We start from the raw sequence: 57,671 nt of genomic DNA, 5'->3' as shown, positions 1-57,671 counted from the left end.
GTGCCCGCACAGGCCGGCGTCGCGGAATTTCTCGAATCGTTCAAGACCTATCCGCCACGCCAGAAAGCCGCGAGCTTCGGGGTCGACCAAGTCATCGAGAAGATGATGGATGCCGCGGGAGGCGGGCATCGCTAAGTGCGCTTCGGACGGCTGTGAAAGCAGCCACGAGCGGGCATCGCGACGCCGATGTTCGCGCGTGGCTGCCGATGCGAGGACCCTTGATGGACGCCAAGACGCTGATTCTCGCCGCGCTGCAGATCGCCATTTTCGGAACGGTGTTTACGTATGGTTTGCGGACCACGCGCAACGATCTCGCGTATGTCTTTGCGCGGCCTGGGTTGTTGTTGCGGTCGTTCCTTGCGATGTTCGTGCTCGTGCCGCTTGCCGTGGGGGCGTGCGTTTATCTGCTTGACTTGCCGCAGCCCACGGCGGTCGTGCTGGCCGCGCTGTCGATTTCCCCGATTCCGCCGCTGCTCCCCAAAAAGCAGTCGCGAGGCGATGCCCCCGAGCCGTATGGACTCGGTTTGCTCGTCGTTCTCGCACTGAGTTCGATCTTGACGGTGCCGTTGTCGATGACGGCGTTCACGGCGGTCTTTGCTCAATCGTTCACCATGAGCCCGATTGCGATCGTCAAGGTTGTGCTCAAGATGATCATCGTGCCGCTGGCGGCGGGCCTGCTTGTCTCGAAGGTTTTGCCGGACCTCGGCCGCCGTCTGCATGCGCCCTTGCGTCTAGTCGCGGCCGTCCTGCTGTTAGCGGGGATCGCGATCCTGCTGGCGGGCACATGGCGCGCCGTATGGGCGGCCGTCGGTCAATGGACCGTGCTTGCGATTGCGGTGTTCGTGCTCTTCGGCCTGGTCGTCGGTCATGTGCTCGGCGGGCCGGACCCGCGCCACGCGTCGGTGCTCGCGCTCGCGACGGCGTCGCGGCATCCCGCGATCGCGTTGGCGATCGCTTCGGATAACTATCCGGGCGAGCAGTTCGCGCCGACGCTGATCCTGTATCTGATTCTATGCACGGTGCTTGTGATGCCTTACGTCAAATGGCAACAGCGCCGCGTGCCGTTGCCTGAGACACCCTCCCGAGGGAGCGCGCGATGACGATGCATCGAGATGAAGACTCGGCGCTCTTGCGCGGTCTGGATGCCGATAGCCCGGTCAAACCCGACGAAGGCACGCTGCAGACCCGGATGCGCACGGCGCTCGCCGTCGAGCGTACCTTTTTCGCGGCCGAGCGTACGTTGATGGCGTGGTTGCGCACGTCGCTCTCGATGATCAGCTTCGGCTTCACGCTCGCGAAGTTTTTCGAATATGTCGCGAGTCAACGCGGCGCACCGATCACGGGCCGATTCGGCGGGACCTGGTCGCCGAAAATGGTCGGCTCGGCGATGGTCGTGATCGGAACGATCGCGATGGTCGCCGCCGTCGTTCAACACGCGCGCCGCATCAAGGCATTGCGCCGTGAAGGCCTCGCGCCGCAGTGGAATCTTGCCTACTGGATTGCGATCGCCGTCGCGGCGCTTGGCGTGTTCGCGCTCGGCTCGCTCGTGCTCGATTGAAGCGGGCCGTCGTTCGCGATGCCGGCGGTGCGATTCGTACGCATTTTATTTATTCGTTGAAAACCACTTGCCGTAAATATGATCGTAGGTGCCGTCGTCGTACATCGTGATCAGCGCCTCGTTGATGGTCTTGCGCAAGCGACTGCCGTTCGCCACGGCGATGCCGTATTTCGAGGGACGAAAGACCGGCCCGACGACGGCGAGGACGCCGTTCCCGCGTTTCGCCGCCCAATACCGGAGCGTGGGCGCGTCGTAGACGATGGCCTGCAAGTCGCCGTTCGTGAGCATGCGCAGCCCGTCCGCGGCGGTGGACACCTTGAAGAACGGCAAGCCGCGTTCGGTCAGATAGTCGGCCGCGACGGTGCCGGGTACCGTGCCGATCTTTTTTCCCGGAAGATCGTCGGGCCCGCCGATATCGGATCGCAGGCGCGCGACCGTCTGCGACGACGTGACGGTCGCCGTCAACTGCGCGATCAGCACGACGCCGATGATCCACATCGTGGGGACGAGCACGCGCTTCCATACCCCCGGCGCGTCGCGTTCGCCGTGCTCGCCCGTCGCGATGATCAGCATCGTGATCCAGAGGCCTTCGCCGAGCGCACGCACGTAAGGTTTCGGAAAATGCGGATCGCGCTTGCGCTCGGTCAGCCAGACCACGTGAGCGAGGATCAGCACCACGATCACTGCGCCGATCAAGAGCTCAACGACGGGCAACCACGGGACGGACAGCAGCGAAGCCACGAGCGAATTCTCGCTGTGCGCGCGGGCCATGATTTGCAGACCGGAATCGAAATACGGCATGGAAAAGTCGACCGTGTGTTCACGCTCGGGGGTGATCGTGATGGCCGAGATCGCGATATCCGCGTCGCCGTGTTGGACCGCGGTGAGCAACGCGGCGTCCGTCGGCACGCGTATCCATGTGAACTGCACGCCCATGCGACGCGCGACCTCGTTCCAGAGATCGATGCTGAAGCCTTGCGGAGCGGCCGTGCCCGGCAGCACGAAGGGGGCGTCCGCCGCGATCGCCACGCGCAGGGGGGCGTTGCCGGGCTGAGCGGCCGAGGGCGAGGCCGTGTCGGCGGCGGCGAGGGCCATCGTGAATGACGCCATGAACGCGCAACACAATGCCGTAAGGTACCGCGCCGTTTGCCGCATCGCAGGCCTCCGCTCGAACGCGATAATCCACCGCGCCGCCCTCATCGTCTTGCGCTTGCCGGTTCGGCATGCATGCGCGTGTCGTCGCCCTTCGAAGGCACCGGACGCCGCTGAGCGTCGCGTCAACGTGCGTCACCCATGCGCATTCGACCGGGCGCGACGCGTGTGCGGCACCTTGGAGACTAGGCGGCGAAGCCGCACACGCGCAAAGGGATTCACGGATGATTTGCTCACGCACGAATGCTTTGCGCGGTAGCGGCGTGCCATGCGGTTCTCGACGAAGGGCCGCTTCGATCCTGCGCATCGGCTCGTGCAGATTGCCGGGCCGCGCATGTTGCTTAGCGTCGTCATCAGACACGCAAGAATCGCTGGCGATTCGCGTCCCGATCGGCCAATACTCGAAGTGGCTCGGACAACGGGCTGATGACCTAGCCAGGGGGCGACGATGAAGCGCGAACTGATAGCCATTGCACTCGTCGTGGGGGCCACGGTGGCGTCCGGCGCATGGGCGCAAGCGACGGCCGCGAGCTCGACCGCCGCGAGCGAGCCGGCGGTGAGCCCCGATGCGATTCAGGCATTGAAAAAAATGGGTGCGCAGCTTCAGGCGCTCAGGCAATTCCACGTTTCCACCGAAATCACGGGCGAGCGCGTGCTTGTCGACGGACAAAAACTGCAGCACACGGCGAGCGCCGAACTCGACGTCGAACGACCCGACAAGATCAAGGCCGTCATGCGCAGCGCGCGCAGTACTCGCGAGATCGTCTACGACGGCAAGCAGGTCACGCTGATGCAGCTCGGCCAGAACTACTATTCGACCGTGCCGTTCGACGGCACGCTTGCCGCTTTGATCGACGCATTCCATACGCGCTATGGCGTCGAGTTTCCGTTGTCGGATCTATTTATCTGGGGGACGCCGAACGCGCCCGTCGATCAGTTCGAGTCCGCCATGTATGCGGGGCAGGACTACGTAGGTTCGGATATCTGCGATCACTATGCGTTTCGCCAGAAGGAGGCCGATTGGCAAATCTGGATCACGACGGGGGCGAAGGCGTTGCCGCGCAAGATCGTGATCACGCGTCGCGACGACGATGCGAGGCCGCAGTCCGTATCGATCGTCGAGTGGAAGACGAACGTCACGTTCAGCGATGCGTTCTTCACGTTTCATCCTCCCGCAGGCGCGAAAAAAATCGAACTCGTTCCGGTCGCTGCGAAAAAGGAGTAGGCCATGAACTTCGAACGCACACTCGAACGCAGACGCATGCGCGCCGCGATGGTCCTGTTCATCATCGGCGCGAGCGTGGTCTGTGCGCCGCTCGAATCGAATGCCGCGGGCCGCGTCGGCGGAGGCGGCGGAGCACGCATGGGCGGCGCCCCTCATCCGGGTGGTCCGGGACGCGGCGGCGCGCAGCTCGACAATTCGCGCGCCGATGTGCGTTCCCAGAACGTACGCAGCACGAGCGTGAACAACGTCAATGTGAATCGCAACGTCAATGTCAACGTCAGCGGAAACGACTACCACCATGGCGGCTGGGACGACGACTATCATCCGGTTGCCACGGCGGCCGCGGTCACCGCGACGGTCGCCGTGACCACCGCCGTCGTCGGGTCGATCGTTCACTCGATTCCGCCGAACTGCATGCCCGTGAACTATGGCGGCATGGTCTATCAGCAATGCGGCAGCGCGTGGTACCAACCTCAGGGTGGGCAATATGTCGTCGTGAATCGGCCCTATTGAGCCGCGTGAGTCGATCGCGGGTGGGGGCGCAAGACGATGAGGCGCATCGGCGTTCTTGCGTTGGCCACCTGCTGTCTGCAATGCGTGTCGCCGCATTTCGCTCGTGCGCAAGCGGCGCCCTCGGGACCCGTGTTCAAGGGGCCTGACGTTCAGAAGCAGGCGAATGCGGTGCTGGCGTTGCTCTCGTTCAGCGTCACGCCGGATTTGTCGGCCAGCACGCTCGGTATACGGAATGCCGCTTCGGGCGATCCGTCGTTGAACATGACGCAGTTCGGCGGCGGCTTTACGTTGAGTCCGAACTTCCCCTTGTATCTCGAAGGTGCGCTTGGCGCGTCGCGTTACGACCCGACCTTTATCGCGTCCGACGGTCAGGAGCAGCGCGCTTTGCCGACGCGATGGACGAACGTCGCGGCGACCGGCGGGATCGGCTGGGATTTTCCGCTCAACGAGAGCGGCAACCTCGTGATCCGTCCGATTTTTAATTTTTCCTTGGGCGAGGTCTTCAGCGACGCGTCGGCCGCGCAATTTCTCGTCAATCACCGTGTGGACTCGAATATCGATTTCATTCGCGACGGCTCATTGAGCGCCTACGGACTCGGCGGATCGTTGATGATCGGCTGGTATCCCCGCAAGGAGCCCTATGAATTCGATCTGGAGTTGCGCTTTACGGATATTTATCTGCAAAGCTTCGGATCGTCGAGCGCGGTACGCGGCGAGGCCAATGCGGAATCGACGAACCTCTATGCGCGATGGCGCGCGCCGACCGGCTTGACGCTCATGAATCGGCCGCTGCGCTATGTGCTTGAGCTGTCGCATTCGACCTATCTGGGCAGCCAGGCGAACATCCTCGGATTCAATCAATTGACGTCGCTGGGCGCAGGGATCGAGTTCGATACGAGCGACGAGACCAAGCTCTTTTCGCGCCTGCGCATTGTCGCCCGGTATGCCTTCGGCAAGGACGTCACGGGCGCATCGGTGGGCATCGCGTTGAGCTTTTAGTGCGCGTGTCGTGCGATCGATTAGCGCGTGATCGGAACGGCCGGTTTGCGCGCATTCTCGATTTCGACAAGACGATCGGGCGACCTACACTGTCGCGCATGTCGTGACGCTCGGTTCGCCGTCATCATGCAGATCGAATCGTCGAGGAGGTCGTGTGGCAGTCTTCGTGGACCATCCCCTTGCAGTATTGATCGTCATGTTCGTGGTGCTCGTGGCCGCGGTGTCGTTCGGCGCGTACGTGCTCCGGCGTCGCATCGCCGTGACGGACGACGTGCGCGAAGACTATAAGGTGGTTCAAGCGGCAACGCTCACGCTGCTCGCGCTCTTGATCGGGTTCACGCTATCGATGGCGGTCGGCCGTTACGACCAGCGGAAAAACCTCGAGGAAAACGAGGCCAACGCCATCGGGACGGAATTCGTTCGCGCCGATCTTGCCGATCCGGCCATGGGTTATGCCATCAAGGGCGCCTTGATCCGCTACACGCGTCTGCGGGTCGCGGACTTCTTGACCCGCGATCCGCAGCAGCTCGAACTCATCGGCCGGCAGACCTCGGACACGCAAGCCGAACTGTGGCGGCTCGCGACGGAGGTCGCCAAGGACAAGGCCAATCCGATCGGCGCGCTCGTCGTCAGCGGGATGAACGACACACTGAATTCGCAAGATTATTCGGAGGCCGCGCGGATCAATCGCGTTCCGATCGGCGCCTGGGCGCTGTTGTTTTTGATTGCGATCGCGGGTTGCATCGTCCAGGGATACGGCGCGCAAGGGCGGCTAAGCGCGGGTCTTTACGTCACGCTGCTGCCTTTTACGGTGTCGCTGTCGCTTGCGCTGATCGCGGACATCGATAGCCCGCGCGGCGGGATCATCCATGTCCAGCCGCAGAATCTGATGCGGCTCGAACAAGCGATTCATTAAATTTTCACGGCGCGAGACAGCCGATATGCGGCACCTCGTAAGTCGTTCCAATAAGTGCGCGGGCACGCGTGGCGCGCTGAACAATCGCGCATCAATGAATCGACGAAGATCAGGTCGCTTTCGACCTTGCGACGCGAGAACTGGGGTCTAGACTCCAATGGTGGTGGGTATAACGAACAAATCTTTTCATTCGCCTCGCGCACATGCGTACATATTGCGCCCACGACGCTCTGGCCGTGTCCAAGTATGCGCGCGCGATAGCCGAGCATTCCATTCACTGAACGGAGGCCAAGCATGTCCGACGATCGCACTCATACAGATCCCGAGGGACGTCGTACATTCCTCAAGAACGTGGCCGTGGTCGGTGTCGCGACCGGTATCGGTTCGGTGGTCGGCGAGAGCTTTGCCCAATCATCCGGGGGGGCGGCGCCTTCGGGCGTCGCACCGAAGCCGGCGACGCAGGCCACGCTCGATATCAATGCCGCGTATGCAAAGTTTCTGGCGTTCTCCGACACGCAGGACTTCGAGGACGCTCAGCGCGGTCTGGTCGCGAAACTCCCGGACCCGGTCGTCATACCGGGACAAGGCGACTATCCCGCATGGGACTTCAAACAGTTTGCGTTCTTGACGGGCGGCCCCGAAAACAACGCCCCGCCGACGGTCAATCCGAGTCTTTGGCGTAACGCGAAGCTCAATATGAACCACGGACTGTTCAAGGTCACGGACGGCGTATGGCAAATTCGCGGATACGATCTCTCGGTCATGAGCATCATCGCGGGCGACAAGGGCTATATCGTCGTCGATCCGTTCGTGACGACGGATATATCGAGCTATGTATGGAAGCATCTCGTGGTGCCCAATCTCGGCGATAAGCCGATCACGACCGTGATCTATACACATAGTCACGTCGATCACTACGGCGGCGTGCGCGGGCTGGTATCAGAAGACGACGTGAAGGCCGGCAAGGTCACGATCGTCGCGCCGACCGATTTCACGGATGCGGCCGTCAGCGAAAACATCATCGCGGGCAACGCGATGGGACGTCGCGCGAGCTATATGTATGGTTCTTTGCTGCCGCGCGGCCCGGTGGGGAGCGTGGACGGCGGACTCGGAAAAGGGACCTCGGTCGGCACGATCACGATGATCGTACCGACGATGTTCGCGGAGAAGACCGGGCAGAAGCTGACGCTCGACGGCGTGGAGATCGTCGTGCTGATGGCGCCGCAATCCGAGGCGCCGGCGGAGTTCATGTTTTACGTGCCGAAGTACAAGGCATTCTGCGCGGCCGAAGACGCGACGCATACGCTGCACAATCTCTATACGCTGCGCGGCGCGAAGGTTCGCGACGCCTTGCTGTGGTCGAAATATCTTCAGACCGCGATCGATATGTTCGGTGGCGACGTCCAGGTGCTGTTCGCCTCGCACTTTTGGCCGACATGGGACAACGCGCGCATCGTCGCATTCCTGGGCGCGCAACGTGACATGTATCGCTATCTGCATGATCAGACGATGCGACTCGCGAACACGGGTTACACGCCGCTTGAAATCGCGGAGCAGCTCAAGCTGCCCGATAGTCTGGCCAAGCACTGGTATTGCCGCAGCTATTACGGCACGGTATTCCACGATCTCGAAGCGCAATACAATTTGCGTCTCGGCTTCTTTGACGGCGTGCCGGCGAATTTGCATCGCTTGCCGCCTGTCGACGCGGGCAAACGCTATGTCGAGTATATGGGCGGCGCGGCGGCAGTGCTGCACAAGGCAAAGGCCACATACGACAAAGGCGATTACCGCTTCGTCGCGGAGGTCGTCAATCACGTCGTGTTCGCGGATCCGTCGAACGAGGCGGCCAAGCATCTGCTTGCCGACGCCTACGAACAGCTTGGTTATCAAGCCGAATCCGCGCCGTGGCGAAACTTCTATTTGACCGGCGCCATGGAATTGCGCAACGGCATCAAGAAAGTCCCGTCGCCGGAGCCGCAAAGCCCCGATACGATTCAGGCGATGCCCCTCGATATGTTCCTTGATTATCTGGGCGTGCGCCTGAACGGCGATCGCGCCGCGGGCAAGAAGGTCACGCTGAATCTTGTGCTCACCGATACGAAGGAAAACTATATCGTCGGCGTCGAGAATAGCGCGCTGCACTATTCGAAGGTCAAGTCATCGAGTCCGGTCGACGCGACGCTGACGATGACGCGCGCGGACCTCAACAGCACGATGATGGGCAAGACGAACGTGCAACAGCTCGTCATGGCGGGTAATGCCAAGATCGACGGCGATAGTACGAAGCTCGGGGATTTTATTTCGTGGCTCGATAACTTCGAGTTCTATTTCAACATCGTGACGCCGTGAGGGCCGCATGTGCGCGATCTGCAACTTCAAGATCGATTTCGGCGTCGGGCATCCTGCGTCGCTGAGCGTGGCGGTCGCCACGCGCGGCGCGATGGAGCGCGGCGAACTCGCCCCGCAGGACATGACCGGGCCGCTCGCCACGGCTCGACTCAAGCTTGCATCGATCGACACGCTGGCGGCGTTTCAAGCGATCGTCGAGGCATCGCTTCCGGTGGACGCGTGGATGACGATGCCCGATTTCTACATTTTGCTGATCGAAGCGGACACATGGGGGTTCTTTCATCCGACGGCAAACGGATTCGACCCTGATGTCGTGCCCGATCCGCCGGTGTTGACCGCGACCGACCCTCAAGCGCGCAGTGTCGTGGTCGTGACGTCCGAGGTGACGTTGCGCGCGATGGTCGAAAGCGCGATCGATGCAGATGCGGCGTTCGAGAAGGGCCTCGTGGCCTATGATGGTCCCGAGGCGCACAGGGGGACCGTGCGTTCGTTGATGAATGGCGTGTCGGTTCACGTGTCCGCGCACGTTTCGACGTGAGCGACGAAGCAGACTCGCGCGTCGCGCCGGTGCGCGGGCCTATGCTGCGTCAAACGTCAAACGTCAAACGTCAAACGTCAAACGTTAGGCGTTAGCGTTAGACCTTGAGCGCAATTCGCTAAGCGGAAGATGACGTATCCGACGCGTCGACGGCGGCCACGGTCACGCGGTTTCGACCGGCCTGCTTCGCCGCGTAGAGCGCCGCATCCGCGCGTTCCTGCGCGCCCGTCAGATCCGCTTCTGTTTCGAGAAACAGGGCGATGCCGATACTGACCGTCTGCGAAAGCGTTTTTCCCGAGTCGAGCATGATCGGCGTGTCTTGAATCGCAAGCCGGACGCGTTCGGCGATGGTCTGCGCCTGCGCGAGATCGGTGTCGAGCAGCAAGGCGAGAAATTCCTCGCCGCCGACGCGCGCGGCCAAATCATCGTCTCGCAGCGATGCCTCGAAGAGCCGAGCGGCGATCTGGAGCACACGATCGCCGACGGCGTGTCCCCACGTATCGTTGACGCGTTTGAAGAAGTCCAGATCGAGCGCCAGCACCGATAAGGGGCGATGGAGCCGACGTGCTTGATCGACCGCGTGCTCTGCCGCGGAGGCGAAATAGCGACGGTTCGCCAAACCCGTCAACGGATCGAAATCGGCCGCCGTACGCAGTTGTTTGAGCAACTGATGATGGCGGCTCACATCCGCGAGCGTCACGAGAATCGAATCCGTGTCGAACGCTTGATTCGGCGGAAGCCGCGTGCACCGAACGAGCATATGACGTGTCCCGCCGCGCGCGAGCATCGGGACGGGTTCATCGGTCGGATTTTCGCGCAGGCTCGACCAATCGTCGGCGTGGCCGAACAAGCGGCTGAAAGGTTGCCCATCGGCCGCGAGCGCACCGAACGTATCGAGCAGCGCGGCATTGGCCAGGAGAATGTCGTTCGCTGTCGCATCGATCATCGCAACCGGGGTCGGCATGTTTTCGACGATCGTCGAGATCATCTGCGTATATCGCGCGACGTGTTCGCGGAGTGCCTTTTCGCGTCGAACCAGCAGCGTTCCGCCGATCAGCATGATCAGCACGCACGCCGCGCCGGCCGCGTTGAGATAGACGCTGAACCGCAGGTCGCGGCGATAGGTGCGGACGGCGTAACCGACTTCGAGCGTCCAATACGCCAAAGGCTGACCAACGCCGATGCGGCGCGACGCGACAAGGCGTTCGATGCCGTCCGTGCGCGAGGAGACGAACGCGGTTCCCTCGACGGGCCCCGGGCGTCGCGTCGCGGTGTCGGGCGCGCGCTCCCCGAGCGTGACCGATGCGGCGAGCGGATACCGTGCGATCAAGCGCTGCGCACTGTCGAGCAGGCGTATCGCGGTGCCCGGCGCAAGCGTCACGCCGTCGAGCAAGTGCTGTTCGAGCGGGACGAACACGACGATCACCGCGTTGAGCGCGCCCGTGCGATCTCGATTGTCGGCCGAGATCAGCACCGCACCGTTTTGCCGCCATTGAACGGGCGTCCAGCGCTCGGTCGGCGCGCGGGTGTCCATGCGCGTCAACGCGGCGGCGAGCTCAGGAAGCGCGTTGCTGACGCCCGCGCGCGATTCGGCCCGCACGTGCCGGTCGGCGTCGAAGACGGCAATGTCGATATTGCCCATCGAGTCGCGTAGCGTCGCGGCCAGCGTGCGGAGAGACGCATCGGTAAGACCGCCTGCATCGATCAATGTGCGTGCGACGCCGATCGTGCCGTTCAGTGCGTCGATGCGATCGCGGATATTTTTCTCGATCAACGACGTCTGCACGTCGAGACGCTGCGCCGCGAGTGCATCCGCGGCCGTCAGATCGCGCCATGATTGCCAGACGTTGATCAGGATGTTGGCCGCGACAAGCGTCGCAAGTGCAGGCAGCGCAATGCCGAGCCAGGTCTGACGAGACTTCGCGAGGCGTACGCGCATGTCGCGCGGCGGGTGTTGGGGCATGGTTCGGCGCGAGCCTGTGATACGGAGCATGCGGCGTTCCGCGAGCCGGCGCGGCCGGCAACGGAGCGGCGGCGCCGATGACGCGAACGGCGTATTCACAGACTAGCGACGAGACGGTCCCGAGGACAAAGGGTGCGGCGGGGGAATGGATATCGCGTGCGTCATTCGCGCGCGAAACACGCGTAGCGGATCATCACGACAATCGGCGTCGCGAGGCATGCCCACGCATACCCGCGCCATCCCAGGCCATTGCCGAGCAGGGCCGCGAGCAATCCGGTGCATGTCAGGAAAGCGAGGACCAGCGGGATGCGCCAGATCGGACGCGCGGGCTTGGATTCATGCGATGCATTCATGACTGCGCCTCGGTCGAAGGGTGTGCGGCCGCGGCGCGAGCGCGTGGGGCTTCATGCTGTTCGAGCGCGTCGATACGCGCGGCCATCGCCTTGCGTCGCGCGAACCACAGATACAAGCCGCTGCCCAGCACGACGAGCGTCACCGCGTCGAAGCATGCCCAGAGGATCTTGAGCGGCACTCCGCCGTAATCGCCGAAATGCAGCGGACGCGAGACTTCGAGCGCGCGCAGATACCACGGCATCTCGACGACTTGAGTCAGTTGCCCGGTGCGCGCGTCGACGAGGATCGGACTGAACAGCCGCGACGTGATCGTCGAACTGCCCTTTGCCCAGAGCAGGTAATGCCAGGGGCTGCCGTTTTTCTGCGTCGGGTAGCCGATGCCGGTAATCGTCATATTCGGCACCGCGCGTTGTGCGACCTCGTATGCGTGCTGGACCGATACGAGTTCGTCCGCACGCGGCGGCGAGGCGCCCTGGTAGCGCGACAGCATGGCCTTGACGTCCGTTTGCTGCCAGATCGCGAACAGCGGCGTCGATAGCTCGTTCATGACGCCCGTCGCGCCGACGACGAATACCCAGGCCGCCGTCGCGATGCCGAGCAGATTATGCAGATCGAGCCATTTGATGCGCGTCGAGCGGTCTGCGCGCACCGTGCCGAAATCGAGTTTCTTCATGAAGGGCGCATACAGCACGACGCCCGAGACGATTGCCGCGACGAACAGCAAACCCATGAGTCCGAGAAACAGTTCGCCCGGCAAACCGGCGAACAGATCGCGGTGCAGTCGAAGCATGAGGCTCAGGAAATCGAGGCGTTTTGCACCGAGCGGCGGCGACTGTTCGAGCATTTGACCGGTGCGGGCGTCGAAGCGGATGTAATGCCGCGCCGTCGGGACGGCATCCCAATCGTTCCAGGTCGGCGCCATCCAGACATAGACCTGCGGCTCGTCGTCGTCGACGAAAAGCGTGGCGACGATGTCGTGCGGGTACATCGCGCGCGATGTCGCCACGAGGCGGTCGAGACTCGCGGGCGGCGTGCCGGCCGGCACCGTCGCATAGGTATGCGGCGTGAGCCAATCGGAGATCTCGTCGGAAAACAGCAAGGGCAGTCCTGTCAGGCAAATGATGAACAGGAACAGCGTGCAGATCAGACTCGTCCACCGATGCACGAACGCCCAACTTCGAATCGACATAGTCGCTACCCGATGATTTTTTCTTCAAAACGGCCGCGCCGAGCCACGGACCGCGCGATCTGAAGCGGTCATGTTTTCGCTCTCGCGAATCGGCGCCAGCCGGATTGTAATGGAGCCAAGCGTCCGCGATGTGTAAAAGGCCACGGTAAAAACGTGGCCATCGCGTGCCCGTCGATCGGTTCGACAATGACGCAAAAGCAGACGCGATCCTTTACATCGTCGCGCGCAGCGTAAAGAGCACCTTGACGGGATCGCCGTAGTAGGTGCCGATGCCGCCCGTCGTCAGCGATGAAATGTACTTGCGATCGAACACATTCGTCACGAGCAGCGACGCATTCAGATGTTTGTTGATCTGATACCCGACCGACAGATCGAGCGTCGCATAGCCGCCGGCCACGAGTGTGCCGCTGGGCAGCGTGTTGTTCGACAGAAACCCGCTCGAGTCCTTGTAGAACGTCCTGCTCTGAACGTAGGTCGCGCCGCCGACCGTCCAGCGACGCAGCTCGCCCGGCAACGTATAGCTCGTCCAAAGCTTGAACACATGCTTGGGCGCGACGACCGAAAACGATTGGTGCGCGGTAAAGCTGTCGTCGTAGTTGCGCCAGTCCGTATACGTGTAGCCCGCGCCGATTTTCCAATCGTCGGTCAGCTTGCCCGTCGCGCGCAGATCGACGCCTTGCGATTGGGCTTCGCCGGCGGCGATGTAATAGCCCGTGTTGATCGGATCGCTCTCGGCGCGATTCTTTTCCCGGATATGGAAGAGCGCGATGTTCGTGGTCAGCAGGCCGTCGAGAAATTCCGCCTTTTCGCCGACCTCGAACTGGTTGCCTTCGAGCGGCTTGATGACCTGCCCGGAGACGGTCTCGTCGCCCGCTTGCGGCTGGAAAATCGAGGCGTAGCTCGCGTAAAGCGTGTGCTGATCGTTGATGTCGTAGATCAGGCCGACCATCGGACTGAACTTGGCCGTCACATGATCGCGCGTCGCGACGTTGCCGAAGTAGTTGTCGTTCGGATCCGCGCTCGGTGTCGAGTCGCTGCTCCACCAGGTCACCCGGCCGCCGAGCACGAGCGTCAACGGATCGGCCAGACTGAAGCGCGCATTGCCGTAGAAGCCGAACTGCGTCGAGTCCGTCGTCACGTCGTTTTGCGGCCCCCCGGCGAAATCGTTCGAATAGGCGCTGTTATCCGTGAGCGGCGCATAGAGATCGCCCTCGAAATCGAGCCCGGAGTCCGGGTTGATGAGGAACTGGTTCGTCACGTCGTTCGTATGCAGATAGCTCGCGCCGATCGTCAGATGATGCGTGCGTCCGAACAGCGCGAAGGGCCCGGTCGCATAGACGTCGAGCGCATTCTGCGTATTGGCGTCCTGCGTATTCACGCTGTAGTGCTGGGCTTGATCGAGCGCGACGTCGTTGGTGAACAGCGCACCCGTCAAGACGTCGGTCGTCGTGCGCATGAAGTTGTACGAGAGCTTCGCGGTCCAGCCGCCTTCGAGTTTCTGCTCGACTTCGGCGAATGCGTTCGTGCGCTGCGTCGAGAACCAGTTCCAGTCGGGCCCGAGATATGTCGAACGCGAGACGTCGGGTGTCGTGTAGTCGGTGTTGTTCGGCAAGCCGTACATCAGCTTGCCGTAGATATCGGTGTAGCTCGCGCCGACGCGCACGAGCGTCGTCGGCGTGATGTCGGCTTCGAGCGTGCCGTAGAACTGCTGGTTGCGCAGCCAGGTCGTGTCCTGCATTTCGTGCTGGTATTGCTCGTCGACGACGACGCGCCCGCGCAGCGTCCCCGCGGCGTTCAGCGGACCGCCGATATCGGCCTGGACGTCGCCGTTCGAATACGTGCCGGCCGATATCTGTGCCGATGCCTCGAACTGTTCGGGCGCGCGCTTGCGGACCAGATTCATGATGCCGCCCTCGCCGCCGAAGCCGTTCAGAATGCCGGCGGGCCCGTACAGGACTTCGACGCGGTCATAGGCCGCGAGCCCTTCGGTCGGTCCGGAGATGCCGCTTGTGACGATGCCCGTCGGCACGCCGTCGAACTGGATCGTGCTGATCGGAAAGCCGCGGCTGTAATAGCTCGAGAAGCCCGGTTGATTGACTTCGGTCGTCACGCCCGGCGCGTAACGCATCGCGTCGTCGACAGTGCGCATGGCCAGCGCTTGAATCTGGTCCTGCGTCACGACGCTGACCGTCTGCGGGATGTCGCGGGCGGATAGCGCTTCCTTCGAGCCGACGGTCGTCGGGGGATTGAGCGACTTTGCCGCGTCGTTGGCGGCCGTCACGACCACGGGCGCGAGCGTTTCCGTCACCGACCCCGCGCCGTTCGCGTCCGTGTCCTTGACACGCCGCAGCGACCACATGCCGTTGCCTTTCGCGTCGAGCGCATAACCGCTGCCGCGCAACAGCGTGCGGAATCCTTCGTCCACGGAGTAGGGACCATTGAGACCGTCGCTCCTCAAGCCCGCGAGCGTGGCCGGGTCGAATGACAGCGGCGTGTGCGTGAGCGCCGCGAACTGGGCAAGCACATCGGCGAGCGGACCCGGTGCGATCGCATAGTGCGCGCGTGCGCCCGTATCGGCGCCGGCCGTCTGCGCCTGCGCGACGCCGACCGGATGGATCGCGGCGATCGCCAAGGCCAAAAACAGCGAGCGCGCGGCAAAGGCCATGGGATGCGTCTTCGGCGCTTTGGCCATCGAAGCGCGAGACGCGATGCGTCGGAGGGAGCGGGTGTTCGAGTCGATACCCTCGGGGCCGATGAGCGGCATGCGGTGTCCTTTTTCGTGAGCGAGTGCGGTGAGCCTGGATCTGCGCCTCAGGGGGCGTCTGATAGGTCTACCGAACGAAACGAAAAAAAGTGTCACGCCGTCATGCCGTTTTTCGCGCGGTCACCGCGCGTCGACGAACTGCCAGTAGTGCGTCAGCGAAGTGATTTTGATGGGGAGCGTTTTCGCGAGCAGGTCGAGACTCGCGTCGGTATCGTCGATCGGGAACGCGCCCGACACGCGCAGATTCGCCACGCTCGACGCGCAGTGAATCGCGCCCGCGCGATATCGGCTGAGTTCGTCGAGCACGTCGGCCAGGCGCTGGTCGTTCGCGACGTACATGCCGCGTTCCCAGAGCGCGGCGGAGGCCGAAGCGGGGTGCGGGGCCGAGACCGCCGTCGACGAAAAGTCGGCCTGCATGCCGGTGTCGATCACACGTTGCGCGCCGCCGTCGAGCGGGCGGACGGCGACGCGTCCTTCGAAGACGCTGACGCGCGCGTGTTCGCCGATCAGTCGCACGGTGTAGCGCGTGCCGAGCGCTTGCGCGTCGCCCTGCGGCGTTTCGACGATAAACGGACGGTAGCGCGCAGCCTGCGTGTCGGGGCCGGTTGTCGCGAGGAGCTCGCCCTCGATCAGGCGTAGACGGCGTTCGGTCGACGAGAAACGCACGTCGACGGCGCTGCGCGTATTGAGGACGAGCTGCGTGCCGTCGGCGAGGGTCACGGTCTTGCGTTCGCCGGTCGCCGTCCGGATATCGGCGTTCCAGTCTCGCCATGCCGCGGTTCGTCCGACGAGCCAGGCGGTTGGCGCCATGAGCGCCACCATCCCGAGTCCGCGCACGACGGTGCGCCGACGTCCGCTTGGCAATTGCCGAATCGCGACCGATCCGATCGGCGCCGGCACATTCGCGAACATGTCGAGCACGCGCTGAGCGCGGTCCCATGCTTGCGCATGCTCGGGACTCCGCGTACGCCACGCGTCGAGCGCGGCTTGATCCGCTTCGCTGAATCCGCCCGCTTGCATGCGTACGAGCCAGTCCGCCGCCTCGGTCAACAGCTCGGACTCGGAGCGGGGCGCGGTCGATGCGTGCGTCACGGCGGCGGGTGGCACGATCAAGACGCTCAGATCGCCTGCATGCAGGCGACGAACGCGGTCTGCATATGGCGCTTGACGGTCGACAACGACAGGCCGAGCCGGTCGGCGATCTCCGCATAGGTCAGGCCGTCGAGTTGCGAGAGCAGGAAGACCTCGCGCGTGACCGAGCGCATTTGATCGAGCATCGCCTGGATGCGAAACAGCGATTCGAAGATCAGCGCGCGGACTTCGGGCGAGGGCACGCTCGGCTCGGGCAGGTGCGCGATGGCGGCCAGATACGCGCGCTCGACTTCCCGGCGTCGCCAGTGGTCGATGACCAATCCGTTCGCGATATGCGTGAGCAGCGCGCGCGGCTCGCCTTCGATCGGCGCCGAGCGGCGCCCGGTCATCACGCGCACGAAGGTGTCCTGCGCGAGATCGGCCGCGTCGAATGCGTCGCCGACCCGCTTGCGAAGCCAGCCGGTCAGCCAGCGATGATGATCGCGATAGAGGGCCAAGACCTCGGCATGCGCGTCGAGTCGAGCCGCGCTCATTTCGCCACCTGCACGGTTTTCGCCCCTGTCGAGAAATAATGTAATTAAGAATCGTTCGCGTTTATACAGCGCGAAATCGATTTGCGCAAGCCATCGCTCGGCAATGTGACGTTGCTGTCGCTGTTCGACGACGATGCCGCGCGCGCCCGGCGAGGCGACTGGGGCGAGCGGGGCGCGAGCGGTGTGCTCGGATTCCGCCGCGGCGTGCGTCCAATACGCGACACATGACACCGCGCTGCACCGACGCGGTTGTGCCGCCGGTTTAAATTAGGTTATAAACGAGACTTATTCGCATTGATTGCGCCGCCCGATGGGGCGGGCGCGCACTGCGTTCACGTTGGCTCGAAAGCATCCGGCCGGGTCCGATCCCCGCCGTCGTCCCGAGCCTTTCCGTTCTCGCCGATACATTGTGGTCGCCCGCTACTACCGCGAACTCCTGAACTTCATTTCCAAGACGAGCAAGGATCGGGACGCCGCGGCCGACATCGTTCAGGAAAGTTACGCTAGAGTGCTGGCTGCGCAGCAATCGGGTTCGACGATCCTCGAGCCGCGCGCCTTGCTCTATCGGACGGCGCGCAATCTCCAGATCGATGCGTATCGCCGCAGCGAAGCGCGGGGCGATCACGCCGAGCTGGCCGACGTTGAAGCGGCCGAGCCGCTCGCGTTGCGCGCGGCGCCGATATTCGAGCCTGAAGTCGCGGCGTCCTCGAACGAACACGTGCAGGCGATCCTGGCCGCGATCGGCGCGCTGCCGCTGCGGTGTCGCGAAGCCTTCATCCTGCATAAATTCGATGGCTTGCCTCAGGCCGAAGTCGCGCGGCGCATGGGGATTTCGCCCAAGACCGTTGAAGAACACATCAGAAAAGCGATGACCGCTTGCCGGCAGTGCAAGGACGCCCTCGATCGGGCCTCCGGCCTCGATGGCCTTGACGGTCGCGCATCGCCCCCATCCTCCTCCTTATGAAAACAGCGCGTTTTTTCTGTACCGAGCCAGGGTTAGCGGGGTCTCGTGCGTCTTCATGGGTGCACCCCTCTACTCCGACCGCCAAGCAATGAGTCTGCCGTCCTCCGCGAGTTCACCCGCCCGCGACATCGATCAGCAGGCGCTGGACTGGTTCGTGCGTCGCGGCCGAGGCCTGAGCGTCGCCGAAGCGGCCCGGTTCGAGGCATGGCTGGCCGCCGATCCGGCGAACGCGGACGCGCTCGCGCGCTGGGAGTCGGACTGGACCGCGCTCGACGCACTGCCCGAAGCGGGCATCGCCGCGCTCAAGCGCGAGCTCGCCGCGCAGCAGGCGCGCGAAGCGGCGGGTGATGCCGCGGGCGCGGTCGGTGAGGCGCGCGGGTCACGCGCGGCGCGACCGGGGTTCTGGGCACGCTGGACCTCGCGTCGGTCGACCGCCGATGCGCGCGTTCGCGCATACCGGCCCAGGCTTGCCCTGATCGGCGCCGCGCTGGCGATGAGCGCGGCCGTCAGCGTCGGCTGGTGGACCTGGGAGCGGCCGACCTATGTGCAGAGCTTCGCGACGGCGCGCGGCGGCGAACTCGATGTCCGCTTGCCCGACGGCAGCCGGCTCAAACTCGACACGGCCACGCATCTGAGCGTCGCCTTTCGGCGCGGGCGCCGCGAGGTGCGTCTGGCCGACGGCCAAGCGTACTTCGAAGTCGAACACGACGGTTCGCGTCCTTTCGACGTCTTCGCGGGCGCCTCGCGCATGACCGATCTCGGCACGCGCTTTTCGGTGCGCTATACGCCGGGCATTCCGGGCAACGGCGACGTGCAGGTCGCGGTCGAGCAGGGCAGCGTGCGCGTCGGTCACGTCCCGGGTGCCGACCCGATCGCGCGCGTGCTCGCGGGCGAGGACGCGGAGGCCGTGATCTTGACGGCCGGTCAGCAGGTCAGTTGCGATCCGGCAGGCGCGATCGGGACCGTGACCGCGCTCGAACCGAGCGCGTTCGCGATCTGGCGCGACGGACGCGTGAGCTTCGACGACACGCCGCTGAGCCAGGCGCTCGCCGAGTTCGAGCGGTATGGCCCGACGCATCTCGCGCTCGCCGGCCCGGACGTGGCCGCGCTTCGGATCACGGGCACGTTCAATCCGCGCCATATCGAGAACTTCATGCGCGTGCTGCCCAAGGTCCAGCACGTCGTGCTTCAGCCGCACGGCGAGACGACGGACATCGCGTTGTCCCCGCGCTGAGCGCAAGCGGGGTGATAAGCGTAGCGGTCGCGAGAACAGATTCTTCGGATGCGGCTCGCCGTGAGCCCGTGCACGCGGGCGTCCCCGCACTGAATGCAATCCGGGCGGCGCGCGTGTCCGTTGCGACGACAGACGCCTCGAACACGCCGCGCCGTGCCGCCGCAGGCATCGCGTTGTAGCCGTATGGCATGCGGTCCGCGTGACAGCACCTGACTGCGTGCCCGGCCGCGTAAAAAAATTATTTTCAAGACCCCGGGATCGGAACCTGACGTGCGTCTACATGAGAAGAATTCTTATTTTCATTCTTTTCTCTTGGAGAGTGCTTAGATGGTTCGCCCCCGTTTTCGACCCGCCCCGTTGGCGCTGGCCCTCGCGCTTGCGTGCGCCAGCCTGAGCGTCCAGGCCCAGGATTCCACCGCGGGCGTGACGCTCAGCATCGCGGCGCAGCCGCTCGCGCAGGCGCTCAACGACTGGGCGAGGCAGACCAGTATCGAACTCATGGTCGAGCCGTCGCTCGTCGCGGGGAAGACCGCGCCCGCGGTGTCGGGCCGTCTGACGCCGAAGCAGGCGCTCGATCGCCTGTTGGCCGGCAGCGGACTGGTCGGCGAAATCACGGGCACCGCGGCGGTCGTGCGTCTCGCGGGGACGCCGCTCGAAACGCTGCCGACCGTCGCCGTCACGTCCGAGCGCGACAGCGACGCGACCACCGAAGGCTCGGGCTCCTATGCCTCGAAAGCCGCGACGATCACAGGAAAGACACCGGAGAAACTGCAGGAGATTCCGAATTCCATCTCCGTGATCACGCGTCAGCGCATGGACGACCAGAACATGGCGACGCTCCAAGACGCGCTTCAATACGCGACGGGCGTCAAAGCGGTGTCCTATGGCGACTCGGCCTACTACACGGCGCGCGGCTATAACCTCGGCATCGAGTACAACGGGGTGTCCGTCATGAACGGCATCCAGTACCAGCCGCAGCTCGATCTCGCGTTCTACGACCGCGTCGAAGTCTTCCGGGGCCCGCTGGGCGTCATCGACGGCGCCGGCAATCCGGGCGGCACGGTCAATCTGGTCCGCAAGGAGCCGCTCGATACCTTCCATGTGTCGACGGAAACGCAGCTCTCGTCATTCGGCGGGGCGCGGCAGGTCGTCGACGTGACGGGGCCGTTGAACAAGGACGGCACGTTGCGCGGACGCGCGGTCATCGTGGGTTCGGACGAGCATCAATCGATCGATCGCTACCGGAAGAAAGAGGCGGGCTTCTACGGCATCCTCGAATACGACATCGATCCGCGTACGACGCTGTCGTTTTCCGTGGCTCACCAGGTCAATGCGGATTCGGACTATGACTATGGCGTCGGCAAGTCGTCCTTGGGCGGATTTCTGCCGAGCTCGTTCACGCAGAATTTCAGCCCGAGCTGGAACTACACGCGCAACATCCTCAACGAAGCGAACCTGAATCTCACGCACCGCTTCGAAAACGGCTGGACCTCGTCGACGACCTTGCTCTACCGGTATTACGGCTATCACGCGGAAGATGCCTATCCGTTCGGCGCGACGGGCAGCGATCCGTACTTGCAGGACTTCTATGCCGAGAAGCAGCAAGGCACTTACAACTCGTTCTCGGCCGATACGAACATCTCGGGTCCGGTCCATCTGTTCGGCCGCGATCATACGTTGACGTTCGGCGCGAGCTACACCCAGGTCAACGAAGCGTTCGAGTTCGGCGGCGAGGATCTCGGCACCTGGAACGTGCTCGATCCGACGGCCATTCCTCACCCGGTGCTGTCGCTGACGTCGAGCAGCAAAAGCGACTACCAGCAAGGAGGCGTCTACGGGCAAGCGAAGATTCGCGTGACCGACCCGTTGACGGTGATCCTCGGCGGCCGCGAGGTCTGGTATCAGGAAAAAGACCAGTCGGGCGGCGACTGGACGGTCGGGACGCAGTTGAACGGCAAGTTTGTTCCTTACGCGGGTCTCGTCTACGACATCGTTCCGACGCTGTCGGCCTACACGAGTTATTCCGAGGTCTTCGCGCCGCAAACGGGCACGACCGTCACGGGCCAGGGCATCGCGCCCGCCTCGGGCAAGCAGTACGAGGTCGGTCTCAAGGGGACGTTCCTCGACGGCAAGCTCAATGCGAACGTCGCCGCATTCCGCATCGATAACGATCACTATGAGCTCGGCGACCCCGTCAATCCGGACTTCTATGTCGATGCCGGCAAGGTGCGCAGTCAGGGATTCGAAGCCGAGGTGACCGGCGAGCCGCTGCCGAACTGGAATGTGTACGCGGGGTACACGATGCTCGATACGCGCTATCTGTCGGGCGGCGATTCGACGGGGCAGTCGTACGACCTCGAGGAACCGCATAGCCTGTTCAAGCTCTGGACCAGCTATCGCATCCAGCAAGGCATGCTGCACGGACTGCTGATCGGCGGCGGCATGCTCGCCCAGAGCCAGACGGGGCGTATCGACGCGAGCTATATGCAAGGCGGTCTCGCGATCTATAACGCGCAGGTCGGCTATCAGTTCAACAAGCACGTGACGTCGTCGCTGACGCTCAATAACATCTTCGATCGGATGTATTACTCGCGCGTGCCCGGTACGTACTTCGGGCAGTTCGGCGACCGGCGAAACGTGATGTTGACGGTTCGAACCGATTTCTGACGGCGCATCGTCGGCACGCTTGAACGCCTAAGCGCCGTAACACCGCAAGACCGCGTGACCGCAAGACCGGATCGCCGGATCGCCGGATCGCCGGATCGCCGGATCGTCAGATGGCCGGAACGTGGGGCCATCTGACGATCGGATCGGCGGTCCGGCGTCGATCCGAATCACCCTTCGAGGGATGTCGATGCTCACACACGTTTATTGGTTTCCCGCGAAGACCTCGGGTTGGGGATGGGGCATCCCGGTTCGATGGGAGGGCTGGGCCGTGCTTGCCGTCTACGTGATGTTGCTCGTCGCCGCAGGCGCGGTGTTTCGGCCCGATCGGCATCGCGTCCGTTTTCTGCTGTCGGTCGTGGTCATCAGCGCCGCGTTGGTGGCCGTATGCTGGCTCACCGGCGAGCCGCCGCACTGGCGGTCGTGAAAGGCGATCGCGTGCGCCTCATCATGCGAATTTAGACGTCGATAAGAACGCGGGCGCAGAGGGGCGTGCGTCAGCGGCGGCATTCGATCGAGCGGACTCGGAAATCCAACGCCCCGTGTTCGCTTATGACGTGCCCGCTCACGACCCCGGGTCATGACATCTGTTCTGACGCCCGTCACGACCCCTGCTCACGACGCGCGATCGCGATCCGAAGCGCCGTCCGCCGGCGCCTGCCAACCGCCGCCGAGCGCCTGAAACAGCGACACGTCGGCCTGCAGACGTTCCTGCTTGAGCTGAGCCCAAAGATCCTGCGCATCGAAGAGCGTTTGCTGAGCGTCGAGGACGGTGAGCATCGTCTCGGCGCCGGCGCGATACCGCGATAAGGCGAGCGTTTCGGCGCGTTGTGCCTGAGCGAGGACTTCGCGTTGCGCATCGAGTTGCGCGTCGACGCCGCCGATCGCGTTGAGCGCCTTGTCGACGTCGCCGAACGCCGTGACGATCGACGCGCGGTAATTCGCCAGCGTTTCTTCACGCTCGGCGATCGCGAGATCGCGCTGCGCGCGCAGGCGGCCGCCGTCGAAGATCGGTGCCGTCAGTCCCGCCGCGAGCGTATAGAGCGGCGCGTCGAACAGGCCGTGCACGGTGTCGCTTGCGAATCCGATGCCCGGGCTGAGCGTGATGCTCGGCAGCATTGCCGCGCGCGCCGCCGCGATGTTCGCGTCGGCCGCCGACAACTGCGCTTCCGCGCGCGCGATATCGGGTCTGCGCACGAGCAGTGCGGAAGGCACGCCTGCATCGATCGAACGCACGCGGATCTGCGCAAGCGAATTGGTTCGCACGATGACGCGTTCGACCGGCACGCCGAGCAGCACCGCGAGCGTGGCTTCGTCGTCGTGCGCGCTTTGACGCAGCGCGGCCGCGCTGCGCTGCTGACTCGCGACGACGCCGCGCTGACGCGCGACGTCGAGCGGCGATGCGGCCCCCGCGCGCGTTTGCGACTCGACGAGCGCAAGCGTGCGCTGCGCGAGTTCGACATTGCGCGACGCGATCGCCGCGCGCTCGTGCAAGGCCACGATCTGCAGCCAAAGCGATGCCGCGGTCGACACCGTAGTCAGTCGAACCGTATCGCGATCGAATACGCTTGCGTCGAAGTCGGCACCCGCCGCGCGGCGCAAGGCGCGGTTCTTGCCCCAGAAGTCGATTTCGTAGCTGGCCGCGAGATTGATCGCGTAGCTGTTGCCGTTGTCGACGGTGATATCGCCCGCGCCGCCGATTTGACGTTGCGCGGTCACGTTCGCGACGAGGTCGGGCCACAGCGCGGCGCCCGCGATGCGCGCCTGAGCGGCCGCCTCGTGTACGCGCGCGATGGCCGCCGCGATGTCGGTGCTGCCGTCGATCGCGCGCTGGACGATCGCGTCGAGTTCTTCGCTGCCGAAGCCGCGCCACCAGTCGGCCGTGACCGCGTCGGGCGTCGCGGCGGCCGCGCAGGGGCTCGCGCCCGCGGCCTGCGTGCCGCATGCGGAATCGTTCGACGGCGCGGTCGTTCGCCACGCCGTGGGGACGAGCGCGTCGACGTCGGGTTTCGACGGAGGGGCCGCGCAACTGCATAGCAGCGCGGCGCAGAACGGTATCGAGAGCGCGTGCAGTTTGTACGTCATATTGGGCCTCATTCGCTCGCGAGCGCGACGACGGGGTCGAGCCGCGCAGCCTGTCTTGCGGGGGCGAATCCAAAGACGAGTCCCGTGGCGAGCGCGCAGGCGAACGCCGCGACGATGCCGCGGACCGAGAAGATGACGGGCGCGTCGAAGAGGATCAGCACCGAACCGATCGCGAGTCCGAGCACCGTGCCGGTCACGCCGCCGACGAGCGACACGAGCATCGCTTCGGTCAGGAACTGCCGGAGAATATCGCGCTGACGCGCGCCGGTCGCCATCCGGATACCGATTTCCCGCGTCCGTTCCTTGACCGTCATGAGCATGATGTTCATGACGCCGATGCCGCCGACGACGAGCGAAACAGCCGCGATGAGGCCGAGCAGCAACGTCAGCGTGCGTTGCGTCTGTTGCTGCGCGCGGACCGCGGCGGCCTGGTCGTAGACGCCGAAATCTTCGATGTGATGCGCCTTCGTCAACGCTTCCTTGATGTGCTGCGTGACCTGCGGCGCGTTATCGAGATCGTCGATGAGCACCGAGATCCACGAAAGATTCGTGTCGCCGATCACGCGCCGGCTGCCGGTCGAGAACGGCGTGAGCACGACGTCGTCGTCGTCCTTGTCGCCCGACACGGCGCCTTTTTCCTCGAGTTCGCCGATGACCTGGAACGGCACGTTGTTGACGAGCACGTAGCGGCCCACCGGATTGGCCTCGCCGAACAGCTTCTCGCGCGCCTTCTTGCCGAGCAGCATCACGGGCGCGAGTTCGCGTTCGTCTTCGTCCGTGAAGAACAGACCGCGCGACGGCTTCCAGTGCAGGATTTCTTCGGCGTCGGTCGTCACGCTCCAGATATGCGTGCGGACGTCCACGTTGCCCGCGCGCACCGTGACGTCGCCGGCCGCGAACGGCATCGCGAGCTTGACATGCGGCACGTCGCGGATGATCGCCACATCGGCGACGGTCAGCGTGCCGCCCGGCTCGCGCGGACTGCTGCTGCCGGGCACGACGTAGATCCGGTTGGTTCCGAACGTCGCCATCTTGGCGATCACCTGTTCCTGCGTACCGAGGCCGATCGCGAGCATCACGATGACCGACGAGACGCCGATCACGATGCCGAGCAGCGTCAGCAAGGTGCGGAAGCGATTGGTCCACATCACATGCCAGGCGGTGCGCATCGCTTCGCGCGCGTCGGCCCACGGCGTGGCGTTGCGCGCGACGCCGGCGGCCATCGCGGCCATGAAATCGCGGGTGTCGCCGAAGAGGGCGGCAGGGCCCGGCGTGGGAGGCTCGGCATCGATATGTGTCGAGCCTGTTTGCGCGATTTCACGAACACGAGCCCGATCGTCTGCCGTCGAAGCGGCCGAAGCCGAAGCCGAAGCTGTCGACGCCGTCGCCGACGCGGCGCTCGATGCCGAGTCCGCGACGATCGCGCCGTCATGGATCTCGACGATGCGACGGGCGCGCGAGGCGACGTCGCGGTCGTGCGTGATGAGGATGACGGCGTGCCCCGCGTCCGCGAGTTCGGTCAGCAGGGCCATGACTTCGGCGCCGCTCTTGCTGTCGAGCGCGCCCGTGGGCTCGTCGGCAAGAATGATGCGCCCGCCGTTCATGAGCGCGCGCGCGATCGACACGCGCTGCTGTTGCCCGCCCGACAACTGGTTCGGCCGATGTTCGAGCCGGTCGCCAAGCCCGAGCCGTTCGAGCAGACGGCGTGCGCGCGCGTCGCGCTGCGGGGCGGGCGTACCCGCGTAGACAGCCGGCATTTCGACGTTGCGCAGCGCGTCGAGCGTGCGGATCAGGTGGTAGCCCTGGAACACGAAGCCGAACGCTTCGCGGCGCAGCCACGCGAGTTCGTCGGCATCGAAGGCGCCGATGTCGCGTCCCGCGAATCGATAGGTGCCCGAGGTCGGCCGGTCGAGGCAGCCAAGGATATGCATGAGCGTCGATTTGCCCGAGCCCGACGTGCCCATGATCGCGACGAATTCGCCCGCGCGGATCGTCAGCGTGAGTCCGTGCAGGACTTCGACCGAAGGACTGTCGCCGCCGCCGTACGACTTGCGGATGTCCTCGAGTTCGATCAGGGGGGCGTTCGGCGCGGTCATGGGCGTGCTTACCACCGGAACTTGCCTTCGCCCGCGCGTTCGGTGCGGATGTCCGTCACGAGCCGATCTCCGCGCGACAGGCCGGACACGACCTCGGCATGCAAACGGTCATGTGTGCCCGTGCGGACCTCGCGCGTTTCGACGCGCTCGCCCACGAGCACTTTCGCGGTATAGCGGTCCGGCTCGCCCGCGACGGCCTCCATCGCAGTCAAGGGGACGACGAGCACGTGCGTCGCGCTCGCCCGTACGAAGAACACCTGCGCGCTCATCTGCGGCATCAGCGCGCCGTCGGCGTTGTCGACGTCGAACAGCACCGTGTAGAGCACGACCTTGCCCGCGCCCTGCGACGGCGCGGCGGTTTGCGTGCCCGACTCGCCCGATTGCGACTGAGACGGCGTGTGCGGCGGCGCGGGCAGAATCTGGCGGACATGAGCCGTCCATCGGCGCGGCACGTCGTTCGTGACATAGCCGAGCGTCGTGAAGTAGACGGGCATGCCGGCGCGGACTTTTCCGATATCGGCTTCCGACACATCGGTCCACACGGTCATCTTCGACAGATCGGCGATGCGCAGGATGTTCGGCGTCTGATACGTCGCGTTGAGCGTTTGCCCTTCGCGCGCGTCGAGCGTGACGACCGTGCCGCCCATCGGCGCGAAGATGCGTGTATAGCCGAGCTGCGCGAGATCGCCGTTGAGCGTCGATCGCGCGCCGTCGATTTGCGCGCCGAGATCGGCGAGGCGCGCGACGGCGACGCGCAATGCGCTGTCGGCGGACTGCACGTCTTCGATACGCGTCGCGCCGTCGGTATTCATCTGGCGTTGCCGATCCGCTTCCTGTTGCGCGAGATCGCGCTGCGCGTGAGCCTGCGCGAGCTGCGCATGCAGGCTGTCGAGCGCGGCGCGGTCCGTATCGACCTTGGCTTGCTGGATCGACGGATCGATCTCGACGAGCAGGTCGCCCTTCTTGACATGACTGCCGGGCGCGACGGCAATGCGGCGGATCGCGCCCGACGCCTGCGCGCCGACGTCGACGTAGCTGAGCGGCTGAAGTGTACCGAGCGCGGTCACGCTTGACTCGATATCGCCGTATTCGATCGGTACCGTATCGATCGTCTGAACCGTGCGCAGCAGCGTCCACCAGAGCAGGGCCAGCACGACCGCAAGGGGAAGCAGGATCGTGATGGCGCGCGAGACTTGGATTCTCCGATTCGTCATGGGTCGTGTGTGGAACGGTCAATGGCAAGCGGATGGCCGCCGATTCGTCTTTGCTCGCCGCGCTCGGCGGTTGCCGAGTCCCTTGTCGGTCGATGCCGAAGGACGCCGCCGCGCGTCGGGCAATGACGAAGCGGGCCGCGTACGCGAGAAATCGACGAAGCTCCGCGAGTCTAACCGGAGAGTGCGGGTTTCGGGGGGGATTAGCCCTTCGCGGAATAAGCATTCCGCGATTCGGCGGCGTGTTGTGATCGGCAGACCGACATCGAGTCGGCGTTCGAGTGGAATCCAAGCGACGTCTGGGTGCGATCGGCCGTTCGTCGCGGTGACGCATGGCGCGTTTTCCGGTGCGGGGTTCGGCGCCGGGCGATCCGGCGCCGGGGTGACGCGCGTCGGCTCAATCGACGGTCTTGGCCCAGACCGCCTGCGCATTGGTGAATTCGCGCAGACCGAAGTGCGACAGTTCGCGGCCGTATCCGCTCTTCTTGACGCCGCCGACGGGAATCCGCGGGTTCGATGCCGGGAAGCCGTTGATGAAGACGCCGCCTGTTTCAAGGCGTCGCGCGATCCGCTGAGCGCGTGCGACATCGCGTGTCCAGAGACTGCCGCCGAGGCCGTAGTCGCTTGCGTTGGCGAGTGCGATCGCATGCTCGGCGGTGTCGGCGACCGTGATCGCGGCGACAGGGCCGAAGGTTTCTTCGTCGAACGCGGCCATGCCGGGGGCAACGTCGGCGAGCACGGTCGGCGCATAGAAATTGCCGGGTCCGTCGATCGGCTCGCCGCCGAGCAGCAGCGTGGCGCCCGCTTCGACCGTCCGTACGACCTGACGATGGAGTTCGTCGCGCAGATCGGCGCGCGCCATCGGGCCGATCGCGGTCGACGGATCGAGCGGATCGCCGGCCTTGAGTCGCTTCGCGGCTTCGACGAACTTGCGCGTGAATGCGTCGGCGACGGATCGCTCGACGATAAAGCGCTTGGCGGCCAGACAGACTTGCCCGGCGTTCTGGAAGCGCGCCTCGATCGCGGCCTTGACGGCGAGATCGATATTGGCGTCGGCGAGCACGATAAAGGCGTCGGCGCCGCCGAGTTCGAGCAGGCTCTTCTTGAGGGCCTTGCCGGCGAGCGCCGCGACTGCTGCGCCGGCGCGCATGCTGCCCGTCAGCGTGACCGCCGCGACGCGCGAATCCTCGATCACCTGCGCGACGGTCTCGTTGTCGGCGTTCAGGTTCACGAACAAGTCCTTCGGGAAACCGGCGGCCTCATAGGCAGCCTGCAGCGCATAGGCCGATCCCATGACGTTGGGCGCGTGCTTGAGGATGAATCCGTTACCCGACAACATGATCGGCGCGGCGGCGCGAATGACTTGCCATAGCGGGAAATTCCACGGCATCACCGCGAGGATCGATCCGATCGGCAGATAGGACACGTAGACATCGTCGTCGCCGTCGACGGGGGCGCGTTCATCGGCGAGGATGGCGGGGCCGTGCTCGGCGATCCAGTCGATCGTCGCCGCGCACTTTTCGACTTCGGCGCGCGCCGCGCCGATCGTCTTGCCCATTTCCGCGGTGATGAGCGCCGCGAGGATTTCGCGCCGGTTTCTCAACGTCGTCGCGAGACGGCGATAGGTCTCGACGCGTTCGGTCATCGGCGTAGCGCGCCAGAGCCGGTAAGCGGCCGCATTGTTGTCGAGCATCCGGTCGACGTCGGCAGGCGTCTGGAACGCGTAGGTCGCGATCAGTTCGCCGGTTGCGGGGTTGCGCGAGATGGCGCCGGGTGCGGCGAGGGGATTCGGGTTCGACATGCTGGCCTCCGTGAGCGTTGAGTGCGCCGCTGAATCCGCGGCATGGACGTCACTGTAGGCAAGCCGAAGACGCTCAAGAAGGCGTCTTGTGATCCTATGAGTCGGAGTCCCTGGCAGACGGTTTGGGGATGTACGTCACGAGCGAGAGGTCGGGCCGGCCCGTGGGCGTGAGCGCCACATAGTGGAACGCGATTGCACCGTTCACGGGATGGCGCAGGCGCTTTTCGCCTTCGTCGAAGCCTTTGACGGAGGTGTCCTGCCACCACGCGCGGAACTCGGGACTCAGTTCGGAGAGCTCGTCGACGAGCGCGTCGAACGGCGCCTTGTCCTGCGCTTGCGCGCGCGACGCGCGAAACGTCGAGATCATGCCGCGCGCCATCTGTTCCCAATCGAGAATCAGCGTGCGATACGGAAGATAGACGAACAGCAGCCGCAGCGTATTGCGCTCGTGCGGTTCGAGCGAGCCGTAATCGACGAACAGATCGGCGATCGGGTCGTTCCACGCGAGGATATCGAGCCGCGTGTTGCGGACATACGCGGGAAACGGAATGCCTCGCACCAGCATGTCGAGCCCCTCGCTGATCGCTTCGCCGACCGCCACGGACCGAAGCGGCTCGCGTGACGAGAGGGCGAACAGATGGTCCGCTTCGACGCGATCGAGCTTGAGCACCTTCGCGATCCGGCGCAGCGCGTCGGCCGAAGGCTGGATGTCGCGGCCTTGTTCGAGCCAGGTGTACCAGCTCACGCTGACGCCCGAGAGCACCGCGACCTCTTCGCGCCGCAGGCCCGGCGTGCGGCGCGGTCCTTCGGGCAGCCCGAATTCGGACGGGACGAGACGCGCGCGCTGACTCGACAGGAATGCGCCCAGTTCGCGTCGTTGTTCAGGAGACGGTCTTCTTGACATGGCGTGTGCTTGGGGCGGGGTGTCGCGGGCTGGCGAGATGTCGTGGATCACGCGCGAGTGTAGCAGGGCGCGTGGTCCGGGCCGCGCACGGCCGGCGAATCCGTACGAGCCGTCGTGCAGCCCGGATGGCAAGTCGATCGTATGACTTTCTTGGGCCCTGGACGACGAAGGGCTAGGCATCCCGGCTCGACGCGATCGGTAACAGCGACAGCAACACAAAGGCCGCCGCGAGCCAGCTCAGGAAGTGCGGTCCGACGCGCTGCATGAAGTACGCGCCGATCGCGCCCGATAGCGACACGCCCAGATACAGCGTCGCCTGATAGAGCGAGGTGACGACGGATTGCGTGCCGCGCGGGGCCTGCGAGAGCATCCAATGTTGTTGCGGCGTCGTCTGCGAGAAGCTGAACAGGCCCGCCAGGAACGCGGCGAGCAAGGCCGGCATCGGGCTTGCGCTCATCCAGGGCATGTTCGCGAAGACCGCGACGAGTCCGAGCGATCCGGCGACGAGCACGCGCCGTGGACCCCAGCGATCGGACAGCCGGCCCGCCACGAGATTCGAGACGGTGCTGGCCACGCCGAAGCATAGAAGCAGCCCGCTGAGCAAGCGCGGATCGGCGGTCGTCGCACGCGCGTAGATCGCGCTGATATACGTGTACGGGATGAAGATCCCGATGAACACGAGCAGCGCGCGCAGCAGCATGCGCATGACGTGCCGATCGCGAAGCGGTGCGAGCCGAGCGGACAAGCCGATCCCGGCGACCTCGCGCAACGCCGGAATCCGCGCGAAGACGGTGGCGCCCGCGAGCCCGCCGACGCCGGCCACGGCGCACAAGGTGACGCGCCAGTTCCAGATCGTGCTGATCGCCGTTCCGAGCGGCGCGCCCAATACCAGCGAGAGCGTCATGCCGAGCACGACGATCGCGATCGCCTGGCCGCGCCGTTCGGGGCCCGCCAATGCGGCGGCCGTGGCGCTCGCGGTGCCCGTGTAGAGTCCGGCGCCGATCGCGGCGACGACGCGTGACGCCAATGCGAGTCCGAACGTGGGCGCGATCGCGGTCAGGATGTTGCCGACGACGAGCAGCAGCAGACCCGCGGTCAATGCCGTACGTCGATACCATGCGGCGCTGAGCGCGCCCGTGATCGGCGCGGACAGCGCATAGGCCAGCGAGAAGATCGTGACCATCTGCCCCGCCGCGGCGAGGCTGACGCGCAAGCTCGATGCGATCGAGGGCAGTACGCCCGCGATGACGAACGCATCGGTGCCGACCGCGAAGGTCCCGATCGCGAGGATCGCGACCTGACCGCGCCAGCGATCGCGTGTCGCCGTGCGCGCGTCAGCGTGCGGATTCGCTTCCGATGCGTGCATGCTGTGTCTTGCCGTGTTGATAACGATATTCCTGCGTCAAGCCGCCGTAGCCATAACTCGTGGCGGCGCAATCGACGATGTGGACGTTCGAATGCGGGTGCACGTTGCCGATGAGCGAGGACAGCAGCTCGAACGCCTGCCGGTGATAGCTCGCTTTTTGATCCTTGGTATTCGTTTCCTCGGTGAGCGTCACTTCGAGCCGGAACGAATTCTGCCCAAGCGCGGCGAGCGATTGGCCGCCGATAAACCAGTGCGCGTGCGGCACATAACGGACCATGACCATCGTGTTGGCCAATTTCTTATCGAGTACCGAGCACGTCAGCGCGCTCAATTGCGCGGCGAAATGTTCGGACCGCCCCGTATCGCCGTCTCCCGATACGGTCAGTTGAATTCCCGGCATAAGACTCTCCATATCGACTGGGAAGGCCTATCGTCGCAGCGCGGGTTCTTGCTGAAAAGCGGGAAGTTGTGGTCTTATCCATCGGAAAACCGAAAGGATAAACATGCGCCGCTTCGATCTCGAACTCTTGCATACGCTCACTGTGGTCGCCGACACGGGGAGCCTGTCCGCGGCCTCGGGACGCTTGAATCGCTCGCCCTCGGCTGTCAGCGAACAGATTCGCAAGCTCGAGGAGTCGTGCGGGCTCGTGCTGTTCATCCGCGGCAAGAAGGGGGCGTCGCTGACGCCGGCGGGCGCGAGGTTGCTTGAACACGCGCGCAAACTGCTGCTGCTCAACGACGCGGCGTACCGCGATATTCAAGGCTTGTCGCTGGCGGGGGATTTGCGGCTCGCGATCACCGATTATTTCCGTCCCACGGATATTGCGAAGATCCTCAAGCAGATCGGCGAGCGTTACCCGTCGCTGCGTCTGCACGTCACCGTGTACAAGAGCGCGATGATTCGACGCGACGCGGGATCGGGCCATTTCGACTTCGGCATCTCGATGCGCGTCGCCGATTCGGCAAGCGTTCCGAGTTCCGCGGACGATGACGAACCGGCGAGCGTCATGATTCGCCGTGAACCGCTGCAGTGGGTCGGCGCATCTTCGCTCGAGCGCGCGCCGGACGGTCCTTTACCCTTGGTCGCGCTGCCGGACACCTGTTCGATGCAACGTTACGCGCTCGCGCGGCTCAACGAAGCAGGCGTCGATTATTTCATCGCGCATTCGGCATCGGGCGTCGCGGGGCTCCAGTCCGCGTTGTCCGCGGGGCTCGGGTTTTCATGCCTGAACGCGTCGGCCGTTCCGCACGATGTCGTGCCGTTGGGGAAAAGCCGTCATTTGCCGGCCCTGCCGCATGTCGAATTCCATTTGATCATTCCCGACGTCGCGAACCAGCCGCTTGCCGGGGAAATGGCGAAGCTGCTGGTGGCTTAGCGCGGCGTTGTGCGAGGGCGTTGCGGCCCTTGCGTGCCGCGCCTTCGGTTCGTGTGCGAGTGGGCGTGCCTCTCTCAGCGTGAAAGTGCGTGTGAGGGCAAGCACGCCGGTGTGCATGTCTTCAATCGGTACGGCGGAATCGGCAACCGACCGAGGCACGCGAGGTGCTCGGAAGCGGCGTACCGCTTCCGAGTCGTCAAGCGCTAGTGCGAACCGCGAATGCTCACCGACTGCGTCAACGCGTTGGGATCGCGTTCCGAAGCGGCCGCGATGATGCCGTACGATCCCGATGTCAGCGACCATTGATGTTTCGTCGCATCCCATGTCGCAAATCGCTGGGCAGGGATCTGTACGCGGACCTGTTGCGATTGACGCGACTGCAGATAGACCTTCGCCCATCCGACGAGCCGTTTCGGCGGCTCACGCAGTGACGCGGGCAAGCTGGCGTAGACCTGCACGACATCGGCGCCGGCCTTCGCGCCCGTGTTCTTCACGTTCACCGTGACCGTCACGTTGCCGTCGCCGTCCGCGTCCGCATGCAGGCTCGAATGTTCGAACGACGTGTACGAGAGGCCATATCCGAACGGAAAGAGCGGCTCGATGCTGCGCGTGTCGTACCAGCGATAGCCCATCGCGAGCCCTTCGCTGTAGACGACGTTCAGGTCAGTCGAGCTGATCGTCGTTTGAGGCAGATCCGCATCCTGTTGCGGGAACGTGATCGGCAGCTTGCCCGACGGATTCACGTCGCCGAACAAGACGTCTGCGATCGCTTGGCCGCCCTGAATGCCCGGATACCAGGTTTCGAGAACGCCCTGGACGCTGCCGAGCCACGGCATCAGCACCGGACTGCCGTTTTCAAGCACGACGATCGTGCGCTTGGCCTTGGCCGCGACAGCCGTGATCAGCGCGTTCTGGTCGTAGAGCGCCGTCGCATCGAGCGCGGGCGTCGGCAAGCTCAACGTCGTCAGATCGGTGCCCTCCGCCTCCCATTGACTCGCGAAGACGATCGCGACGTCGGCTGTCGCCGCCGCCGTGGCCGCGGCGCTTGCATTGGTCCCGTCGAAGAACGTGACCTTCGCTTGCGGCGCCTTGGCCTGGATGGCCGTCAACGGCGAGGACTTGTACCAGACCGGACAACTCGTGAAGCCCGAGGCCGTGCACCCCGTGACGGCATTGCCGTTCGGCGCGGGCACCCCACCCGAACCGCCGCCGGAAAGCACGCCCACGTCCGCATGCGCACCGATGACGACGATCGAGCCGACGTTGGCCGCGAGCGGCAACACGGGGGCGTTGCTGTTCGATGCCGAGCCGTTCTTGAGCAGCACCATCGACTCGTGCGCGACCGTCAGCGCGTCCTGATTGCCGGCTGCGGTATCGACGGTTCCGCCGGGCGTCGGCGGGTTGTCGTAGATGCCGAGCTCGATGAGCGTGCGCAGCTTTCTCTGGACCATGTCGTTCAGTCGCGACAGCGGCACGGTCCCTGCCGTGACGGCGGCTTCGAGGCTCGAACTGAAGTACGTATCGAAGTATCCGGGTTGTTCCTCGTCGAGCCCCGCGAGCGCCGCCGCGACCGTGCTGTGCGTGGCCGTCCAGTCGGACTGCACGATTCCCTTGAAGCCCCATTCATTCAATGCAGTACTCAAAATATAGGGGTTCTCGCACGCGTATGTCCCGTTGAGCAGGTTGTACGAGCACATGACATTGCCGGGCCGGCCGCCTTTGACCGCGATTTCGAAGGCCAGTAGTTCCGTCTCGCGCATCGTGCGTTCGTCGACGACCGAATTGCTCGTCATCCGGTTCGTTTCCTGATCGTTGAACGCATAGTGCTTGACCGTGGCGATGACGCCCTGCGCTTGCGTGCCGTAAGTCCGCGCGATGCTCATCGTGCCCGTGAGCACGGGGTCTTCGCCCATATACTCGAACGTACGGCCGTCGCGCGGTTCGCGCGCGAGATTCAGGCCGCCGCCGAGGCCCTCTTCGTAGCCGAGCACGCGCAACTCCTTCGCGATTCGCGCACCGAACAGCGACGCGAGATTCGGATTCCATGTCGAGGCCAGCGCGACGGGCGCGGGCAACGGCGTCGCGTTGACCCCCGAAAGATTGACGCCCGCGGCCGAATCCGCGGACGCGATCGGCGGAATATTGAGCCGCGTGATGCCGGGAATATAGCCCGCACCCTGAACCCATGAAGGAAATGGACCGCCGATGCCGTAGATCGGCATGCCGGTGCCGTGCACGAGCTGGATTTTTTCGTCGAGCGTGAGTTGCTGGACGAGCTTGGCCGCGCGCGCGTCCGCCGACGCACCGTCACGCGCATAGTGGAAAGGACCGCCCCACGTGCCCGAGTCGCAGGCGTCGTTGGCAACGTCGTTCGTGTTGGCGAATGCGGCGGCGGCGAAGGCGATCGACGCACAGGACGCAAGCCATGTCATACGGAAGGTTCGATTTGGCACCCCTGTCTCCCAGTCGTTGTCGTGCTGATACGGGTTATGAAACGGAGCGTTTGCGCGAGCGTCTTTAGACGGCCGGTGACATCCCCGATTGCCCGGTGCGGGCACGCGTGGTAACTACCTATCTGACCGGTTGAAAGACGTCGTAACGGATTCTAAGAACTTGAACCGGCTCAGGATTCATCGTCGGGGGCGGAAGTTAATCAAGCGCGCATCAGGAAAACCCTCGCGTGGCTTACCCGTGGACGGAGACACCATGGACCTGAGACAGAAATCCGTATCGGCGCATATTCTCAAGATGTTTCTCGCCTCCGCGGAGCGGCACGGCCTCGACCCGAATCAGCTCAGGGCGTTCGTCGGCGTGACCGACGCGGAGCTCGCGCATGCCGACGCGCGCGTGCCGGGCGACAAGCATTTGAAAATGCTGGCGTTCGCGAAGGGCCTGCATCTTAGAGAGCACGCGGGCGAGGGCGATATGCCGGGCTGGTTCGCGCATTTTCCGGAGCTGGCCGGCATCGTCATGAACGGCGCGACGCTTCGCGAGGCGCTGCGCGACTTTATCGAATACCGCGATTTCGTCGGCAACGTCGATTGGTTGCTCGCGCAGGAAGCGGGGACGGAAATCGTCTTCGATTACGTGCTCGACGGTACGTCGCGCGATGCCGGATGCGTGTTGGGGAACTTCGCGATGATCACGTCGATCGCGAAGCTCTACGATGCCGATATCGGCATTCGAGATGTGTCGATCACGGCCGACGACATCAAGGGTCTCGCCTCGATCGGCGACGCGATCGGCGCGCATGTGCGTCTCGGCCAGCCTCGCAATCGCCTGGTGATCGAATCGTCCGCACTCGATCGTCCTTTCGAAATCTACAACGCGGCGCTCGCGAAAAGTCAACGGCCCGCTGCGCGCGAGAAGCTCGCTCGGATCCGCGAAAGCGGGCAATTCGCGCCGATGGTCGCGCGATGCGTGCGCGAATCCCTCGCGCTGCAAGCGGATCGCGTCGAGTCGAAGGCGTTGCAAGCCGTGGTCTGCGAAAGACTCGACGTCACGCGCTGGGTGCTGCAGCGCAGACTCGCCGCCGAGGGCTCGACCTTCAGCGATGTGCTCGCGCGTACGCGCGCCGAAGAAGCCTGCCGCTTGCTCGAACACACGTCGATGCCCATTCGCGAGATCAGCGAGCGTGTCGGGTATCAATCGACGATCGCGTTTACCAATTTCTTTACGCAATCCCAAGGGATTTCGCCCGCGCGATATCGCGACCGCCATCGATTTTCCCGCTAAGAATGTCCGCGTGCCAGATTGTCTTTGATCTATGTCAAGGAATCTAACGCGAGCGCAAGAACGTCGAGTACATGGCCTCGATCCGCTTGAAACGCAGGCGCTTCGGGGATGGACCGCATGATCATCACACGCAGCCCGTTTCGCATTTCGTTCTTCGGCGGCGGCACAGACTACCCACGCTGGTTTCGCGAGCATGGCGGCGCGGTCCTCGCGACGACCATCGACAAGTACTGCTACATCAGCTGCCGCCGTTTGCCGCCGTTCTTTACGCACAAGCATCGGATCGTGTATTCGCGGATCGAGAACGTGGTCGACATCGACGAGATCGAGCACCCGTCCGTGCGCGCCGTGCTGAACTGGGCCAACATCGCCGAAGGCCTTGATATTCACCGTGACGGCGATTTGCCCGCGCGTTCGGGCTTGGGATCGAGCTCCGCGTTCACCGTCGGTCTCGCGCATGCGCTTTACGCGCTGCGCGGGGAAATGGTGAGCCCGAAAACGCTCGCCAGCGACGCGATCCATATCGAACAGAATCTGATCGGTGAGAACGTCGGTTCGCAGGACCAGATCTCCGCGGCGTTCGGCGGCATGAATCTCATCGACTTCCGTCGCGATGGTTCGTTCGATGTCGAGCCCGTCATCGTTCCGCCATGGCGCTTGGACGAATTGCATGGTCATCTGCTTTTGCTGTTCACGGGTTTTTCGCGCATCGCCGATGCGATCGCGAAGTCCACCATCGACAATGTGAAGCAGCGCGAGCAGGAGCAGTTTCAGATGCGCGGCATGGTCGACGAAGCGATTTCGATCCTCGCGAATCCGAACACGCCGATCGAGGCATTCGGTCGGCTGCTCGATGCAAGCTGGCAATACAAGCGCCGCCTGTCGGATCGCGTGTCGACGCCGCACATCGACGAGATCTACGAGGCGGCGATCCAAGCCGGCGCGCTCGGCGGAAAAATTCTCGGCGCGGGCGGCGGCGGTTTCATGCTGCTGTTCGCCAAGCCTGAGCACCACGCAAAAATACGCGAGCGGCTCAAGCATCTGTTGCACGTCAAATTCAAGTTCGACACGTCCGGCAGTCGAATCGTGCTGTATCAGCCGAACGGACTTTGACGATGAACACGCATGACGACGTGTATGTGGCCTGTCGTCGGAGGTTGACCGGTTACGCGCGACGTGTGGGCGGGGCGTGCTTTTCGGCGAGCGCCGCCGGGCCCATGTCGTCATCGTCGGCGCTCGCCATTGAAGAGGTCGTCGATTTTGCTGCCCTGACGCAGGCGTCGGCGGCGCGCGACGTGGATATCGCCATGGCGGTCGCGCATCTCGGCGATGTCGCCCGTTATGGGGCGGTCGAGTTCGAGCATGCGCTGCCGCGACGCATTACGGCGTTCCGCGAAAAGGCCAAGCCGGCGCGGGCCGCATCAATGCGGGCGTCTATCGGATCCGAAGGCGCGCATTCGAGCGCTTCACGCTGCCCGAGCGCTTTTCATTCGAACAGGATTTTTTGCAGGCGCATCTGCCGCGGCTGACCATTCATGCGGTGCCCGTCGTGAGCCAGACGATCGATATCGGCATTCCCGAGGATTTCGCGCTCGCTCAGACGCGTGTGCCGCGCATGGTCGACGCCGGCGAATAATCGCGTACAATGCCGTCCACTGGAGATGGCATTCCTCCAAACAACCGCCGGCCAGCCCGGCTGATGATGCCTACGAGTTCCTGGGTGCAGGAGGTCGTAGGCCGTCCATACGGCACTTGCCGCCCGGGTTTGATGTTCTGTCAAATCTGAAAACCGATGAAACGTCTGACTTCTCTCGAACAGATCGCGATGTTGCCGCATCTGGGCCGCTGGCTGTTTTTTTCGACCCTGGTGGGCACGCTGTCCGGATCGGCCTCGGCGCTCTTTCTTTATGCGCTCGATCTCGCGACCGATACGCGGTCCGCGCATATGGGACTGGTGTGGCTTTTACCGTTCGCCGGCTTTGCGACGGGCTGGATCTATTACCGTGTCGGTCAAAGCGTCGAAGGCGGCAACAATCTGCTGATCGACGAAATCCACGATCCCAAGAAAATCGTGCCTAAGCGCATGGCGCCGCTCGTGCTGATCGCCACGGTGATCACGCATTTATTCGGCGGATCGGCGGGGCGCGAAGGCACGGCGGTTCAAATGGGCGGCGCGCTCGCGGATCGCGTGACGCACGTATTCGGACTCGATCGCGACGACCGTCGCATTTTGCTGATGGGCGGCATCGCGGCCGGTTTTTCCTCGGTCTTCGGCACGCCGCTCGCGGGGGCGATCTTCGGGCTCGAAGTGCTCGCGATCGGCCGTTTGCGCTATGACGCCTTGCTCGCGTGTTTCGCCTCGTCGATTGTCGCCGACGCGGTGTGCCGGCTCTGGGGCATTCATCATACGGTGTACGTGGTGCCGTTCGTGCCGGCGCTCTCGGCGACGGGCGCGGTGTCGGTGATCGTCGCGGGGATCGCGTTCGGCGTCGTCGGCATGCTGTTCGCCGATTCGACGCACGCGCTGTCCGCGTTCATCAAGCGCAAGATCCGGTATGCGCCCGCGCGTCCGTTGATCGGCGGCGCGGTCGTCGCGACGTTCGGCATGGTCTTCCATGTGCCGCAATATCTGGGGCTGGGCATTCCGACGATCGAAGCTGCGTTTCGCGGCGATCTGCCCGTCTACGATTTCGCGGGCAAGTTTGTCTTTACCGTGATGACGCTGGCGTCGGGTTTCAAGGGCGGTGAAGTCACGCCCTTGTTCTATATCGGCGCGACCCTCGGCAATGCGCTCTCGCATGTGCTCGCGTTGCCCGCGCCCGTGCTCGCCGGCCTCGGTTTCGTGGCCGTCTTCGCGGGTGCGGCCAATACGCCGCTCGCCTCGACGATGATGGCCATCGAATTGTTCGGGCCGCATATCGGCGTCTATGCGGGGCTCGCGTGCGTGATCAGCTATCTGTTCTCGGGCCACACGGGAATTTATCGCGCGCAACGCGTCGGGCATCCGAAGCACAGGCTGTTTCCGCTCGGCGCGCGATTGGCCGATATTCCCGCGCTTCGCCGCGTGCGCAGCGCCTCGACGACGGCCGCCGATTCCTGATGCGTCTCTTTCGTCCTCGACCATGAGCCAACTGATCGCGCTGCGTCTTTATTTTCATCACTCGGCGACGGCGTCGCCGACCCGCTTCTGGCATCGCTTCAAACGGCCGAATCTCGCGCGGCATCTATTGCGGCAAGCCAAACACGCGGGTATCGAGCAAGCTTTGCTGCATCAGGTCCACGCGGGCTACCTGAACGGCGATCGCATTCATCATCGACATGTCGAACACGTGCATCACCGGTTTCCGCACTGCCTTGAATTCATCGATGTCGAAAGCAAGCTGCGTGCATTCTGGCTGCATCACGGCCACGAACACCGTCACGTCCATGCGGTGTTCCTGCCGTGCGAGTCCGCGAACGCGGCCGCTTCTCGCTGAATCCTAAATGAAGAAACTCACGAAGATCGGTGTCTTTTACGACGGATCCTATTTCTCCATCGTGTCGTCGTACTACATGTATCGGCACGAACGACAGTCGCGCATCAGCATCAGCGGCCTTCATCAATTCATCAAGGCACGGGTCGCGCGCGAGGAGGCATGGGATCCGAAATTCGTGTCCGTTGTCGAGGCGCATTATTTCCGAGGGCGCTTTTCGACGCAGCAGGTCGCGGAACGCGAGGGCGGGCTGTACAAGGAGCGCATCTGGGAAGACGTGCTCATCAAGGAAGGCGTCACGACGCACTATCTGCCGATGCAGCCGCGTTTCGATTCGGACGGCTACGGCGAGAAAGGCATCGATGTCTGGCTCGCGCTCGAATGCTTCGAGCTGGCGCAATTGAAGGAACTCGACGTCGTCGTGCTCGTCTGCGGCGACAGCGATTATCTGCCGCTCGTCAAGAAGCTCCATCGCATGGGCGTGCGCGTCGCCGTGCTGGGCTGGAGCTTCACGTACAAGACGGAAAGCGGCGAGGAGGCGGGCAGCCGCGCATCGCAGATCCTCATGAACGAAGCGACGTATCCGCTCGACATGAGCGCGATCGTCGAGAACATGGACAGCCTGCCCGAATCCGAGGCGAGCGCGATGAAGCACTTCTTCGTGCGCCGCCGCGCTCCGCATGAAGAAGGACAGACGGGCGACGACGACGCGCAAGCCGCTGTCCAGGACGACGACGGTTGGCAGCTCGGCACGATCTGCAATCTGCTCGACGGCTATGGCTTCATCACGCCGGCCGTGGGCGGCGAAAATCTGTTCTTCCACCACACGGCGCTCGTGAACGGAGAATTCGCCGACCTCGTCCGAGGGCAGAACGTGCGATATACGATCGGCGTCGGTACGCGGGGCAAGGACGTCGCGATCGAAGTGCGGACGCAAGCCGCTTCGTGAGGCAGCCTCTAACACCGAGACGCGGGCCATTGCTCAGCTTGCGAGCGCGCTTGGGAGCGCTTTCCTCGTTTGGAATATATAAAGTCCCATTCGTGGAATAAGGATTTTTCGAATCGTTATTGGAGTTGGTACAGGCACTTCCGGAAAATAGTCACTCGACCACATGTCGGACGAAGGTGCGTCCGCGTGTGGGTAAGCGCCGCGACGATATGTGCGGCAGATTGTGACGATTGGAGTGTCGAATGTCCGTAGAGCTTGTCCACGAAGGGCAGCGGTCCGTGAGGCCTGTGGGAACATGGGCCGCGGGCAATGGTGGAGCGGCGTCATGGCGTAAATACGCCGGCTTCGCGCTCGTGCTCGCGCTCCACGTGCTCTTTATCTGGGCACTCAAGAATGGCCTCGCGAACAAGGTGGTCCAGGTCATTCAGAAACCCATCGAAGCCAAGATCATCGAGCCGATCAAGCCGCCGCCTCCGCCGCCGGTGCCGATCGTCAAGGAACCCCCGCCCAAGATCAAGCCGCCTCCGCGGCCCTTCGTGCCGCCGCCCGAGGTGCACGTCGCGACGCCGCCGCCGGTGGCGCCGATCGCGCATCAAGCCGATCCGGTTACGACGCCCGTGACGCCGGCGCCCGTCGTCGAGGCGCCGCCCGCGCCGCCGGCCCCGGCCAAACCCGTGAGTCACGAGATCGGCGTCGTTTGTCCGAACGCGGCGCAAGTGCGGGCCGGACTCAAGTATCCGGCTGAAGCGCAGGACAACGGCATCACGGGCGACGTGCTCATTTCATTCGTCGTCGATGAACAAGGTCATGTGACCGACGAAAAAGTCGAGCAGTCGGCCGACCCGGTTCTCGATCGCGCGGCGTTCAACGTCGTCAAGAAATTCAACTGTATTTCGCAAGGGCAGGCCGTGCGCGTGCAGGTGCCTTTCTCGTTCAATCTGAACTAAGTGAATCGAGGCGAGGGGACGTCGAACCCCCGCGCAATCGCGACTCACTCTCTTTATGAAGCACTCGGAGTCCCCATGAAGAAGCTCTCTCTTGCCTCGTTCGCGACGAACGTTTTCGTCGCGGCATCTGTTATCGCATCGATGACGCTTTCACCGTCCGCGGTCGCGCAGGACGCGAGCGCGGCGGCCGATGCCGCGAATCCTTATGGCCTGGGCGCGCTCTGGGCCAACGGCGATTTCGTCGCGCGTTTCGTGCTGTTTCTGCTTGCGCTGATGTCGATCGGCAGCTGGTACATCATGATCACGAAGTTCTTCGAACAGGCGCGCACGAACCGGCGCGCCAAATCGGCCGACGAACAGCTCTGGAGCGCACCGTCGCTGAGCACGGGCGCCGAGCAGCTCGACGCGCGCTCGCCGTTCCGTTTCGTCGCGCAGACCGGCATCGAGGCCGGCGAACATCATGAAGAAGCGCTGCTCGAACAAGTCGATCGCAACACGTGGATTCAAGTCTCGATCGATCGCGCGATCACGAGCGTATCGAACCGGCTTCAGGACGGCCTCGCGTTTCTCGCGACAGTGGGTTCGACGGCGCCGTTCGTGGGCCTGTTCGGCACGGTCTGGGGCATCTACCACGCGTTGACCGCGATCGGCATCGCCGGTCAGGCATCGATCGACAAGGTCGCCGGTCCCGTCGGCGAAGCGCTGATCATGACGGCCATCGGTCTCGCGGTCGCCGTGCCGGCCGTGCTCGGCTACAACTTCCTCGTGCGCCGGAACAAGTCGGTCATGGAACGCGTGCGCGCATTCGGCGCGCAACTGCATACGGTGCTGCTCGCGGGCGCGCGGCGCCCGGTTCGCGTCGTGGCGGCCACGGCTCGCGCGAACTAAGCGCGCCAGGGCCAGGAGACGCATGCCATGGCGATGAATGTCGCGCAGGAAGACGATGACGAGGTCATCGCCTCGATCAATACGACGCCGCTCGTCGACGTCATGCTCGTGTTGCTGATCATTTTCCTGATCACCATTCCGGTCGTCACGCATACGGTGCCGGTTCAATTGCCCAAGGAAGCCGTCAATCCTTTGCAGACGCGTCCCGATGCGGTCGAACTCGCCGTCGATCGCGAGGGCAAGGTGTTCTGGAACGAGAAGCAGATCGACGCGGCGACGCTGCTCGCGAAACTCAAGACGGTTTCGGTGGCCACGCCGCAACCCGAAGTGCATATCCGCGGCGATCAGGAGACGCACTACGAGTCGATCGGACGCGTGATCACGACCTGCGAACGCGCGGGCATTTCGAAAATCTCATTCATTACGCAGCCGCCCGCGCGCGGCGGCTGAACGGAGCCCGATATGGGGATGAACGTATCGTCCGGCGACTCGGAGCCGGATGTACTCGTCGACATCAATACGACGCCGCTGATCGACGTGATGCTCGTGCTGCTGATCATGCTGATCATCACGATTCCGATCCAGATGCACTCGGTCAAGATGGACCTTCCGGTGGGCAATCCGCCGCCTAGCGCGCCGCCGCCGGTCGTGCAGATCAATGTGGGGCCGAGCGGCGAGATCACGTGGGACGGTACCGCGATCGCATCGCAATCCGATCTCGACGCGCATATGGCGCAGGTCGCCGCGCAAGCGACGCAGCCCGAATTGCATCTGTTCCCCGATAACCTTGCGCCATACCGCTTCGTTGCGCAGATTCTCGCGTCCGCGCAACGCGCGGGCGCGACGAATATCGGCGTGGTGGGCAACGAGCGGTATATGCAGTGAGCACGCTCTTCAGCGAAGTCGATCTCGATGCCGACGGTCATCACGTCGGCTACGTGCGTCTGCCGCATTCGGTCCATCGCTCGGCGTACGGATGGATTCCGATTCCGATTGCATCGATCCGGCGCGGCGAGGGTCCCGTGGTCGTCGTCCTCGGCGGCAATCACGGCGACGAATTTGAGGGGCAGGTGCTTGTCTCGAGCCTGATCCGCGAGATCGAACCGCAGTGGGTCCACGGGCAATTGATTCTGTTGCCGATGGCCAATTTTCCTGCGGCCGCCGCGGGTTTGCGCACGTCGCCGCTCGACGAGGGCAACCTCAACCGCGCGTTTCCGGGCGAAGCCCGCGGCACGCCGACGGCCGCGATCGCCCACTATATCGAGCACACGCTGCTCGCGCGCGCGGACTATCTGATCGATCTTCATTCGGGCGGCAGTTCGCTCGTCTACGATGGCGCGAACATGCTCGCGATCGAGCCGCGCGATGCCGACGAGGAACGCCGGCTTGTCGAGCTGCTGCGCGCCTTCGGCCTGCCTCGCGCGTTCCTTCATCCGGGCAACCCCGTCCACGCGTCGAGCGCGGCGAGGCGGCAAGGCGCGCTGTCGATCCTGACCGAACTCGGCGGCGGCGCGCACGTGCAGCACGGACTCGTGCGCGATGCGCGTCAGGGGCTATTGCATGTACTCGGTCATATCGGGCTGCTCGACGGTCCGCTCGTGCCCGACCGTCCGCCCTACGAAACGCGTTTCTTCACGGTCTCGCTCGCGCGCCACTACGTCTATGCTTACGATCGCGGCATCTTCGAGCCGCTTGCGGCGCTCGGCGAGCATGTCGTCGAAGGCCAGCCCGCGGCGCGCATCCATTTCCCCGACACGCCGCTCAAGGCGCCCGTGACGCTGCATTTCGGCGCTTCGGGCGTGGTTGTCTGCAAGCGTGCTCACGCCTTGACCGAGCGCGGCGATTGCCTGTTTCACCTCGCTGAGGAAATCAGCCGCTAAGGCGTCCTGCCTCCCACGGCCGGGCTCCCGGACCCTGGGTGACGATCGACGTCATTCGCCCGGGGTGCGCGCGCATGCGCACCCGTCTTTATTCCGATTCATAAAAATCAGCGGTAAGAAAGCGTGTAAAAGATCCAAGCGTTTGTGCACATAACCATCGCCTTATTGCTTCGTTTGTGTGCAAAGAACGCCCTGATATCGTGCCTCCAGATCGAACCCTTCCGTGTCTCGGTCCATCGCTTCGCAATGGATGCGTGACAGGGATGCATACAGTTATCCGTGATGGCCTACGAAATCATCGACACGTCTTTGCATGACCCCGTGGTGCGCCCGCTGCTCGATGCGCTTCAGATCGAGTACGCGACGCGCTATGGCGACTTCCGCCGCAATGCCGCGACGTCCGCGAGCGACGAACTCGCACGGTATCCGGCCGAATTGTTCGTGCCGCCGCATGGCGCATTTATTGTTGCGCTGCTTGACGGCGAGACGGTCGGCGGCGGCGCGTTCAAGCGCTACGACGGGACGACCGCCGAACTCAAGCGGATCTGGACGCGCGCGGATCAGCGCCGTCAGGGGCTCGCGCATCGGATCGTCGAGGAACTCGAGGCGCGCGCCGTGCGGCAAGGTTATCGGCGTGTGTATCTGACGACGGGCTTCAGACAGCCCGAAGCCGCGGCGCTTTATCGGAAGGCCGGCTACGAGCCGCTTTATGACGTGTCGATCGCGCCCGAGGTGCATTTCCGCTTGCCGTTCGGCAAGGACCTGGTCGAGCCGGCACGCAAGGATACGTTGGATGCGCTGCGCGCACCCGAGCCGCTCGGCTATCCGGCTTGAATCTCCCGCGCTGACGCGCGTATTTCCCCGCATGGATTCTGAATAAAGGTCGTCTCATGTCACACACCCGGAAAGTACGCGCGGTTGCATTGCGCACGGTCTTCGCCCTGACTTCGCTGATCGCGTCCGTGGCGCACGCTTCGACGGCGCCCGATCCGCGCCAGGATCCGCAGACGCGGCTGCGCACGACGGTCGATAACGCGGCGATCAAGGCCGTGCCGGCGAGCTTCGCGTTCGTCGACAAGGACGCGCTCGTGATCGGCATGACGCCCGCGTTTCTGCCGCTCAACACCTATGCGGCCGATGCGAAGACGCTCGTCGGCGTCGATCCCGATCTCGCGCAGCTCGTCGCGGACGGCCTGGGCCGCAAGCTCAAGATCGTGCCGCTTGCCTGGGAGGATTGGCCGCTTGCGTTGGCGTCGGGCAAGGTCGACGCGGTGCTCTCGAATGTGACGGTGACCGAGCAGCGCAAGGACAAATTCGATTTCTCGACCTATCGCCGCGATGTCGTGGGCTTTTATGTCCCTAAGAAAAGCACGATTCAGGCGATTCGCGAGCCCAAGGACGTCGCGGGCCTGCGCGTGATCACGGATTCGGGCACGAACCAGGAAAAGATCCTGCTCGAATGGAACAAGCAGAACATCGCGCATGGCCTCAAGCCGGTGCAAATCGTCTATTTCGATGACGAGGCCGTGCGGGACGTGGCGCTCCAGTCAGGCCGCGCCGACGCGATCCTGAGCGTCAACGCGGGCCTCGCCTATGAAGCCGCGCTCAAGAACGATCTGCGCGAAGTCGGCACGATCAGCGGCGGCTGGCCGCTTACGGCCGATGTCGCGATCACGACGCGCAAAGGCAGCGGCTTGGCCGCGCCGATCACGCTGCTGCTCAACGACCTGATCCAGGACGGCAAGTATCCGCAGGTGCTTGCGCGCTGGAATCTGAGCGCCGAAGCGATCACCCAATCGCAGACCAATCCGCCCGGTCTGCCGCGCGACTGAGTTTCCGGGAGGGCGACATATCGCGCCTTCCCTGATTGCCCCCCGCCTTAACTCACCCGGCGCCTTTCCCTGCGCGTAGTCAAGTCATCCGCGTGACGATGTCGTCTCGCGCGGTGTCGTGCTGCGCGCGTTCGAAACGCGCTGCCATGAACCATTGGATTCGCGATGCACACGACTATAAAGAACAGGGTCTCACACGTCCCCACGGGAATGCGCTTGAAAGTCATTTCGTTCGCGGTGCTGGCGGCGTGCCACGGCGCGAGCTGGGCACAGTCGGCGAGCGCGGCGAGTGATGCCGGCGCGGCAGCCGCGCCTCAACCGCCGGCGCAGAGCGCGCAGGCGCAGCCGTCCAATGCGGCGCAGACGCCCACGGCCGGCACGAATACAGTCCAGCAGGACACGGTCATCGTCACGGGCACGCGCACCGACACGAAGGCGAGCAAGAGTCTGACGCCGGTCGACGTGATCACGGGTCAGACGCTCCAATCGACAGGGCAGACCAATCTGCGCGACGCGCTGATACAGTTGTCGCCGTCGATCACGAAGGAATCGTATGCGGGCGACGCGGCCGTGCTGACCGACGCGCTATCGCTGCACGGTCTGACGCCCGATCACGTGCTGGTGCTCGTCAACGGCAAGCGCCGTCATACGACGGCCAATATCGCGCTCGACGGCGGCCTGAATCAGGGCTCGACGGGCGTCGACATCGATACGATTCCGGTCGCCTTGATCGACCACATCGAAATCCTGCGCGACGGCGCATCCGCGCAATACGGTTCGGACGCGATCGCGGGCGTCATCAACATCATTCTCAAGCGCCGTACCGAAGGGGGCGAAGTTCAGAGCACGACGGGGCAGACGTACGCGGGCGACGGCCTCAAGAACCAGGAATCGGCCGTCGTCGGCTTGAACCTGTTCGACAAGGGCTTTCTCGATCTCAGCGCCGAATATGCGCGGCAGAATCATACGGTGCGCACGGGGGCCGACGATTACTTCGGCACGTTCCCGCAAGGACAGGGGTTCTACAACCCGATCGAGGGCGATCCGTCGGTCACGCGCCAGTCGTTCGGGTTCAACGCGGGCTATGACCTGACCGACGATGTTCAGGTCTATGGATTCGGCACGTACGCGCACCGCGACGCGAAGGCGTATCAGAACTACCGTCCGCCGACCGTGTTGCCCGAGATCTATCCCGATGGTTTCGTGCCGCAGGAAACCGTCAGCGAAAACGATTTCTCGATCACGGCGGGCGTGAAGGGCACGGACTTCTTCGGCTTCGGCTGGGACCTGAGCACGACGTACGGCGGCGACCACGAAAGCTTCGGCATGTTCGACTCCGCGAACACGGGCTTGTACGCGGCCGAGGGCTATACACCGACGTCGTTCCATCTCGCGACGATCAGCAATTCGCAGCTCACGAACAACCTCGATTTGACGCGCACGTTCCAGTTGCCCGTGCTGCCGGCGCCGGTCACGCTGTCGTTCGGCGTCGAGCAACGGCGCGAGACCTACACGATCGATGCGGGCGATCCCGCGTCGTATCTGTACGGCGGTTCGCAGGCGCTGCCGGGTCTCGCGCCGGTCAGCGCGAGCGACACGTCGCGCGACGTGATCGGTACGTATATCGACCTGTCGTCGCATCTCACCTCGCAATGGCAAGTGGACCTCGCGGGCCGCTTCGAACACTACAGCGACGTGGGCGACACGACCAACGGCAAGATCTCGACGCGCTACGACTTCACGCCGCAGGTCGCGGTGCGCGCGAGCGCGAGCACGGGCTTCCGCGCGCCGTCGCTCGCCGAAGAGTATTACAGCAACATCAACGAGTCGCCGGCGTCGGTCGCGGGTCTGCTCGCGGCGAACTCCGCCGCGGCGAAGCTCATCGGCGCGCAAGCGCTCAAACCCGAGAAGTCGACGAACTTCAACGTCGGCCTCGTGCTCAATCCGGTCGAGAACCTGCATGCGGCGATCGACGCGTATCAGATCGATATCCGCGACCGCATCGTCGAAGGCGGCACGGCGTCCGGCGCGGCGGCCATCGCGGCGCTGCAGGCCGCGGGGCTCTCGGTCCCGTCGACGATCCCCGATTCGGCGGTCTCGGCGAGCTACTTCACGAACGGCGCGAACACACGAACGCGCGGTCTCGATCTGACGGCGACTTATCACACGGAATTCGGTCAGTACGGCATCGTCGATTGGGATCTCGGCATCAACTTCAACACGACCTCGGTCACGAAGGTCGCGACGAACGCGGCCGGTCAACCCGAACTCAATTCGCAACAGATCGCCTGGCTGACGACGTCGACGCCGAAGAACAAGATCATCGTCGGCGGCACGTGGAAGCTCGACAAGTGGGGCGTGACGCTGCATGAAACGCGCTTCGGTTCGACGACGTCGGAAGAGACCTATATCGTCGGCCCCGATGCGTTCTCGACGACGAATTTCATTTCGTTCAAGAACGCCGCGCGCTATACGACCGACGTCGAAGTGCGCTACGACGTGACGAAGAAATTCCAGATCGCCGTCGGTGCGAACAATCTGTTCAACGTCTATCCGACCAAGCTGCCGTATGAAGCCCAGCTCGAAGGCGCCCAGTACGACGCGTTCGCTTCGACGATCGGCGTGAACGGCGGCTTTTATTACCTGCGGGCGCGATATCAGTTCTGATGTCTGCGCCATATCGATAGGAGAAATCGCTCGAACGGCGGTGCATTCCGCTCGACATAATGGAATGCATCGCTTGAGCGTTTTTGACGCATCGTGGACTTTACGCCTGCCCGGCAGGCGTCACGGATCAATCTGATATGCCTTATTCGCTTTCGATTCTCGACAAGAGTCCCGTCGCCGAGGGGGCGACCGCGCACGACGCGCTTCAATTCACGATCCATCTCGCGCAACGCGCGGAGGCGCTCGGTTATCGGCGCTTCTGGGTTGCCGAGCATCATGGCGCACCGATTCTCGCGAGCTCGGCGCCCGAAGTGCTCGTGTCGCATCTGCTCGCGCGGACTTCGCGGATTCGCGTCGGGTCGGGCGGCGTGATGCTTCAGCATTACAGCCCTTATAAAGTCGCGGAGGCGTTTCGCTTGCTTGCGTCGCTTGCACCCGGACGCGTCGATCTCGGCGTCGGCAAGGCGCCCGGCGGCTTGCCGTCGTCGACACGCGCCTTGCAGCGGTATCACGACAAGGCCCTCAAACAAAGCTTCGACGAGCAGCTTGCCGATCTCGATGCCTTTCTCGACGGCGGCGTCGGCGACGATCATCCGCTCGCGGGCGCGCGGACCTATCCGGCGCCGCCCGAGTCGCCGCAGCGCGTGTTGCTCGGCGGCAGTCCCGAGAGCGCCGCGCTTGCCGCGCGCCATGACTGGGAATACTGCTACGCGGGACATTTCAATGGCGATGAGACCAATATCGAACAGTCGATCCACGCGTATCGCAGCGTCACGGGCCGTACGCCGTTGCTCGCGCTCTACGCCGTGGCGGCCGAATCGAGAGAAACGGCGCAGCGGCATGTCGCGGGGCTGCGCATTTTCAAAGTGAAACTGTCGAACGGACAGAGCGTCAATTTGCCGAGTCCCGAAGCGGCGGCCGAATATGCGCGTCAGATCGGTGTCAGCGATTACACGCTGCAGGAACTGCATCCGCACGTGATCGCGGGCACGGCCGACGACGTGCAGCGCGATCTCGACGCGCTGCATGAGCGCTTCGGCATCGAGGAATTCGTCATCGATGCGCCCGTTTCCGACTATGCGACGCGTCTTGCGTCGTTCGAGGCGCTTGCCGAAGTCGTCCAGGCCGTACGCGCCTGATCGCATCGCGTTTATTCACTTCTTCGAATCGAATCATGAGCCAACGAAAACTGTCATTCGGCATTATGTTGCACGGCCCCGGCGGCCATATGAATGCATGGAAGCACCCGGGCGGTCCCGCGGATGCCAGCGTCAATCTCAAGTTCATCACGGGCATCGCGCAAAAGGCCGAGCGGAACGGCATCGCATTTGCGTTCGTCGCCGACGGGCTCTATATCAACGAGAAGTCGATTCCGCATTTCCTCAATCGTTTCGAGCCGATTTCGGTGCTGTCGGCGCTCGCGACCACGACGTCGAAGATCGGTCTCGCGGGCACGCTGTCGACCTCGTATAGCCACCCGTTTACGGTCGCGCGTCAATTCGCGTCGCTCGATCTGATCAGCGGCGGCCGGGCGGGATGGAACGTCGTGACGTCGCCGCTCGAAGGGTCGGCGAAGAACTACGGCGGCGAACATCCGAATCATGCGTTGCGCTACCAGATCGCCGATGAATATCTCGACGTCGTCCAGGGTCTCTGGGATAGCTGGGATGACGATGCCTTCCCGCGCGATCGCAAGACGGGCCAGTTCTTCGATCGCGAGAAGCTCCATACGCTCGATCACGAAGGCCGTTTCTTCAAGGTTGCGGGGCCGTTGAACATTCAGCGTTCGCCGCAAGGACAGCCGGTGATTTTCCAGGCGGGCTCGTCCGATGCGGGCATCGATCTCGCGGGCAAGTACGCCGATGCGGTCTTCACGCATTCGCCGTCGCTTGAGGAAACGCTTGAATTCGCGCGGCGCGTGCGCGAGAGCGCGGTCGCTCACGGACGTCTCGCGTCGGACGTCAAGATTTATCCGGGCATCGGGCCGATCGTCGGCGAAACGCACGAGCAGGCCGAGCAGAAATACCGGACGATCCGCGAGTTGCTTTCGATCGAGGACGCGCTCGCCTATCTCGGCCGCTTCTTCGAGCATCACGATTTCTCGCAGTATCCGCTCGATGCGCCGTTCCCCGAACTCGGCGATCTCGGCAAGAACAGCTTCCGCTCGACGACCGACCATATCAAGGCCGAGGCCAAGAAACGCAATCTGACGCTGCGCGAAGTCGCGCTCGAATCGGCGACGCCGAAATCGCAGTTTCTCGGCACGGGCGAGCACGTCGCCGACGAACTGATTCGCTGGTTCGATGCAGGCGCGGCCGATGGTTTCATTCTCGGCTTCCCGGTTCAGGCCGAAGGCTTCGACGACTTCGCGCGTCTCGTGCTGCCGGTGCTCGAAGCGCGCGGCCGCTTCAGCCGCGAACTGACGGGAGAGACCTTGCGCGACCATCTGGGCCTGCCCAAGAAAGCAAGCCGATACGCGCTCGCCGAGACCGTTTGAGCGGACCCGCACGACAGGAGATATCGAGACCATGAGCGAGACGACCCAGATCGCCGATCATATTGAGCCGTCGCACACGCGTGAACCGGCATCCGACTACGCGCATTACCGGATCGTGCCGGTTCGGCATCCGGCGCGTCTCGTGGCCACGGTGATCGCCGTGGCGATCGCGGGCGTCGTGCTCAACTCGGTGCTCGGCAATCCGCACTGGGGTTGGGATGTGTTCGCGCAGTGGTTTCTTGCCGAGCCCATTCTCGACGGGCTCGCGCAGACGCTCGTGCTGACCGCGCTTGCCGGTGCGTTCGGCTTTGCGCTCGCGGTGCCGCTCGCGCTTGCGCGCGTCTCGCCGTCGCGGCCGCTTGCAACGTTCGCGTGGGCGTATATCTGGCTGTTCCGCTCGATTCCGCCGATCGTGCTGCTGCTGTTGCTCAACAACGTCGGCTATCTGTACGAGACCGTGCATGTCGGCGTGCCGTGGACGCACTATGTGCTGATCGACGCGCCGACCGCGAACCTGATCAGTCCGTTTTTCGCGGCTGTGCTCGGGCTCACGTTGAATCATGCGGCGTTCGCGGCCGAGGCGATTCGCGGCGGCATCCTCTCGGTCGACGCGGGACAGCGCGAAGCGGCCGCGGCGCTCGGTTTGCCGCGTCGGCGTCAGGCGTTCCGGATCGTGCTGCCGCAGGCGATGCGCGCGATCGTTCCGACTGCGTTCAACGACGTGATCGGCCTTGCGAAGGGCACCTCGGTCGTTTATATCCTCGCGATGCCCGATCTGTTCTATACGGTGCAGATCGTCTATCACCGCAATCTTGAGGTCATTCCGCTGCTGATGGTCGCGACGATCTGGTATCTCGTGATCCTCACGGTGCTGTCTAGCATTCAGTATTTCATCGAACGACATTTCGCACGGGGTGCGACGCGTCAGGGCGTCAAGGGCTTGCCCTGGCGCAGCGGCGAGACGCGTCGTGACACGCGTCGTCATAAAGCCGAAGCGCGTCGCGTGTCGGGGCCGCCCGGCGCGTCGGGCGCCGCTTCGCAGGACGCCGCGGCGAGCTGGGCGCGGCAACGCGTCGGGGGACGGGTCGGCGTGCACAACGTGTCGAAGAGCTTCGGATCGCACAAGGTGCTCGACAACGTGTCGCTGTCGGTGCCCTCGGGCAGCGTGACCGTCATTCTGGGCCAGTCGGGTTCGGGCAAGTCGACGTTGCTGCGGTCGATCAATCACCTCGAACGCGTCGATGACGGGTTTATCGATATCGACGGCGAACTCGTCGGCTATCGCAAGGAAGGACGCACGCTTTACGAGCTCAAGGAAAAAGAAGTCTTGCGGCGGCGTACCGAAGTCGGGATGGTGTTCCAGAGCTTCAATCTGTTTCCGCATCTGAGCGTGCTCGACAATATCGTCGAGGCGCCGCTCGCGGCCGGCGTGCCGCGCGAACAGGCCGAAGCCGAAGCGCGCGAATTGCTTGCACGCGTGGGTCTCGCGCACAAGGCGCAAGCGTGGCCGCGGCAATTGTCGGGCGGTCAGCAGCAACGCGTCGCCATTGCGCGCGCGCTCGCGATCAAGCCCAAAGTGTTGTTGTTCGACGAGCCGACGTCGGCGCTCGATCCGGAGCTCGTCAACGAAGTGCTCGACGTGATCCGTCAACTCGCGCGCTCGGGCACGACGCTGATCATCGTCACGCATGAGATCGGCTTCGCGCGAGAAGTCGCCGATACGATCGCATTTATGGACGGCGGGAAGGTCGTCGAGCTCGGTACGCCCGAACAGGTGCTCGTCAATCCGTCGCATCCGCGCACGCGCGAGTTTCTGTCCAAAGTGCTTTGAAAGACCGCTTTTCCGCTCTATGAGGCCGAGGTTCGCATGAGTCAGGTTCAGATCGATCACCTTGCATTTCTGACGCCGGGCAATTACCGGGGCGACGCGGTCGACGCAGGCATCGACGACGCCCTCGCGCTGTTCGAGATCGGCGAGGCGTTGGGATTCGACGGCGCATGGGTGCGTCAGCGGCATCTCGAACATGCGGTCTCGTCGGCCGCGACATTTCTTGCGGCGGCGACGCAACGCACGACACGCATCGAACTGGGCACCGCGGTGATTCAGATGGGTTATGAGAATCCGCTGCGGCTCGCCGAGGATCTCGCGACGGTCGACGTGCTGTCGCGCGGGCGTCTTAACGTCGGCTTGAGCGCGGGGGCGCCGCCGCACGGCGCGCTGCTCAGCGAGCGTCTGTTTGACGGCGATCCCGCGCAGATCGATTTCTCGCACAAGCGCATCGAGCGGCTTCGACAAAATCTCGCGGGGGACTGGATCGGCGACGAAACGGCATTCGTCGAATCGGCGGCGGGGCGTGTGCGGCCGCGCGTGACGCCGTATGCGGTCGGGCTCGCCGATCGTCTCTGGTATGGCGGCGGATCGCGACGCTCGGCGGAATGGGCGGGGCTCAACGGATTCAATCTGTTGATCGGCAACGTGACGACGGGCGAGGAGACCGATGACTATCGCGAAGCGCAGTTTCGCCAGCTCGCGGTCTATCACGCGCGATGGAACGCGTATCGGCGCGCGCGCGTCGCGCTGGGGCGCGTCGTGATCCCGACCGACAGCGCCGATGCCGCGACGCGGCAGCACTATGCGGCGTACGCGGCGAGCCGTCATGCGCGCACGCTCGCGCCGCAAGGCGAGCGGCGCACCTTGTTCGTGCCCGACATCGTCGGCTCGTCCGAGCAGATCGTCCAGACGCTGCTGGCCGATCCCGTGCTCGCGCAAGTCGGCGAATTGCGTCTCGAGCTGCCTTATGACTTTCCGCTCGAATGGTACGAGCAAATTCTGACCGACGTCGTCGAACGCATCGCGCCCGAGCTCGGTTGGCATGCGAAGGTCGCACAGAAGGCGGTGGCCGTTTGATCTCGAACGTGCATGTCAGCTCAGGATGCGCGGATCGTTGTGCGCGCGACGGCAAGGCGTGCGCTAAGCATTTCACATGCGTGTCGACCTTTTACGTGCCACGGTCTTAGCAGCGACATACATATTCTTGGAAGGAATGCTTGGTGGTCTGCCTTCACGGCGATCAGCAGAATGCACGTTTATCGACACCCTTCGAGTCTTTGAAATAACGATGAGCCGAGATCTCTTGCTGTTGCTGGAACCGGGCTTTACCGATCCCAAGTATCCCGACGAGCGCTTCGTTTGCCCGCACGGCGTCTCGATCGAGGGCTTGCTTGCGAGCGATCCCGAACGCGTGGCGAAGCTCGACGTCAAGCGCGTGGCGTTCGCGCGGCCGCGGCCCGATGTGATTGCCGTGCTTGATGAAGCGCATCAGGGCTTGCCGGTGTTGATCCTGGGCGATGAGCGCCCCGTGCCCGATGAGGCATTGACGCTCGGCGCGACGCGCTACATCAGCGATCCGAAGCAGATCCTTGCGCTGCTGGCCGAGCGTCATGGATTTCCCAAGCTCCACTAAGCCGGTTCACCCAGTACCTTTGCGCGCGGATGGGCGGTGCGGTCCTTAAGCAGGACAGCCTCCATGTGCGCGCCGATGAATGGTCGGCGTCGTTTGAATGCGACGCCATGTGCAGGAGTATTCGATGTCGGTGACTGACCTTGAGGTCGAACCGTCGGCGGCGCAGCCGTCGCCGGCCGCCTTGCAATGGATCGAGAGGCTTGTCTCGATCGACACGACGAGCCGCGTGCCCAATCTCGGTCTGATCGAGACCGTACGCGACGAATTCGAACGGCGCGGTATCGCGTCGACGCTGATCCGCGATCGTCGCGAAGGATGGGCGAACCTGTTTGCGACGGTGCCCGCGCATGACGGTTCGACGCAGGGCGGCATCGTGCTGTCGGGGCACACGGACGTCGTGCCGGTCGCGGGGCAGGCATGGGACAGCGATCCGTTCGTGCCTGTCGTACGTGACGGCAAGCTCTATGGACGCGGGACATGCGATATGAAGGGGTTTATCGGCACGGCCGTCGCGCTATTGCCGGAAATCCTAGATCGCCCGCTTGCGCAGCCGATTCATTTTGCGTTGTCGTATGACGAGGAGATCGGCTGCGTCGGCGCGCCGTCGATGATCGCCGATCTGCGCGAGCGCGGTTATCGTCCCGCAGGCTGCATCGTCGGCGAGCCGACGGGCATGCGCACGGTCGTCGCGCACAAGGGCATTCAGACGTATCAATGCTGCGTGCGCGGTCATGCCGCGCATTCGTCGCTGACGCCGCAGGGCTTGAACGCGATCGAATATGCGGCGCGGCTGATCTGCTTCATCCGCGATATCGCCGATGAATTCCGCGCGCAGGGACCGTATGACGCGTTGTTCGATGTGCCCTATACCACGGCGCAGACCAGCCTGATTCAAGGCGGCATCGCGATCAATACCGTGCCGGCCGAGTGCACGTTTTCGTTCGAGTTTCGCAATCTTCCGTCGGTATCGCCCGAGGGCGTGATCGCGCGAATCGAATCGTATGCGCGCGATACGCTGCTGCCCGCGATGCGTCGTGAACATGCGGACGCCGCAATCGAGTTTCTTCGCTTGTCGTCGGCGCCGGGACTCGATACGGCCGAGCAGGCCGCGATCACGACGCTCGTGCGTTCGCTGACGGGCGACACGGAACGCCGCAAGGTCGCGTACGGCACGGAAGCGGGGCTCTTTGCGCAGGCCGGCATTCCGACGATCGTCTGCGGGCCCGGTCATATCGAACAGGCGCATCGCGCGAACGAGTATGTCTCGCTCGAACAGCTCGCGACGGGCGAGCGATTTTTGCGGCAGCTCGTCGAAGGTCTCGTGCGCCATTGAGATAGGCCGCGCTTTTGTTCACTTTACATCGCGATACGTCCCATCCATGACCTCTCTTTCCGATTCGGCCGTGGCCGAGCGCGCGACAGGCGTCGAGGAATTCGTCTACGTCGCCGTCGACGATCCGCGCGCGCAGCCGTTGTTTGAAGAACTTTCGTTTGAATATCGGACGCGGTATGCGGATCGCATTCGCGCCGACGAAATCGAAGTCGAACTGCATTCGCGATATCCGGCCGAGTTATTCGTGAGGCCGACGGGGGCGTTCGTCTTGTTGTTGCGCGACGGTCAAGCGATCGCGGGCGGCGCATTCATGGCGCACGAGCAGGCGGGCACGACGGAATTCAAGCGGATCTGGACGAGCCGGCATCACCGCCGCCAAGGCCTCGCGCATCGGATTCTCGTCGAGCTCGAAGCCGAGGCGGTACGTCAGGGCTATACGCGCGTTTTTCTGGGTACCGGACCGCGGCAGCCCGAGGCGATCGCGTTGTATCAGTCGCACGGGTACACGCTGTTGTCGGCACATGACTTCGATGAGGCACAGCCGCCCGGATATTTGTTTGAGAAATATCTCGAAGCTCGAGTTTGAGGTGGATGGCGAGGCGCGATCACTTCGACGCGTTCGCGATCCTGTTCGCGCGCGATAAGCATTCCCGAAACAGGCATAAGCCATCGCGCCCGAATCTGCATAATGGATAGCCCTTTTTCGTGAATATCCGTATGCGGGATCTGTCTTCCTCGCCGTCCGCGCACTTTGCCGACGTTCGCTTCGTCTTGACCGATATGGACGAGACGCTGACCTATCAAGGGCGTCTGCACGCGAGTACCTATCTGGCACTCGAACGTCTTCAGCATCGCGGGATACGCGTGATCCCCGTGACCGCAGCGCCCGCGGGCTGGTGCGACCAGATGGCGCGCATGTGGCCCGTCGATGGCGTGATCGCGGAAAACGGCGGTCTCTTTCTTCAACGCGACACAGACGGACACGCGGTCGCGCGACGCTTCTGGCATCTCGCCGAGGACCTCGCGTCCGTGCGCGAACGACTCGACACGCTGTCGAACACGGTCCGGCGCGAGGTGCCGCACGCGATCCTCGCCGACGATCAGGACTTCCGGCTCGCGAGCCTCGCGTTCAGACGCACGGATCGCGAGACCGATACGAG

The 57,671-nt window shown here is 63.9% G+C and carries 53 protein-coding genes and 1 riboswitch (2 of these 54 cut by a window edge); of the genes, 38 read left to right on the top strand and 15 right to left on the bottom strand.

Translation table 11 applies throughout. The annotated features are described in order from the left end of the window. The 3 genes from D7S86_RS23510 to D7S86_RS23500 all read left to right on the top strand — a co-directional run. A protein-coding gene (locus tag D7S86_RS23510) for an arylsulfatase (protein ID WP_121089952.1) crosses the window boundary here: on the top strand, positions 1 to 135 show its final stretch. The gene continues 1,377 nt to the left of window position 1, outside the view; only the last 135 of its 1,512 coding nucleotides appear in the window; its start codon lies off the left edge, out of view; its stop codon occupies positions 133 to 135. A gap of 86 nt (positions 136 to 221) precedes the next feature. Continuing rightward, a complete protein-coding gene (locus D7S86_RS23505) occupies positions 222 to 1,100 on the top strand; it encodes a bile acid:sodium symporter family protein (RefSeq protein WP_158602067.1) in 879 nt (292 codons plus the stop codon). After that, the gene (locus D7S86_RS23500; RefSeq protein ID WP_121089949.1) at positions 1,097 to 1,558 is read left to right on the top strand and encodes a YidH family protein; all 462 of its coding nucleotides are present in this window, start codon (positions 1,097 to 1,099) and stop codon (positions 1,556 to 1,558) included. The genes D7S86_RS23505 and D7S86_RS23500 overlap by 4 nt, the downstream gene beginning before the upstream one ends. Before the next feature lie 45 nt (positions 1,559 to 1,603). On the opposite strand, the gene D7S86_RS23495 is transcribed toward D7S86_RS23500, so the two are convergent. Beyond that, complete coding sequence (locus D7S86_RS23495; RefSeq protein WP_158602066.1) at positions 1,604 to 2,653, bottom strand: transporter substrate-binding domain-containing protein; 1,050 nt, start codon at positions 2,651 to 2,653, stop codon at positions 1,604 to 1,606. A 505-nt stretch (positions 2,654 to 3,158) separates the two neighbouring features. Here D7S86_RS23495 and D7S86_RS23490 point away from each other — a divergent pair. From D7S86_RS23490 to D7S86_RS23465, 6 genes are all read left to right on the top strand, one after another. After that, a complete protein-coding gene (locus D7S86_RS23490; protein WP_121089945.1) occupies positions 3,159 to 3,935 on the top strand; it encodes a DUF2092 domain-containing protein in 777 nt (258 codons plus the stop codon). Between the two features lie 3 nt (positions 3,936 to 3,938). Next, the gene (locus tag D7S86_RS23485; protein ID WP_240648371.1) at positions 3,939 to 4,448 is read left to right on the top strand and encodes a hypothetical protein; all 510 of its coding nucleotides are present in this window, start codon (positions 3,939 to 3,941) and stop codon (positions 4,446 to 4,448) included. Between the two features lie 129 nt (positions 4,449 to 4,577). Then, complete coding sequence (locus tag D7S86_RS23480) at positions 4,578 to 5,447, top strand: hypothetical protein (protein ID WP_240648370.1); 870 nt, start codon at positions 4,578 to 4,580, stop codon at positions 5,445 to 5,447. 154 nt (positions 5,448 to 5,601) lie between these two features. After that, complete coding sequence (locus tag D7S86_RS23475) at positions 5,602 to 6,363, top strand: bestrophin-like domain (RefSeq protein ID WP_121089940.1); 762 nt, start codon at positions 5,602 to 5,604, stop codon at positions 6,361 to 6,363. A gap of 294 nt (positions 6,364 to 6,657) precedes the next feature. Then, positions 6,658 to 8,712, top strand: a complete 2,055-nt coding sequence (locus tag D7S86_RS23470; RefSeq protein ID WP_121089938.1) for an alkyl/aryl-sulfatase — start codon at positions 6,658 to 6,660, stop codon at positions 8,710 to 8,712. Between the two features lie 7 nt (positions 8,713 to 8,719). Then, positions 8,720 to 9,250, top strand: a complete 531-nt coding sequence (locus D7S86_RS23465) for a hypothetical protein (RefSeq protein WP_121089936.1) — start codon at positions 8,720 to 8,722, stop codon at positions 9,248 to 9,250. Between the two features lie 118 nt (positions 9,251 to 9,368). Here D7S86_RS23465 and D7S86_RS23460 read toward each other — a convergent pair whose 3' ends face one another. From D7S86_RS23460 to D7S86_RS23435, 6 genes are all read right to left on the bottom strand, one after another. Further along, positions 9,369 to 11,213 (bottom strand): sensor domain-containing diguanylate cyclase, encoded by a 1,845-nt coding sequence (locus D7S86_RS23460; protein WP_240648369.1) that lies wholly within the window; start codon positions 11,211 to 11,213, stop codon positions 9,369 to 9,371. A 161-nt stretch (positions 11,214 to 11,374) separates the two neighbouring features. Further along, positions 11,375 to 11,566 carry a hypothetical protein gene (locus D7S86_RS23455; protein WP_121089934.1) on the bottom strand — a complete coding sequence of 64 codons (192 nt, stop codon included), beginning with the start codon at positions 11,564 to 11,566 and terminating at the stop codon, positions 11,375 to 11,377. Beyond that, complete coding sequence (locus D7S86_RS23450) at positions 11,563 to 12,756, bottom strand: PepSY-associated TM helix domain-containing protein (protein ID WP_121089932.1); 1,194 nt, start codon at positions 12,754 to 12,756, stop codon at positions 11,563 to 11,565. The genes D7S86_RS23455 and D7S86_RS23450 overlap by 4 nt, the downstream gene beginning before the upstream one ends. Positions 12,757 to 12,967: 211 nt before the next feature. After that, positions 12,968 to 15,421, bottom strand: a complete 2,454-nt coding sequence (locus D7S86_RS23445; protein ID WP_158602065.1) for a TonB-dependent siderophore receptor — start codon at positions 15,419 to 15,421, stop codon at positions 12,968 to 12,970. Positions 15,422 to 15,640: 219 nt separating this feature from the next. Beyond that, the gene (locus D7S86_RS23440) at positions 15,641 to 16,627 is read right to left on the bottom strand and encodes a FecR domain-containing protein (protein ID WP_240648382.1); all 987 of its coding nucleotides are present in this window, start codon (positions 16,625 to 16,627) and stop codon (positions 15,641 to 15,643) included. Between the two features lie 11 nt (positions 16,628 to 16,638). Then, positions 16,639 to 17,145 (bottom strand): sigma-70 family RNA polymerase sigma factor, encoded by a 507-nt coding sequence (locus tag D7S86_RS23435; protein ID WP_121089928.1) that lies wholly within the window; start codon positions 17,143 to 17,145, stop codon positions 16,639 to 16,641. Positions 17,146 to 17,226: 81 nt separating this feature from the next. Between D7S86_RS23435 and D7S86_RS29625 the strand changes: the two genes are divergently transcribed. The 5 genes from D7S86_RS29625 to D7S86_RS23415 all read left to right on the top strand — a co-directional run bounded on the left by D7S86_RS29625 (position 17,227) and on the right by D7S86_RS23415 (position 22,434). Beyond that, on the top strand, positions 17,227 to 17,373 hold the full coding sequence (locus D7S86_RS29625; protein ID WP_158602064.1) for a hypothetical protein: 147 nt from the start codon (positions 17,227 to 17,229) through the stop codon (positions 17,371 to 17,373). 181 nt (positions 17,374 to 17,554) lie between these two features. Next, complete coding sequence (locus D7S86_RS23430; protein WP_205962881.1) at positions 17,555 to 18,109, top strand: RNA polymerase sigma factor; 555 nt, start codon at positions 17,555 to 17,557, stop codon at positions 18,107 to 18,109. A gap of 88 nt (positions 18,110 to 18,197) precedes the next feature. Beyond that, positions 18,198 to 19,343, top strand: a complete 1,146-nt coding sequence (locus D7S86_RS23425; RefSeq protein WP_121089925.1) for a FecR family protein — start codon at positions 18,198 to 18,200, stop codon at positions 19,341 to 19,343. Between the two features lie 327 nt (positions 19,344 to 19,670). After that, positions 19,671 to 22,010, top strand: a complete 2,340-nt coding sequence (locus D7S86_RS23420) for a TonB-dependent siderophore receptor (RefSeq protein WP_121089922.1) — start codon at positions 19,671 to 19,673, stop codon at positions 22,008 to 22,010. Positions 22,011 to 22,197: 187 nt separating this feature from the next. After that, a complete protein-coding gene (locus D7S86_RS23415) occupies positions 22,198 to 22,434 on the top strand; it encodes a hypothetical protein (RefSeq protein ID WP_338069195.1) in 237 nt (78 codons plus the stop codon). Positions 22,435 to 22,622: 188 nt separating this feature from the next. On the opposite strand, the gene D7S86_RS23410 is transcribed toward D7S86_RS23415, so the two are convergent. The 7 genes from D7S86_RS23410 to D7S86_RS23380 all read right to left on the bottom strand — a co-directional run bounded on the left by D7S86_RS23410 (position 22,623) and on the right by D7S86_RS23380 (position 31,870). Further along, positions 22,623 to 24,092, bottom strand: coding sequence for an efflux transporter outer membrane subunit (locus D7S86_RS23410; RefSeq protein WP_121089918.1), 1,470 nt, complete (start codon positions 24,090 to 24,092; stop codon positions 22,623 to 22,625). Between the two features lie 8 nt (positions 24,093 to 24,100). Next, the gene (locus D7S86_RS23405) at positions 24,101 to 26,188 is read right to left on the bottom strand and encodes a MacB family efflux pump subunit (RefSeq protein ID WP_121089916.1); all 2,088 of its coding nucleotides are present in this window, start codon (positions 26,186 to 26,188) and stop codon (positions 24,101 to 24,103) included. A gap of 8 nt (positions 26,189 to 26,196) precedes the next feature. After that, a complete protein-coding gene (locus tag D7S86_RS23400; RefSeq protein WP_121089914.1) occupies positions 26,197 to 27,402 on the bottom strand; it encodes an efflux RND transporter periplasmic adaptor subunit in 1,206 nt (401 codons plus the stop codon). A 394-nt stretch (positions 27,403 to 27,796) separates the two neighbouring features. Continuing rightward, positions 27,797 to 29,200 (bottom strand): NAD-dependent succinate-semialdehyde dehydrogenase, encoded by a 1,404-nt coding sequence (locus D7S86_RS23395; protein WP_121089911.1) that lies wholly within the window; start codon positions 29,198 to 29,200, stop codon positions 27,797 to 27,799. Positions 29,201 to 29,294: 94 nt separating this feature from the next. Then, on the bottom strand, positions 29,295 to 30,104 hold the full coding sequence (locus tag D7S86_RS23390) for a helix-turn-helix transcriptional regulator (protein WP_121089909.1): 810 nt from the start codon (positions 30,102 to 30,104) through the stop codon (positions 29,295 to 29,297). A 172-nt stretch (positions 30,105 to 30,276) separates the two neighbouring features. Then, the gene (locus D7S86_RS23385; RefSeq protein WP_205962880.1) at positions 30,277 to 31,470 is read right to left on the bottom strand and encodes an MFS transporter; all 1,194 of its coding nucleotides are present in this window, start codon (positions 31,468 to 31,470) and stop codon (positions 30,277 to 30,279) included. Continuing rightward, entirely contained in the window at positions 31,439 to 31,870 is a 432-nt protein-coding gene (locus D7S86_RS23380) for a tautomerase family protein (RefSeq protein ID WP_121089907.1), read from the bottom strand. Before D7S86_RS23380 ends, D7S86_RS23385 begins: the two co-directional genes overlap by 32 nt. A gap of 103 nt (positions 31,871 to 31,973) precedes the next feature. On the opposite strand from D7S86_RS23380, the gene D7S86_RS23375 reads away from it, so the two are divergent. After that, positions 31,974 to 32,846: a LysR family transcriptional regulator gene (locus D7S86_RS23375; protein ID WP_121089905.1), complete on the top strand. Its 873-nt coding sequence runs from the start codon at positions 31,974 to 31,976 to the stop codon at positions 32,844 to 32,846. A 203-nt stretch (positions 32,847 to 33,049) separates the two neighbouring features. Here the strand turns inward: D7S86_RS23375 and D7S86_RS23370 are convergent, their stop codons facing one another. Then, positions 33,050 to 35,278, bottom strand: coding sequence for a beta-glucosidase family protein (locus tag D7S86_RS23370; RefSeq protein WP_121089903.1), 2,229 nt, complete (start codon positions 35,276 to 35,278; stop codon positions 33,050 to 33,052). Between the two features lie 274 nt (positions 35,279 to 35,552). On the opposite strand from D7S86_RS23370, the gene D7S86_RS23365 reads away from it, so the two are divergent. From D7S86_RS23365 to D7S86_RS23260, 23 genes are all read left to right on the top strand, one after another. Further along, on the top strand, positions 35,553 to 36,581 hold the full coding sequence (locus D7S86_RS23365; protein ID WP_121089901.1) for a helix-turn-helix transcriptional regulator: 1,029 nt from the start codon (positions 35,553 to 35,555) through the stop codon (positions 36,579 to 36,581). Positions 36,582 to 36,698: 117 nt separating this feature from the next. Further along, complete coding sequence (locus tag D7S86_RS23360) at positions 36,699 to 37,694, top strand: GHMP family kinase ATP-binding protein (RefSeq protein WP_121090066.1); 996 nt, start codon at positions 36,699 to 36,701, stop codon at positions 37,692 to 37,694. 2 nt (positions 37,695 to 37,696) lie between these two features. After that, a complete protein-coding gene (locus D7S86_RS23355; RefSeq protein WP_121089898.1) occupies positions 37,697 to 38,110 on the top strand; it encodes a glycosyltransferase family protein in 414 nt (137 codons plus the stop codon). Then, a complete protein-coding gene (locus D7S86_RS30455) occupies positions 38,086 to 38,217 on the top strand; it encodes a hypothetical protein (protein ID WP_276313544.1) in 132 nt (43 codons plus the stop codon). Before D7S86_RS23355 ends, D7S86_RS30455 begins: the two co-directional genes overlap by 25 nt. 12 nt (positions 38,218 to 38,229) lie before the next feature. Beyond that, positions 38,230 to 38,297: riboswitch (Fluoride riboswitch) on the top strand. Between the two features lie 76 nt (positions 38,298 to 38,373). Beyond that, positions 38,374 to 39,681 carry a voltage-gated chloride channel family protein gene (locus D7S86_RS23350; protein WP_121089896.1) on the top strand — a complete coding sequence of 436 codons (1,308 nt, stop codon included), beginning with the start codon at positions 38,374 to 38,376 and terminating at the stop codon, positions 39,679 to 39,681. A 22-nt stretch (positions 39,682 to 39,703) separates the two neighbouring features. Beyond that, positions 39,704 to 40,057 carry a DUF190 domain-containing protein gene (locus D7S86_RS23345; protein WP_121089894.1) on the top strand — a complete coding sequence of 118 codons (354 nt, stop codon included), beginning with the start codon at positions 39,704 to 39,706 and terminating at the stop codon, positions 40,055 to 40,057. Positions 40,058 to 40,064: 7 nt separating this feature from the next. Further along, positions 40,065 to 41,003, top strand: coding sequence for an NYN domain-containing protein (locus tag D7S86_RS23340; RefSeq protein ID WP_121089892.1), 939 nt, complete (start codon positions 40,065 to 40,067; stop codon positions 41,001 to 41,003). A gap of 242 nt (positions 41,004 to 41,245) precedes the next feature. Next, positions 41,246 to 41,950: an energy transducer TonB gene (locus tag D7S86_RS23335; protein ID WP_121089890.1), complete on the top strand. Its 705-nt coding sequence runs from the start codon at positions 41,246 to 41,248 to the stop codon at positions 41,948 to 41,950. Positions 41,951 to 42,025: 75 nt separating this feature from the next. Beyond that, complete coding sequence (locus tag D7S86_RS23330; protein ID WP_121089888.1) at positions 42,026 to 42,838, top strand: MotA/TolQ/ExbB proton channel family protein; 813 nt, start codon at positions 42,026 to 42,028, stop codon at positions 42,836 to 42,838. 27 nt (positions 42,839 to 42,865) lie between these two features. After that, positions 42,866 to 43,288 carry an ExbD/TolR family protein gene (locus tag D7S86_RS23325; protein WP_121089886.1) on the top strand — a complete coding sequence of 141 codons (423 nt, stop codon included), beginning with the start codon at positions 42,866 to 42,868 and terminating at the stop codon, positions 43,286 to 43,288. A 12-nt stretch (positions 43,289 to 43,300) separates the two neighbouring features. Next, positions 43,301 to 43,723 (top strand): ExbD/TolR family protein, encoded by a 423-nt coding sequence (locus D7S86_RS23320; RefSeq protein WP_121089884.1) that lies wholly within the window; start codon positions 43,301 to 43,303, stop codon positions 43,721 to 43,723. Further along, positions 43,720 to 44,718, top strand: coding sequence for a succinylglutamate desuccinylase/aspartoacylase family protein (locus D7S86_RS23315; protein ID WP_121089882.1), 999 nt, complete (start codon positions 43,720 to 43,722; stop codon positions 44,716 to 44,718). The genes D7S86_RS23320 and D7S86_RS23315 overlap by 4 nt, the downstream gene beginning before the upstream one ends. Positions 44,719 to 45,000: 282 nt before the next feature. Beyond that, positions 45,001 to 45,552, top strand: coding sequence for a GNAT family N-acetyltransferase (locus D7S86_RS23310; RefSeq protein WP_121090064.1), 552 nt, complete (start codon positions 45,001 to 45,003; stop codon positions 45,550 to 45,552). A 56-nt stretch (positions 45,553 to 45,608) separates the two neighbouring features. After that, the gene (locus D7S86_RS23305; protein WP_121089880.1) at positions 45,609 to 46,550 is read left to right on the top strand and encodes an ABC transporter substrate-binding protein; all 942 of its coding nucleotides are present in this window, start codon (positions 45,609 to 45,611) and stop codon (positions 46,548 to 46,550) included. 210 nt (positions 46,551 to 46,760) lie between these two features. Continuing rightward, on the top strand, positions 46,761 to 49,217 hold the full coding sequence (locus tag D7S86_RS23300) for a TonB-dependent receptor plug domain-containing protein (protein WP_240648368.1): 2,457 nt from the start codon (positions 46,761 to 46,763) through the stop codon (positions 49,215 to 49,217). 137 nt (positions 49,218 to 49,354) lie between these two features. Next, on the top strand, positions 49,355 to 50,356 hold the full coding sequence (locus tag D7S86_RS23295; protein WP_121089876.1) for an LLM class flavin-dependent oxidoreductase: 1,002 nt from the start codon (positions 49,355 to 49,357) through the stop codon (positions 50,354 to 50,356). Between the two features lie 35 nt (positions 50,357 to 50,391). Further along, a complete protein-coding gene (locus D7S86_RS23290; protein WP_121089874.1) occupies positions 50,392 to 51,714 on the top strand; it encodes an LLM class flavin-dependent oxidoreductase in 1,323 nt (440 codons plus the stop codon). A 31-nt stretch (positions 51,715 to 51,745) separates the two neighbouring features. Next, positions 51,746 to 53,545 (top strand): amino acid ABC transporter permease/ATP-binding protein, encoded by a 1,800-nt coding sequence (locus tag D7S86_RS30450; protein WP_121089872.1) that lies wholly within the window; start codon positions 51,746 to 51,748, stop codon positions 53,543 to 53,545. Between the two features lie 36 nt (positions 53,546 to 53,581). Next, entirely contained in the window at positions 53,582 to 54,622 is a 1,041-nt protein-coding gene (locus tag D7S86_RS23280; protein ID WP_121089870.1) for an LLM class flavin-dependent oxidoreductase, read from the top strand. A 211-nt stretch (positions 54,623 to 54,833) separates the two neighbouring features. Continuing rightward, a complete protein-coding gene (locus D7S86_RS23275; RefSeq protein ID WP_121089868.1) occupies positions 54,834 to 55,178 on the top strand; it encodes a DUF3088 domain-containing protein in 345 nt (114 codons plus the stop codon). Positions 55,179 to 55,302: 124 nt separating this feature from the next. Further along, on the top strand, positions 55,303 to 56,511 hold the full coding sequence (gene argE / locus D7S86_RS23270; protein WP_121090062.1) for an acetylornithine deacetylase: 1,209 nt from the start codon (positions 55,303 to 55,305) through the stop codon (positions 56,509 to 56,511). 46 nt (positions 56,512 to 56,557) lie between these two features. After that, positions 56,558 to 57,097, top strand: coding sequence for a GNAT family N-acetyltransferase (locus D7S86_RS23265; RefSeq protein WP_121089866.1), 540 nt, complete (start codon positions 56,558 to 56,560; stop codon positions 57,095 to 57,097). 131 nt (positions 57,098 to 57,228) lie between these two features. Then, positions 57,229 to 57,671: the 5' portion of an HAD-IIB family hydrolase gene (locus D7S86_RS23260; RefSeq protein ID WP_121089864.1), read on the top strand. It continues 343 nt past the right edge of the window; the window shows 443 of its 786 coding nt (coding positions 1-443); it begins with the start codon at positions 57,229 to 57,231; the stop codon falls past the right edge of the window.

The organism is Pararobbsia silviterrae (assembly GCF_003628125.1).
Lineage (GTDB): Bacteria > Pseudomonadota > Gammaproteobacteria > Burkholderiales > Burkholderiaceae > Pararobbsia > Pararobbsia silviterrae.
This window is presented reverse-complemented; position numbering and strand designations above follow the sequence as displayed.

Coding starts and splice junctions, on each gene's coding strand:
- D7S86_RS23275 (WP_121089868.1), top strand. CDS start 54,834: ATGAGCCGAGATCTCTTGCTGTTGCTGGAACCGGGCTTTACCGATCCC.
- D7S86_RS23350 (WP_121089896.1), top strand. CDS start 38,374: ATGAAACGTCTGACTTCTCTCGAACAGATCGCGATGTTGCCGCATCTG.
- D7S86_RS23335 (WP_121089890.1), top strand. CDS start 41,246: ATGTCCGTAGAGCTTGTCCACGAAGGGCAGCGGTCCGTGAGGCCTGTG.
- D7S86_RS23450 (WP_121089932.1), bottom strand. CDS start 12,756: ATGTCGATTCGAAGTTGGGCGTTCGTGCATCGGTGGACGAGTCTGATC.
- D7S86_RS23325 (WP_121089886.1), top strand. CDS start 42,866: ATGGCGATGAATGTCGCGCAGGAAGACGATGACGAGGTCATCGCCTCG.
- D7S86_RS23490 (WP_121089945.1), top strand. CDS start 3,159: ATGAAGCGCGAACTGATAGCCATTGCACTCGTCGTGGGGGCCACGGTG.
- D7S86_RS23370 (WP_121089903.1), bottom strand. CDS start 35,278: ATGACATGGCTTGCGTCCTGTGCGTCGATCGCCTTCGCCGCCGCCGCA.
- D7S86_RS23290 (WP_121089874.1), top strand. CDS start 50,392: ATGAGCCAACGAAAACTGTCATTCGGCATTATGTTGCACGGCCCCGGC.
- D7S86_RS23505 (WP_158602067.1), top strand. CDS start 222: ATGGACGCCAAGACGCTGATTCTCGCCGCGCTGCAGATCGCCATTTTC.
- argE (WP_121090062.1), top strand. CDS start 55,303: ATGTCGGTGACTGACCTTGAGGTCGAACCGTCGGCGGCGCAGCCGTCG.
- D7S86_RS23295 (WP_121089876.1), top strand. CDS start 49,355: ATGCCTTATTCGCTTTCGATTCTCGACAAGAGTCCCGTCGCCGAGGGG.
- D7S86_RS23455 (WP_121089934.1), bottom strand. CDS start 11,566: ATGAATGCATCGCATGAATCCAAGCCCGCGCGTCCGATCTGGCGCATC.
- D7S86_RS23425 (WP_121089925.1), top strand. CDS start 18,198: ATGAGTCTGCCGTCCTCCGCGAGTTCACCCGCCCGCGACATCGATCAG.
- D7S86_RS23395 (WP_121089911.1), bottom strand. CDS start 29,200: ATGTCGAACCCGAATCCCCTCGCCGCACCCGGCGCCATCTCGCGCAAC.
- D7S86_RS23460 (WP_240648369.1), bottom strand. CDS start 11,213: ATGCCCCAACACCCGCCGCGCGACATGCGCGTACGCCTCGCGAAGTCT.
- D7S86_RS23380 (WP_121089907.1), bottom strand. CDS start 31,870: ATGCCGGGAATTCAACTGACCGTATCGGGAGACGGCGATACGGGGCGG.
- D7S86_RS23500 (WP_121089949.1), top strand. CDS start 1,097: ATGACGATGCATCGAGATGAAGACTCGGCGCTCTTGCGCGGTCTGGAT.
- D7S86_RS23355 (WP_121089898.1), top strand. CDS start 37,697: ATGAACACGCATGACGACGTGTATGTGGCCTGTCGTCGGAGGTTGACC.
- D7S86_RS23385 (WP_205962880.1), bottom strand. CDS start 31,470: ATGCACGCATCGGAAGCGAATCCGCACGCTGACGCGCGCACGGCGACA.
- D7S86_RS23375 (WP_121089905.1), top strand. CDS start 31,974: ATGCGCCGCTTCGATCTCGAACTCTTGCATACGCTCACTGTGGTCGCC.
- D7S86_RS23410 (WP_121089918.1), bottom strand. CDS start 24,092: ATGACGTACAAACTGCACGCGCTCTCGATACCGTTCTGCGCCGCGCTG.
- D7S86_RS23320 (WP_121089884.1), top strand. CDS start 43,301: ATGGGGATGAACGTATCGTCCGGCGACTCGGAGCCGGATGTACTCGTC.
- D7S86_RS23485 (WP_240648371.1), top strand. CDS start 3,939: ATGAACTTCGAACGCACACTCGAACGCAGACGCATGCGCGCCGCGATG.
- D7S86_RS23305 (WP_121089880.1), top strand. CDS start 45,609: ATGTCACACACCCGGAAAGTACGCGCGGTTGCATTGCGCACGGTCTTC.
- D7S86_RS23400 (WP_121089914.1), bottom strand. CDS start 27,402: ATGACGAATCGGAGAATCCAAGTCTCGCGCGCCATCACGATCCTGCTT.
- D7S86_RS23300 (WP_240648368.1), top strand. CDS start 46,761: ATGCGCTTGAAAGTCATTTCGTTCGCGGTGCTGGCGGCGTGCCACGGC.
- D7S86_RS23470 (WP_121089938.1), top strand. CDS start 6,658: ATGTCCGACGATCGCACTCATACAGATCCCGAGGGACGTCGTACATTC.
- D7S86_RS23365 (WP_121089901.1), top strand. CDS start 35,553: ATGGACCTGAGACAGAAATCCGTATCGGCGCATATTCTCAAGATGTTT.
- D7S86_RS23330 (WP_121089888.1), top strand. CDS start 42,026: ATGAAGAAGCTCTCTCTTGCCTCGTTCGCGACGAACGTTTTCGTCGCG.
- D7S86_RS23445 (WP_158602065.1), bottom strand. CDS start 15,421: ATGGCCTTTGCCGCGCGCTCGCTGTTTTTGGCCTTGGCGATCGCCGCG.
- D7S86_RS23265 (WP_121089866.1), top strand. CDS start 56,558: ATGACCTCTCTTTCCGATTCGGCCGTGGCCGAGCGCGCGACAGGCGTC.
- D7S86_RS23340 (WP_121089892.1), top strand. CDS start 40,065: ATGAAGAAACTCACGAAGATCGGTGTCTTTTACGACGGATCCTATTTC.
- D7S86_RS23280 (WP_121089870.1), top strand. CDS start 53,582: ATGAGTCAGGTTCAGATCGATCACCTTGCATTTCTGACGCCGGGCAAT.
- D7S86_RS23435 (WP_121089928.1), bottom strand. CDS start 17,145: ATGAGCGCGGCTCGACTCGACGCGCATGCCGAGGTCTTGGCCCTCTAT.
- D7S86_RS23420 (WP_121089922.1), top strand. CDS start 19,671: ATGGTTCGCCCCCGTTTTCGACCCGCCCCGTTGGCGCTGGCCCTCGCG.
- D7S86_RS23495 (WP_158602066.1), bottom strand. CDS start 2,653: ATGGCCCTCGCCGCCGCCGACACGGCCTCGCCCTCGGCCGCTCAGCCC.
- D7S86_RS23405 (WP_121089916.1), bottom strand. CDS start 26,188: ATGACCGCGCCGAACGCCCCCCTGATCGAACTCGAGGACATCCGCAAG.
- D7S86_RS23415 (WP_338069195.1), top strand. CDS start 22,198: ATGCTCACACACGTTTATTGGTTTCCCGCGAAGACCTCGGGTTGGGGA.
- D7S86_RS23310 (WP_121090064.1), top strand. CDS start 45,001: ATGGCCTACGAAATCATCGACACGTCTTTGCATGACCCCGTGGTGCGC.
- D7S86_RS23360 (WP_121090066.1), top strand. CDS start 36,699: ATGATCATCACACGCAGCCCGTTTCGCATTTCGTTCTTCGGCGGCGGC.
- D7S86_RS23465 (WP_121089936.1), top strand. CDS start 8,720: ATGTGCGCGATCTGCAACTTCAAGATCGATTTCGGCGTCGGGCATCCT.
- D7S86_RS23390 (WP_121089909.1), bottom strand. CDS start 30,104: ATGTCAAGAAGACCGTCTCCTGAACAACGACGCGAACTGGGCGCATTC.
- D7S86_RS30450 (WP_121089872.1), top strand. CDS start 51,746: ATGAGCGAGACGACCCAGATCGCCGATCATATTGAGCCGTCGCACACG.
- D7S86_RS23345 (WP_121089894.1), top strand. CDS start 39,704: ATGAGCCAACTGATCGCGCTGCGTCTTTATTTTCATCACTCGGCGACG.